The organism is uncultured Plantibacter sp. (assembly GCF_963518075.1).
GTDB classification, from domain to species: Bacteria; Actinomycetota; Actinomycetes; order Actinomycetales; family Microbacteriaceae; genus Plantibacter; species Plantibacter flavus_A.
Genome location: NZ_CAUQHZ010000001.1, coordinates 111,785 through 167,098 on the forward strand (window position 1 = coordinate 111,785; position 55,314 = coordinate 167,098).

The following is a 55,314-nucleotide window of genomic DNA, read 5'->3' on the forward strand; positions in this document are numbered from 1 at the left end:
CACCCCGACGATCCCGCGGATGCGGACCCGGGCGCCGGTCTCTTCGAGGACCTCGCGGAGCAGGGCGTCGGCGGGCTCCTCACCCGGCTCGACGCCGCCGCCGATCAGACTCCAGAGGCCGGAGTGGTGATGGCGACCGAGGAGGAACCGGTCCCCGTCGCGGATCACCGCGGTGACCCCGGGGAGCATGAGGAACCCGGTCCCGATGTGGGAGCGGATCGAGGCGACGTAGTCGGACATCGGCATGCGGGGAGTCTACGGAACCGGCCTGACCGGAACGTGTCCGTCGGCCTGCTCCGGCGGCCACACCACGGCGAAGTGTTCGAAGACGATCTCTTCGGACTCAGACCACACCGCACCCCGGGCCGCAGTGGTCCGCTCCCAGTAGCGTCGATGTTCGCGCTGCCAGCTCTCGAGCGTGCGGTCGTCCTCGCCTTCGGCGAACGCGAAGGCGGCGTCGGCACTCCCGAACGGACCGATGCGCAGTGCGACGCTCCGGATGATGATCCGCGGAGCACCAGTGCTGTCGCACGCGATCCAGTGCGATCCGATCCGCGGAAGCGGGTCCCCGCGATGCGCGAACTCGGAGACGAGTTCGGCGGTGGCCCGCTTCCGTCCACTCAGGACGATGTCGAGGAGCTCATCGGCCAGCCGGGCCGTGTCACCGAAGTGCTCGACCGTGTAGTCGGCGTCGTCCAGTCCCGCGCCGCCGCGATGCTCGGCGTACGCCTGCCACATCGTCCTCGCGGCAGCGACGTCGGGGGCGGCGACCGGGCTGGCGGCGTGTGCGGAGTCCATACATCCGATCGTGCCAGACCATCCGACAGACCCGTCGACCACGGCTCAGCGCAGACGGCCTCCGGTGAACGCGTTCGTCGCGGCGAGGACGGTGTCGACGGGTGTGTCGATCGCCACCTCGCCGACCTGGAACCCGAGCTTGCCGAGCGCGGCGAAGGACCGTGGCGGGAGGGTCGTCGAGACGCCCGGAGACTGCGCGGTCAGGCCGGGCACGAGGTGGAAGGTCAGGATCCGCCACTTGCCGCGTGAGCGGACCGAGATGCGCTCGATCGCGCCCCACGGGAGGAAGACCTCGCCCTGCGGGATGCTGCCGCGGAGGCCGTTCGTGTCGAGCGTCAGCACGGTACGAGCCACCGACTGTGCTCCGCGGACCGTCGCGAACTGCACCACGGCGAACAGCATGAGCCAGGAGATGACACTGAAGGACAGCCCGGCCAGCATGCCGAGGGCGAACCCTCCGGTGGTCGTGGTCAGCACGGCGAGCAGCATCCCGAGCACCGGGACCAGCGCCGCTCCGATCAGCGTGAGCACGAACGCCGGGCGGGTCGCCCGCTCCGTCCGTACCGGGGCGGATCCGACGGCTAGTGGCGGGAATGACGGTGACGCAGCGTTCATGACGACAGTATGCCGTTCGCTCGGAGTGTCCCGGGGCTTCACCGCGCGGTGAGGCCCGAACCGTCCGCGTCAGCGACGAACGAGGTCGTGCCGTAGTCGTCGCCGACACTGAACATGATCTCCGGCGGCCCGGCCGGGCGACCGAAGGCGGGACTGTGGACGTCGTCGTCGGTCGCGCGGACCACGTAGGCGAGGGTGTCGCCGACGGGCCGGTCGACCTGCTCGGCACCGTCATGCATCAGCGTCCAGACGCGGTCGAGCGCGACATCCGTCCAGGAGAACTGCTCGGCCGTCGACTCGGGCTGCGAGGTCGCCGCGCCGTCGTTGGTGACGGCTCCGTCCCGGTAGGTCCAGCGGTCGGTCTTCGTGTCACCAGCGGACAGTGGGGCCTCGACGATGATGAAGTCGGCCGCCACCGTGATGGAGGCCACGCGGTCGTGACCGATCGCCTCCTCGAGCGCCCGCTGAGCGTCGGCGAGCGCCTCCGGTCGGCGCAGATCCGGTCGGAGCCGGCCATCCTGCATGGCGGCGAACGACTGCCCGACCGCCTGGTGGAACGGCGCGACGACGACCGTCGCCGCCGCGATCGCCACGACCGCGAAGAGGGCGAACCGTGCGGGCCGGCCCGCGCGGCCGACGCCGAGCAACGGCCCCCGTCGGACGCCGTCGACGATGCGGCGGTGCGGCTCGACCGGGATGAACGGGACGGACCCACGCCCAGGCACGCGCAGACGCGCCCGTTCCGCCGGTGAGAGCTCACCTTCGTCTATGAATGCGACCTCCGGTCCACCGTCGAGCAGGATGGCGACATCACGCTCTGTGCCGGGCTGGAACATCGGGATGGCGGTCAGCGGGACGACGGTGCGCATGGTGCTCGCGAAGGCCGATCCCTGCAGTGGCTGGACGGTCAGGTCGAGCTCGCAGAGGGGCTGGTCGTTGATCTGCGTGCCGGTCTGACGGAGCGCGTCGATGCGTGCGACCCCGAGCCGGCGGGCGTCTTTGGCCTGCTGCACGGCCTCCGGAGAAGCCCCGATGGCGTTCCCCACCGACCGGGCGATGAGCGTGAGCACGGTGGAGATGATGAAGACGGGGAGTGCGATGCCGGCCACCGTGTACCCGACGGTGGATGGACCGACGGCGATCACGATCACCCCGCCGACGAGAGCACCGAGAGCCGCGAAGGCGATCAGACGAAGCATGCCTTCGAGCCTATCGGCAGGCTCGATCCCGATGCTGTCGTGGCTCAGCCCGGCCCATCGCTCGCCGCGGCGAGCAACGGCACGACGATGTCGCTGATCGGCGTGGGGATGCCGTGCGCGCTCCCCCGCCGCTGGATCACCGCGTTGCGGACGTCCCATTCGAGCGGTCGCCCCTGTTCGCGGTCGGCGAGGATCGACGTCCCACGGTCGACCGGAGCGGCACGGAACTGGTCGAGGAGCCGCCGAGGTTCGTCGTCGGTCAACCGCGCACCCTCCGCGCGCGCAACGGCGGCGCTTTCCTCGAGGTAGCCGAGCATCAAGCGGCCGATGTCGTCGCGCCGGTACATGCCCGATCGGCGTCCGGTCAGCGCCATGAGTCCGGCGGCCGCGTTCTGCAGCAGCTTCCGCCAGGCGAGGGTCGTGAAGTCGGTCGAGACCTCGACGGCGCAGCGGGAGCCTCGCAACGCGTCCTCGACGACGAGGGCACCGGGTGCCTCCGGCAGGGACAGGCGCGGCGGGCTCAACAGGGTGACCGGACCGCCGGGCTCACGGGTGGCCGGGAACCACACGACCGCGGGGACGACCGTTCCCTCCCGGACGAGTGGCTCCACCATCTCGCGTTGCTCGACGCCGTTCTGCAGGACGCACACGACCGTGTCCGGGCCGCACAGCGCGGCGAGCCAGTCGGCAGCGGCAGCCGTCTGGGTGGCCTTGACCGCCAGGAAGACGAGGGCCGCGGTACCCGGGGACTCCGCCGGGTCGGTGTGGACCGGGCCGGGGACCGTCACCGTCTCATCGTCGACCTGGAGCTGGAGTTCCGCCCGCTTCGACCGCCCCGCGATGAACGGCGTCCGTCCCTGTTCGTGGAGCGCTGCGGCGACCACGGTTCCGATCGCGCCCGGCCCGATCACCGCGATGCGGTCGGGTCCCGCGGGCGTCACGCCGCGCCCGATCCGGACAGGGCGTCGCGGGTCGCGGCCATGACCGCTTCCGGGAACCGCCGGAGCTGGTCGAGGTCGACCCATTCCTCCGCGGCGTGCAGTCCGCCGCCGGCGGGGCCGCACACGACGGTCGGGATCCCCGCCGCCTGCCAGAGCGCCGATTCCATCCAATACGGCGCTCCGACCGCCGCCGGTAGGGCCTCGGCGCCCCGAGAGAGCTCGGCGGCGAGGACGTCGGCGTACCGCGCGGCCGCCCCGTGCTCGTCGGCCTCCCAGGCCTCGCGCTGATGGGTCAGCCGGGCGCCCGTGCGGAGGCCGGGCATCCGGGCTGCGACCGCTTCGAGCATCGCCTGGACCTCGACCAGCGCGTCCTCAGCGCGTTCACCCGGCAGGGTGCGTCGTTCGATGACGAGGGTGGCGCCGGCTGCGATCGTGAACGGGGCGCTCCCTGCCCTGGCGACCGTCGTGGTGAACGAACCGTGGTCGAGCAACGGGTGCGCCGGTCGCCGATGAATCTCGTCGTCGGCCCGCTCCACCTCCTGCAGCAGCGCGCTGACAGCGCGGATCGCATCGACGGCCAGACCAGGCTGTGACGAGTGCGCGGCCGTCCCCTGCAGCGTGACCTCGACGACCGCGTACCCCCGATGCGCCGACACCCGGTCCAACCAGGTGGGCTCGGCGATGAGGCACACGTCCGCCGTCACACCACGATCGGCGAGGTGTCGGAGGACGGCAGCGGCCCCCACGCTCGCGTCCTCCTCGTCGGCGACGCCCGTGAAGACGACCGCGCCGGGGTGGTCGGTCGCGGCGAGTCGTTCTGCGGCGACGATCAGCCCGGCCAGGCCGGCCTTCATGTCGCTGGCACCGCGCCCGAAGAGCCGGCCGTCCGCGATCCGCGGGGTGAAGGGGTCGACCATCCCCTCGACCCCGACGGTGTCGAGATGGCCGTTGAACACGACCGTCGGCCCCGGCTGCGATCCCGCGTGCACGGCCACGACGCTGACGCGCTGCGGGTCCTCCGGCGCGGGAACGAGGTCGACCACGAAGCCGGCGCCCTCGAGTCGCTGCGCGATCACCGCCGCGATCCGCCCTTCTCCGGGAGCCCCTGGGACGAGGCTCGGACTGACGGAGTCGATCGAGATGAGCAGGCGGGCGAGCTCGAGCGCGTCGTCGCCGGGGCTGAGGTCGGACATGCCACGACGATAGCGGGATGCCCGGCCCGCGCGTGAGCGGTCAGGGCCTCGGCGTCACTCCGCCTGCGGTGCGCGCCACGTGCCCGCTCCACCGAAGGACACCGACTCGAGCGTCGCACCCTCCGGCACCATGATGAGCTGGCACCCTTCCGCCTTGCCAACGGACACCTCGCCGAGACCGGTGCAGTCGAAATCCCCACCGAAGTTGAGGACGTTGATGGGCGACGCCTCACCGTCCGACGCCTTGGCCTTCCAGAAGTTCTCGTTGAGGTCGCCCTCCGAGCCGTCGTTGAAGGCCACCTCGTACGTCACGAAGTATGGCGTCTGGCCGGCGAGCTCGTCGAGTTCGAGCGCCGCGACGTCCTCCGCGGTCCGCTGCTCGATCCCCGTGACCGTCATCGTCCCTTCGGTGATCCGGACCTCATCGCCGATCTCGCCGCCCGAGCTCCCACATGCGCTCAGGAGCAGCAGTGCGGGAACGGCCAAGGCTGCTGCCGAGGTGCGGATGATGCGCTGCCGGTATGTGTACCCCATGGTGATGTCCCCCTGATCGACGGTTGTTGTTCTCAGGGTCCAGATTGGGGCACACCACGACGGCGGCTCAATGGGGACTGCTCCCCACCGCTTGCCGGTCGAGGTCGACACCCGGGCGGATCGCGGCGAGGGTGAAGACCAGAACAGGCGCCCGTCTCCGTGAGGGGACAGACGCCTGAGCGCATCACCGACCGCGCGGGGCCGAGGATCGGGACTAGCGGTTCTTGACCCGCGTGACCGCGTCGGTGTTCTCCGAACGCGCATTGCCGGCCTTCTTGTCGGCTTTCGCGGTGCGCTTCTCCTTCAGCGTCTTCGCGGGTGCGGTCTTGCCGCCTTCTTTCCGTGCGGACTTCTCGCCCATGGTGTTGCTCCTTTGCGAGCCACGATGGCCCGGTACCGCTGAGGGTACAACCACATGCTGTCCCCGAGTCCAGTGAACCCATCCTTGTTAGCATTCGGGGATGACGAACCCGGCACACATCACCGACGTCCCGATCGGCGGCGAGGGCATCCGACTCGGGCAGTTCCTGAAGTTCGCCGGTCTGCTCGACTCCGGCGGAGACGTGAAGGCGGCGATCGCCGACGGCGCGGTGCGGGTCAACGGCGAGATCGATCGCCGACGCGGCCGGCAGTTGCAGCTCGACGACGTCGTCTCCCTCGAGGGGCGCAGCGTTCGCGTCCGCCCCTGAGCGTCCGGTACCTGGACACCGCCCCGAACGCTCAGCCCGAGGTGGTCGCCGAACCTGCGACCCCGCCCGACTGAAGGGTCGAGGGGAACGTCAGCGTGGCCGCCCACCATACGTCGGATTCGGGCAGGTGCACGACGACGATCCCGTCCTCCGTCGCCCGCTGGCTCACCCGGTAGCCGGGGATCCGCGGCGGGAAGCCGGACACGGCGGCCGTGTGACTCGCCGGTACGGTGAGCGTCGCCGGTTCACCGACCCGGAGCCCGTCGGAGCTCGACTCGATCCGGCCCGTGAGCTCCAGGACCTGTCGTCGACCGTTGCGGCCCGTCGCGCGCGGCACCGCCCCACTCAATGCGAACACGACGTCCGGCTGCCGGGTTCCGGGGCGGAACGCGAGCAGTCGGATGCTGTTGCGCACCGCGATGACGGACCACCAGGCGAGCAGTGCGGTGAGGAGTGACATCGTCACCGCCCAGAACCACTGCCAGAAGTCCGGGCCGGCCGGCGCCTCGAGCGTGACCTCGCCGGTCTGGTCGCGGACCCAGATGTCGAGCGTCTCGCCCACCTGGATCGTGTCACTGCGGATCTCGTCCGATCCGGCCGTCCCAGGCACCTCGTAGGTCACCGTGACGGTGCGGTACTCCTCCCAGTGCTTGCTGCGTCGGCTGCCTTCGAGCACCCGCTCCGTACCCTCGTCGACCACCTGTCCGGTGGTCGTCGTGTAGCTCGCCGTGAGGTCGGCGGCGAGGTCCCTGACGTTCCCGAACCCGATGAACCCCGCGACGGCCGTGAGGAAGATGAGGGTGATCACCAGGACGGTGCGCCCTCGTACCGCGCGACTCAGGTAGGTGCGGTCGATCGTGGTCGTGCTCACTGCAGCCCTCCGGTTCTGGACCGCTCCGGGCCGACACCGACTCTAGGAGGGATCGGCCGCGTCGGACGATGGGGAGGACTCCCCAGGTCGACGGCAGCTCCGACCGCGCCGGTCCCGGCCATCTAGGGCAGTTGCCCGAGGTAGGACACGGGCCTCAGCGAGGAACGTGAGTGGTCGAGCACGGACACCGACCCCGTGCGCAGCGGAGGACCCATGTTGATCACGAGCGCGAGTCACAGCCCGTTCACGTCCGTCGAGACGAGACGGTTCATCGAGCAGGAACTCCAGCGGGATCTCGAGCGGGAACGTCGCCGCCGGGAACGACGACTGGAGGAGCAGCGGCGACTCGCGGACGCCGCGGCCGATCGTGACGAGGGTGGGACCATGGAGTGGTGAGCCTGCCCACCACCAGCCCGACGATGATCGGGCGCGCCTCCGATCTTCGAGCGCTCCAGGCCGTGTTCGACGCCGTCGCCGCGGGTGAGTCACGCAGTGTGGTCCTGAGCGGCGAGGCCGGTATCGGCAAGACGCGCCTGCTCACCGAGTTCACGCGGTCGGTCCGGTCGTCGGCGCTCGTCATCACGGGCCAGTGCGTGGACCTCGGTGACGTCGCCGCGCCCTACGCACCGGTCCTCGGCCTCATGAAGGACCTCGTCGCGCAGCGCGGGCGCGACGCGGTGCTGGAGGCTGCGGGTCCGGGCAAAGCCTCCCTCGCGACGCTGCTGCCGACACTCGGTCCCGATGCGGAGGATCAGCGGGAGGGCGGCGTCGGGAGGCTCCACGAGACCGTCGCCGTGCTGTTCGAAGCGCTCTCCCGCGACCGGCCGGTCGTGGTCGTCGTCGAGGACGTCCACTGGGCAGACGGCGCGACGCTCAGCCTGCTCGCGTTCCTCGTCCGCGCGCTCACCTGCGATCGCGTGATGATCGTGCTCACCTTCCGGAGCGAGGACGTCCCCCGCGGACACCCGTTGCGCGGGTTCCTCGCCGAGCTCGACCGCACGAGGCGCGTCGAGCGGCACACCCTCGAACGGTTGAGCCGCAGCGACGTGCTCCGCCAGGCGATCGCCATCCGCGGAAGCTCCCTCGACACGGTCTCGATCGACAGCGTGTACGCACGGAGCGAGGGCGTTCCGTTCTTCGTCGAGGAACTCCTCGGACTGGAGGTGGACCGGGACGGCGACGAACTCCCCGACACCCTGCGCGAGCTCCTGCTGGCGCGCTACGAGCGACTCCCGCCCGCGACCCAACAGCTGCTGCGCGTGATCTCGGCCGGTGGTGTCTGCGTCGAGCACACCCTCCTGGAGCGGGTGTTCACGGGCGGCCCCGACGCCCTCGACACCGGTGTGCGGGAGGCGATCGGGTCGAACGTCCTCGTCGCGGACGCGACCACGTACGAGTTCCGACACGCACTGGTCCGGGAGGCGATCCACGACGACCTGCTGCCCGGCGAACGGAGCCGGTTCCATGCGGGGTTCGCCGAGGCGCTGGAGGCAGGCGTCGGTGGTGAGCCGGTCGCTGCCGCGGTGTCGCACCACTGGATGCTCGCCCGCGACTTCGGACGGGCCTTCCCCGCGACCGTCCGCGCCATGGAGCAGGCTCACGCTGCTTACGCGTACAGCACGGAGGCGCAGCTCGGCGAGCGTCTCCTGGAGATCTGGGACCAGGTGCCCGACGCCGCGGCACTCGTCGGGCGCTCGCGTTCGGAACTCATGCGACGGACGGCGAGCGCCTTGCGGAACGCCGGGTGGACGGACCGGGCGATCGCCATGGTCGACGAGGTGCTCGCGACGCCGGAGGAACGCGACGACCTCGACCAGGCCAAGCTCCTCCGTGACAAGGCGTTCTACCTCGCCAACCTCGGGCGACCGGGCTCGGTGGACCTCCTCGAAGAGGCGCTCGACCGGGTCCCACCGGGCACCCCCGGCGACCTGCGCGGTGTGCTGCTGACGAGCCTCGGCGCACGGCACATGATCATCGGGCGGCTGGAACGGGCGATCGAGTACGCCGACGAGGCCGCCCGGGAGGCCGTCCGCACCGGTTCGGCACGGAACGCCTCGGTCGCGGCGAACATCGGTGGGATCGCGCGCATCCACCACGGCGAACTGGAGAGCGGCAGCAGGATGCTGGCGACCGCTGAGACGCTGGCGGACGGCGACGGCAGCGCGCTCCTCCGGTACCGGGTGAACGCGTCCGACATGGCGAACCTGCTCGGTTCCTACGAGGAAGCGCTCGCGTCGGCATTGGAAGGCGTCGCGCGGGCGAAGGAGCTGGGCGTCGAGCGCAGCTCGGGGCTCATTTTGTCGTCGAACGCGGTCGACCCGTTGGTGGCGCTCGGTCGCTGGGACGAGGCGGAGGAACGGGTCCACCGGGCCCTGGCACTGCAGCCGCCCCTCGCCTTCTCGGTGTACCTGCGCCAGTCGCTCATCCTGCTCACCCTCTGGCGTGGCGACGCCGAGAGCGCGGCGACCCTGTACCGCCGGTGGCGGAAGGGGATGCTCTCCCTGTCCGGCCTGGAGGTGCAGACGCGGTTCGGCGTCGCCCGCGTCGTGATGCAGGTCGGGCTGGCTGCCGGCGACCTCGCCGGGGCCTGGTCGCCGGCGGGGGTCGGCGTGTTCGACGCCCCGGACCACCGCCCGATGCCGGCGTACGACCTCCCGGCACTGGCGGACGCGGCTCGCGTCCTGGCTCGGGTCCGTGTCGCGCTGGCCGCCGGCACACTCGACGTGGAGTCCGGACCATTCGCAGGGGTCGACGACGATCGGCTCCGCCAGCTGGAGGAACGCTGGCGGGCACTGCTCGCCGAGGAGCGGTTCTGGCCGACCGCGCCACTGTGGAGCGCGCTGGTCGACGCCGAACTCGGCGGACCGGACGGCACCGGGAACGACGTCGGCGCGTGGGAGGCGGCTCGCGCGATGGCCGAGCATCCGTTCGCACCGGCCGCGCTCGCGCCCTACACGGCGCTCAGACTGGCAGAGGCGCGCGTGGCAGCCGGTGACCGTCCTGCCGCGCAGGACACGCTCGTCATCGCGGTCGCCGAGGCGGCGACGCTCGGTGCCGGCCTCGTGCTCGACGGTGCGCGGGCGTTGGCGGAGCGGGCGTCGCTGAACCTCGACGGCCGCCCCCGAGCGCGCGGCGCCAGCGGCTCCATCGAGTTGACCGCCCGAGAACGCCAGGTGCTGCAGCTCATCGCGGAAGGCCTGAGCAACCGTCAGATCGGCGAGCGCCTGTTCATCAGCGCGAAGACGGCGAGCGTCCACGTCTCGGCCATCCTGCGGAAGCTCGGTGCGGCGACCCGGACCGAGGCCGCGATGATCGCCGGAGCGAGCGGATTGCTCGCGGCGAACGCCGGACGCACCGACCGCCCCTGACGTCCGCCCTGGCGGTGAAGCGGGCCCCGGCCGGAATCGAGGGGAAGCCGGCCGGGAACCCCGACAGGGCGAAAGGGTCCTGTCGGGCATCAGCGTAATGACGGGGCGAGACGACACGTGGCCTGTTGCGTTCTTTGGACAGGCGTGCGCGTTCGACAGCTCACCTCCGCTCGGCACACACCGTGGCGACCTTGCGATACTGGGCGGATGTCACCGTTGAGCCTGCAACCGCTCGAACGCCCACGGGACGACGACGCGTTCGTCGAGTTCCTGAGCGCACACGAGTTCCCGTTCCACATGCAGCCGCGACCGACCGCGGAGGAGGCTCGTGAACGCCTGACCTCCGGCATCGTCGACGGGCCCGGTGCCTTCGGATGTTGGGTACTCGCAGACGGCGAGGTGGTGGGAATCGTCGCCCTCGAGGACCTCGAGGACGACACGGCGTTGATCGACCTGCGGCTCGCCGAAGACGCGCGAGGGCGCGGGATCGGAACGGCGATCCTGCCGGTCATCGTCGCCGAGGTCTTCGGGCGGTTCCCGTCCGTCCGCAAGCTCGAGGGGCAGACCCGCGAGGACAACGTCGCCATGCGTCGCGCCTTCCGTCGGGCCTGCTGGGTGAAGGAGGCCCACTACCGCGAGGGCTGGCCAGTGGCCGGCGGACAGCCACTCGCATCGGTCGCCTACGCGATCCTCCGGAGCGACGTGCAGTCGGGCACGACGACGCCGGTCCCCTGGGACGACGAGCCGTGAACCTGGCCCGCGTCCATCGCCGGGTAGGAGCGCCGAGGACGACCCTGACGCGGACCTTCCGCCGTCAGCCGGGGAGCTCCCACGAGGGATCGCGCAGGAGCGTGGTCGCATACCCGTCGCCGCGCGCTGCCGCGATCTCGTAGGCCTGTCGTGCTGCGGCATCGTCGCCGAGTGTGTGGAGCAGGTTGCCGAGACTGCGCGCCGAGCGGGCATCTCCGACAGCCATCGCCCGGAGACAAGCGCGCAGCCAGGGCGACCCGGACGAGCGCGCAGGCGCGTTCAGCGCCGGTCGTTCAGCGAGCGCTGGACGGCTCCTAACGCGATCGTCCCCACGATGAGGACGAGGCCGATGATCCCGAGCCAGAACAAGCCCTTCAACACGAACCCGACGATCGAGAGAACCGCCCAGAGGACGAGGAGGACGACGATGACGACGGCGAACTTCTGCACGAGAATTGGGTTCCTGTTCCGATGGTGATGTCGACTGCCGGGATCGGATGACGATCAGCCAGGACCCTAGCAGGACGGCCTCTGCGCCAGCCGGAGTTCGGTCACGGCAGGAGGAGCTCGGTCACGGCAGGAGGAGCCGACGCAGTCCGGCCCGAGCCGCCTCGTCGAGAGCCAGGGCGTCGAAGACCCCGTCCGCGTCGGCGACGAAGGCTCGCACGTGCGGCGTCACGTCGTCGAGGAAGGCGTCGACCTGCTCCGACGTCCACGACGCCTGGCGGTCGTGGGTCGGGCCGCCGTGGGGCGCCGTTCCGGCCATGGCACGCACCGATGTCGCGTAGTCGTCGACGATGGCCTCATCGGGGACGCCGACGTTGGCGAGCAGCAGCGCGCTGATCATGCCGGTGCGGTCCCTGCCGGCTGCGCAGTGCACCAGGATCCCGGGTTCGGACGATGCGACTGCTTCGAGCGCACCGCGGACGAGCTCCGGCAGGATACGCACATTGTGCGGCCAGTACTCCGGGGAGTCGAGGATCGGCAGGCACACCGCGCGGAACTCCGGATCGGTCTGATCCTCGGTCGGCGCGAGCGTGATCACCAGCTCGGCTGGAGGACGGACACCCGGGTCGGTTTCGCGCGCTCCGGTCTCATCAGCGCTGCGGAGATCGACCACGGACCGCAGCCCCCATCGCATCGCTGCGTCCCACCCTGCAGCGGTGAGCAGCTCGCGTCGGGGACCCCGCGCGATCCGCCCGCGCGCCGTCAGGCCGGTGGACGACAGCGGGGTCGGCAGACCGCCGAGATCCCTGAGGTTGCGCAGGCCGTCCCAGTCCAGATTCCGCATCCGGCAGAGCGTACCCGAATCGTCCGGGCGGCTTCCGACTGCGAGCTAGCGCTTGCTGGCGGCGCGGCGGATGGCACCGAAGACGATCGTGCCGAGGAAGAGGACGATGCCGATGATCCCGAGCCACAGCAGACCCTTCAGCGCGAAGCCGACGATGGAGAGGATCGCCCAGATGACGAGGAGCACGATGATGATCTGCATGGCTTGGGTTCCTGATTCCGTGGGGTGATGGTGGTCGGTGAGGTGGCTCAGTGTATGCGGAGCTCGGCGACGAGCGGGCACGCGAACGGATCGCGAGCTCCGAGACCGACGCGGTTGAGGTAACGGATGACGATCCCGTACGAGCGCAGCAGCGTGGTCTCGGTGTACGGGACGTCGAGTGCGGCGCAGTGGTCGCGGACGAGTCGTCGAGCCTCCTTGAGCGCAGGACGCGGCATCGAGGGGAAGAGATGGTGCTCGACCTGGTAGTTCAGGCCGCCCATGAGGAACGACACCCACCATCCACCGACGACGTTCCGCGACGTCAGGACCTGGCGGGAGAAGAAGTCGACGTTCGCGTCATGGGCGATCGTCGGCATCCCCTTGTGGTTCGGGGCGAACGAGGCACCCATCATGACGCCGAACACCGCGAGCTGGACGCCGAGGAACGCGCACGCCATGCCGAACGGCAGGAACCAGAACACGACGGTGAGGATGATCCCGAAGCGTGCGACGAGCATCACGCCCTCGACCACCCGGTCGCGCACGCCGGCCCGCGTCCCGACACCGCTGACGACGGAGCGGATCGCGAGCCAGTGCAGGTTGAGGCCTTCAAGGGTGAGGAGGGGGAAGAACAACCAACCCTGGTGACGGTAGAAGATCCTCGCCGCCCGGTTCCGCACCGTGTCGACGTCCTCCGGCAGGAAGCGGATCGTGTCGGGCTCGATGTCGGGGTCCTTCCCCACGGTGTTCGGATTGCCGTGATGGCGCGTGTGCTTGTTCATCCACCACGAGTAGCTCAACCCCACCAGGAAGGTGCCGAGGAAACGGCCCGCCCGGTCGTTCCAGGCACGGGACTCGAACACCTGCCGATGCGCGGCCTCGTGCGACAAGAAGGCGAACTGCGTGAACAGCACGCCCAGAGCGGCCGCGACCAACAGCTGCATCCAGGAGTCACCGAGGAACGCGAAGGCGACCCAGCAGCCGGCGGTGGCGAGCACCAGGACGGCGAACAGCGTCCAATAGAAGCCGTGGCGTCGTCGGAGCAGACCGGCCGACTTCACTTCGGCGAGGATCGCGGAGTAGCTCGAGGTGCCACCAGCCCGCGTTCTCCCGCTGGGTCCGGTCTTCCGGAACCCGCTGCTGCGTTCGACCGTCATCGGACGCCCTCCGCCGGTGGGACGGGCGTTCTCGTCGACCGAGCGGGTCGCCGAGAGCGCACGAAGAGAAAGCCGACGTGGTGCGTGCTCATGAGGCTCCTGGGCGTCATCAGAAAGGACGAACAATCCGGCAACCAGGGTCTGGGGCAGCGCTCGTTCAGCGTAGAACGGTCTCGCGACCCGGCGCAAATCCGCGCGAGCGCGTCTCGACGGCGGCGGTCATCGACGGCCTCCGGCCTCGGTTACGGTTGATCCGCAGATCAACAGATGAGGACTGACACCGCCATGGACGATACGCGCGAAGCACGGCTCATCGAGACGTTCGTGACCCTCACCGACAGCCTCGTCGCCGATTACGACGTCGTGGACGTGCTGCAGACGCTGGTCGACCGGGCGGTCGAACTGTTCGACGCTGCCGCCGGGGCCATCCATCTGGCCGACCGCGACGACGTCCTGCAGGTCGTCGCGTCCACGAGCGAGCGGAGCGAGTTCATCGGCCTCATGCAGCTCAACGCAGGAGAGGGGCCCTGCATCGCTGCGGTGACGAGCGGTCTCCTGGTGACGGCGGAGAGCGCCGACGAGCTGCGCGAGCACTGGCCGAGGTTCGCGGAAGCGTCACAGGAACGCGGATACGCGGGCGTCCACGCGATCCCCATGCGGCTCCGCGACACGATCGTCGGGTCTCTGAACCTGTTCCGCGAGACCGAGGGCGCCCTCAACGGCGCCGACGCCCGCGCAGCCCAGGCGCTGGCCGATGTCGCGACGATCAGCCTCCTGCAGCAGCGGACGATCGAGAACGCGACGCTCGCCACCGAGCAACTTCAGCGCGCGCTCGACAGCCGGGTCGCCATCGAGCAGGCGAAGGGGTATCTGGCGCGGGCGGCGGGTGTCGACATGGACACGGCCTTCGGGATGATGCGGCAGTACGCACGCGCCCGCCAGCGGCGGCTCGGTGACGTCGCCGCTGCGGTCGCGCGCGAGGAGCTGCCACTCGACGACGTCACAGCGGCGGACTCCACCAAGGCGGACGGCGACTGATCCCCGCTGCGGCCGTGGGGGCTGGCGGATCCTCCACAACCCACTCCAAACTCAGCCGGAACAGGGCAGGATGGAGGTTCGAACATCACCGAGCACTCTCGAAGGAACACACCCATGGCAGGCCTCAGCCTCTCCAAAGGCAACAACCTCTCGCTCACGAAGACCAGCCCAGGGCTGACCATCGCCACGGTCGGTCTCGGGTGGGACCCGCGCACCACCGTCGGCGTCGCGTTCGACCTCGACGCCTCCGCCATCCTCGTCGCCGAGAACGGCAAGATCCGAACCCCTGCGGACTTCATCTTCTACAACCAGATGTCGACGCCCGACGGCTCGGTCGTGCACCAGGGCGACAACCGCACCGGCGAGGGTGACGGCGACGACGAGCAGATCACGATCGACCTCCGCGCTGTGGAGCCCGACGTCTCGCGCATCGTCATCGCGGTCTCGATCCACGACGCCGACAACCGCCGCCAGAACTTCGGCCAGGTCCGCGATGCCTTCTGCCGGGTCATGGACCAGGATCAGCAGGAGATCGTCCGCTACGACCTCACCGAGGACGCCTCCCAGGAGACGGCGATGCTGTTCGCCGAGATCTACCGGTACAACTCGGAGTGGAAGTTCCGTGCCGTCGGCCAGGGCTACACCACCGGCCTGGCCGGCATCGCGGGCGACTTCGGCGTCCCGCTCGACTGAGCCGGACGCAGGAGCCGGCGCGACCGGCGGTCAGTGACCGCCGGTCAGCTTGCCGGCCAGCCGGGCGTGGATCCGCGTGCTCGCGTCGTTCATCCCCTCGATGACGACCCGCTTCCCGCGACGCTCGTACTTCGTGGTGATCGCGTCGAGGGCGGCGACGGTCGACGCGTCCCAGACGTGCGACTGCGAGAGGTCGATGACGATCCGCTCCGGGTCGTCGGCGTAGGCGAACTGCGTCGTGAGGTCGTTGCTGGACGCGAAGAACAGCTCTCCGGTCACGGTGTACCGGGCGGTGGGCGTCGCTGCGGACAGGTCGACCGTGCGTTCGACGGTGGCGAGGTGGGCGACCCGCCTTGCGAACACGACCATCGCGGCGATCACACCGATGACGACACCGATCGCGAGGTTGTGCGTCAGGACCACCACGACGACCGTGGCCACCATGACGACCGTCTCACCGAGGGGCATGGCGCGGAGGGTCCTCGGGTTGACACTGTGCCAGTCGAAGGTCGCGACGGACACCATGATCATCACCGCGACGAGCGCGGCCATGGGGATCACCGCGACCACGTCGCCCAGCGCGACGACCAGGACCAGCAGGAACACCCCGGCGAGGAAGGTCGAGATCCGCGTTCGCGCGCCCGAGGCCTTCACGTTGATCATGGTCTGGCCGATCATCGCGCAGCCACCCATGCCACCGAAGAACCCCGAGAGCACGTTCGCGATCCCCTGGCCCAGAGACTCGCGGGTCTTGCCCGACGGGGTGTCGGTGACATCGTCGACGAGCTTGGCCGTCATGAGCGACTCGAGGAGCCCGACCAACGCCATCGCGGCCGCGTACGGCGCGATGATCGCGAACGTCTCCAGCGTGAACGGCACGTTCGGGATGAACAGGGTCGGCAGGCTGCGCGGCAGTTCGCCTGTAAGGGTTGATGTGAAGTGAGGCGACCGTGACGAGCGAACCGACCACCATGCACATCGGCGAACTGGCCGAGCGCACCGGACTCTCGCTCCGCACGCTGCGACACTACGACGACGTCGGCCTGGTCTCGGCCTCAGCGCGCACCGAGGGCGGCTTCCGCTTGTACACGCAGGACGACTACGACCGCCTCATCCTCATCCGGCGCATGAAACCACTCGGCTTCTCTCTCGAGGAGATGGCAGAGCTCCTCCGGGTGATCGACGCCATGGACACCGCACCCGACGACGTCACTCGCGCGATCCTGGACGGCTTCATCACCGACGCGGCCGAGCGTCGCACCAAGCTGCAGCAGCAACTCGCGATGGCGGACGAGTTCGTGTCACTCCTCGAAGCGCGCCGCTGAGGACACCCTCGGCTCCTGACGCCCTGCGCTCAAGACAGACTGAAGCCTCGGGTGACCGAGAACACCCACGTCAACACTCCGGCGAACGTGTATCCCGCGACCGGCAGCCACACCGACGTCCTCCAACGGACACCCTCGCGTGAACGAGCGCCCGCGAGGGCGTTCTTGCCTGTCGTCAACGCGGTGAAGAGCACGAGGGCCGAGGTCATGACCCGGTCGCGCGCAGCCGCTCCAGGGGCATCCAGATCAAGGGTCCCGAACACCTGCATCGCAAGATCCGTCACGAGCGGTCGAAGGACGATCTGCAACACGAGCACTGCGGCCGCCGCGACGAGCGCCAGGCCACCCGCGACGACCATCGGATTGCGCGCGGTCGGCCCGACTTCACGCTCTGGAGCTGCCATTGCCGAATCCTTCCGAGGAGGAACAGCTTCGAGTTTCCCAGATCCTGGCGATCACGCCTTGCGACGGCGACCCGCCGAGCGTGGCGGAGCCGCCCGGAGGCGCGCGCTGACCCGCCCGAGGATGCGGGCGAGCTCGCTGACGTCGTCGTCGTCGAGCGGCGCGAAGAGCAGGTCCCTGACGGCCTGGATGTGGCCGGGGAACACCGTGGCGAGCACGTCCCGGCCGGCCGTCGTGATCGCCACGACCGTGCTGCGTTCGTCGTCCGGTGACGGCGAGCGGGTGATGAGTCCCCGCTGGTCGAGCAACTGCGCCTGGTAGGTGAGCCCACTACGGCTGTAGACCACGCCATCCGCGAGATCCGTCATGCGCAGGTGACCGTCCGGCGCATCACCGAGGCGCGCCAGCAACTGGAACTGGACGTAGCTCAACTCCCCCGCCTCGCGGAGCTGCTGCTCGACCGCCGGACGCAGGAGGCTGCTCACCTCGGTGAACGCGAAGTAGGCGCCGAGTTCGGTCGGAGTGAGGGGTACAGGCGTTTCGGTCATGCGTCCATTCTAGGTGTTGCTTCGAGTTCGAAGCAGTGTTATCGTCATGCCAGTTGCTTCAAATTCGAAGCACTTGACGAAGGAGAGCATCATGCAGGCAGTCCAGTTCCACGAGGTCGGCGGACCCGAGGTCCTCCACTACGGCGACATCGAGCAGCCGACTCCGGCCCTCGGACAGGTACGCATCCGCGTCGCAGCGTCGGCGTTCAACGCGGCCGACAACGGCATGCGGGCCGGGTTCCTGCCGATCCCGGTCCAGCTCCCCCACGTCCCCGGGTACGACGTGTCGGGCACGATCGACGCGCTCGGTGAGGGCGTCGAGGGGCTCTCGGTCGGCGACGCGGTCATCGGCTTCCTCCCGATGGAGCTCGACGGCGGTGCGGCCGAGTACGTCGTCGCACCGACGGAGGCCGTCGTCGCAGCACCGACGACCATCCCGCTCGCGGACGCCGCAGCCCTCCCCTCGGTCGCCCTGACCGCCTGGCAGGCGCTGTTCGACGACGGCGGTCTCGAGTCGGGTCAGCGCGTCCTGATCGTCGGCGCCGGCGGGGTCGTCGGCAAGTACGCGATCCGACTCGCCAAGCGCGCCGGGGTGCACGTCATCGCGACGGCCAGCCCGCGGAGTGAGGCGGCGGTGCGGGCCGCCGGAGCGGACGAGGTCGTGGACCACACGGCGTCCGACCTCCTCGGTGCGGTGTCGGCACCCGTCGACGTCCTCCTCAACCTCGCGCCGATCGACCCCGAGCAGTTCGAGGCGCTCGTCGGGCTCGTCCACGACGGCGGTGCAGTGGTGAGCACCACCGCGTGGATGCCGACGCCCGGGGACGAGGCACGGCAGGTCCGCGCGGCGACGGTCTTCGTCCTGCCGAACCGCGACCGCCTGTCGACCCTCGTGTCGCTCGTCGACGAGGGATCGCTGACGGTCGAGGTGACGCGACGGATCCCGCTCGCCGAACTGCCCGCGCTCCACGCCGAAGCCGCTGCCGGCCGGATGGCCGGCAAGGTCATCGTCCTGCCGGCATGATCAGCGCGGTTCGTCGCGACCGGACAGACGGCGATCCCGCCCGAGGTGACGATGGTCACCCCGGACGGGATCGGTGCTGGCGGGCGCGGGCTACGACGCGACGCGTCGGCGACGGACGACCAGCCACGCACCGGCGGCGAGGAGCAGCCCGGCCAGGCCGACGAATCCGACGACCGAGACACCGGTGGTCGAGAGCGCACCAGGACCGGAGCCCGCGGCGCCCGGAGCCGCGGCATCCGCTGCCAGGACGGTCAGCGCCGCCTCGGCCGTGATGCCCGAGTCCGCACCCAGCGCCTGCAGCGTGTGTGCACCCGGCACCACGGAAGCGGGCACCGTGAGCGTCGCCACGAACGCACCCGAAGCGTCCGCGACGACGGTCCCGAGGTCGGTCGGGGTGGAGAACAGGGTGAACCGCACCTGCTCCCCCGCGGCGAAGCCGGACCCGGACACCGAGAACGACTCACCCACCCGCACCGACGGCCGGTCGATCGTCAGCGTGCCCTCGGCACCGGGAACCGCGATCCGCTGCGGGCCGACGCTCTCGAGGGTCGGGACGACCGGGTTCATGAGGCCCGTCTCCGGGTCGAACGTCAGTCGGTCGATCGTCGTCTCGCGGTGCTGGCCGTCACCACCCGGGATGGCGAACCGGTGGTAGACGATGTACCAGTCGTCCGTGCCCGGCACGTTGAGGATCGAGCTGTGACCGGTGGCGAGGATGCCGAGTTCGGGTTTCTTCTGCAGGATCACACCGCGGTACGTCCACGGGCCGTCCACACTCGTCGCCGTCGCGTACCCGACCCGATAGTTCTCCGAACCGGTGTCGTCGATCGAGTACGTCAGGTGGTAGATCCCGTCCCGATAGTTGACGAAGGCACCCTCGCGGAAGTCGGTCAGGCCGTCGATGCGCTTGAGCGTGTCGGCCTTGATCGACAGCATGTCGTCCGACAGCTCCGCGTACACCGGCGAACCGTTGCCCCAGAACAGGTAGCTCTTCCCCGTCTCCGGGTCGGTGAACGTGGCCGGGTCGATCGCCTGTCCCGAGGTCACCGCTTCGTCGTTGAGGATCATCGCGTTCGGCTGAGCCGTGAACGGACCGGCCGGACTGTCCGCGACGGCGACGCCGATGGTCTTCCGGTCGACCGAGGGGTTGTGGCCACTGAAGTAGAAGAAGAACTTGCCGTCCTTCTCGCCGATCGTCGGCGCCCAGGCGTTGCCGGTCGCCCACGGCACGTTCCCGTTCGCGCCGTCGAGCGTGAGGATCGGCTCCGCCGAACGCTCCCAGTCGACGAGGTTTTTCGACGACCAGACGAAGAACTCCTTGCCACCCCAACCGGCGAAGCCGTCGGTGGTCGCGTAGATGTAATAGGTGTCGCCCCAGACGAAGACGTTCGGGTCGGCGTAGAGACCGGGGATGACCGGGCTCTTCATCTCGACCGCCCGCATCGTCCACGTCACGGCCTCACTCGAGGTCGGCGTCAACGTCACGGTCACGGGGCTGCTGAGGTCGAGGGCGGTCCCCGAGGCGGGGCTCGCCGTGACACCGGCCGCGGTCGTGAAGGTCGGGCTCAAGGCGGTGCGGTCCGTTCCGGGCTGAACCGGGAAGACGACCTCGTGGCGGTCGTCGTCGACGATCGGGGCGGTCTTCAACACGTCCTCCTCGAGGCCGATGTCGGTCAGTGCCGCGGTGTTCCCGGAGCCGGCGAGCACCTCGACCGCCGAGAGGGCGCGGTTGTAGATCGCGAACTCGCGGAACGCGCCCTTCAGCCGGTTGTCGGCGTCGTAGTTCGAACGGCCCAGGTAGTTGGCGCTCGTCCACCCGCCGCCGATGTCTCCCGGATCCGCCGTCACGGTCCCGGTGCCGACGGCGATGCCGTCGAGGTAGATCGTGGCCGTGGTGCCCTGCAACGTGTACGTCAGCTTCGCCCAGCGACCGCGCGTCAGGTCCTTGCCCTGCGACACCGTCTGCTCCGTGCTCCAGTTGCCGGTCGCGAGACTCGTCCGGTACGCGTTGCCGGTGCTGAACAGGTAGCCGTCGCCGGCGCCACCGGTGGTGTTGCCGAGCCCGTAGATGAAGTACGGGTTGGCCTGCGTGGGGTCGATCCAGACCTCCGCCTCCACCGTGACGTCGGTCACCCCGGCGAGCAGGTCGTCCGGCAGCTTGACGTAGTCGTCGCCACCGTCGAGCTGCAGCGCACCGTCGGAGAAGGTCGCACCGCCTTCGACCGTCGCGTCGAGGCCGTTGCCGGACACGTCGCTGAGTGTCGAGCCTGCGGAGCCGGCGAAGTCGTAGCGGACGATCTCGCCGTCCTCGTTCGCGGGCACCGGCTCGGGTGCTCCGCCGAGGCTGTCCTCGAGCAATTGCAGCTCTGCGGCCGTGACCGGGAGCACCGTGCCGTGGCGCGGGCTCGCAGGAAGGTCGTAGTCCTTCGCGACCTGCCAGTCCGGGTTCGCGATGTCCTCGGTCTCGAGCGGGATGTAGCCGCGCCCGCCGTACTCGTCGACGAAGAGGTAGAACTTGTCACCGTTGACGTCGCCCGGGTTGGCGGCGAACGCCGTCGGCCCCTCGACCGCGCTGGTGCCTGCGTCGCGACCGATGCAGGTGTCGAGCACCGTCCAGGACTCGAGCGTGGCCCGCAGGTCTGTGGAGGACTCCTGGATGATGTCGGCGCACCCGGTGCCACCGGCGCCCTCGTCCTTGGTGAAGCGGTAGTAGGTGTCGCTCGACTTGATCACCGTCGAGTCGATCCGCGAGACACCCTGGTCCTGCCAGACCTGCGGCTCGCTGAACGTCGTGAAGTCGCGGGTGGTCGCGTACATCATGCGGTGGTAGCTGTTCCCGGTGTGGTCCGGGTCGTCGGCGTCGTAGAGCGACGAAGCCCAGAAGACCACGTACGCGCCGATCGTGTCGTCGTAGTACGCCTCGGGTGCCCAGGTGTTGCCCGCGTTCTCCGGTGCGACCTCGATGTGCCGCTGGTCGGACCAGGTCACGAGGTCGTGGGACTCCCACACCTCGAGGTAGTGGCTGCCCGTGCGGACGGAGTCTCCCCAGGACGTGCCGCTGCCGATCGAGAGGTCGGTGGCGATGAGGTAGAAGGTGTCGCCCTCGGGAGAGCGGATGAGGAACGGGTCGCGCAGCCCCTTCGTACCCTCGTCCGAGGTGAGGACCGGGCGTCCGGCGTTGAGTTCGTTCCAGTCGAGCGCGTTGTTGCCTTCACTGGCGGCGAAGTAGATGTTCTCGCCGGCGAGCGAGTTGCCGGTGAAGTAGGCGAAGGCGTAGCCCTCGTAGTCGGGGGTCGCGATCGCGGCGCGGACGGTCGCCGTGAACTCGCGCGTCGCGGTCGCCTCGCCCTGGCTCAGCGTGGCGGTCAGGGTGACGGTGGTGTCCGTGGCGGGCCGCGTCACGACACCGTCGGTGGTGATCACGGTGGTGTCCGACGACGCCCAGGCGATGTCGATCCCCTCGGGTGCTCCGGGCAGGGTCAGATTCCCGCGCACGTCGTCGACGTTCGCGATCGAGAGCGCCGCCGCGGCGGCGTCCAGGTCCTCCTGCGCCGTGGGGGCGGTTCGGAAGTTGGACTGGGAGGTCGCTGTCGGGGCGGTCCCCGGCGACACCGCTGCGGCGGCGCCGGAGGCACCGACGAGCGGCAGGATCAGTGCCGCGACGGAGGTCGCGACGACCGTTTTGAGGCGCAGTTGTCTCATGGGGGGTGGTTCTCCTGGTTCGGCGTCGTTGTCGAGCGGGATGGAACGGGTGGTGCGGTGGGGGTGTGCGGGCGTCAGGTCTTGCGTTTGCGCGAGACCACGAGTCGCTGGAGGAGGACGAAGACGAGCAGGATGCCGCCGGTGATGATGGTGGTCGCCTCCGGCGGGATGCTGCCGTCGCGGGTGATGAGCACGTTCATGAGGCCGAGGACGAGCGCGCCGACGACTGAGCCGAGGACGAAGCCTGCGCCTCCGGTCAGCAGCGTGCCGCCGATGATGACCGCTGCGATGGCGTCGAGCTCCCAGCCGACGCCCGTGATGTTCTGGGCGATGCCGAGCTTCGAGGTGTAGACGACGGCCGCGAGACCGGCCAGCGTGCCGCTGATCACGTAGACCATGAGCTTCGTGCGGACCACGGGCAGCCCCATGAGGAGCGCCGACTGCTCCGAGCCGCCGATCGCGTAGACGGTCCGGCCGAGGCGGGTCTTGTGGAGCACCACGAACGCCGCGGCGACGACGAGGACGGCGATCAGGACGTTCGGCGTGGTGATGAGGTCGTTGATCTTCGGGCCGTCGATCACCTTCCACTCGGTGGAGAGCGAACGGATCGGCGAGTCGTCGGCGAGACGCTCGGGGGTGGTGCTGAGCATCGAGGCGAGACCGCGCCCGAGGAACATCATCGCGAGCGTGGCGATGAACGGTTGCACGTTGAAGTACTGCACGAGCACGCCCGAGAACACGCCGAACGCGGAGCCGATCAGGATCATGATCACCATGACCGCGATCGGGTTCCAGCCCGAGTTCGCGAGCATCACCCCGATCAGGCTGCTGATGGCGATGATCGCACCGACGGAGAGGTCCACGCCGCCCGTGAGGATCACGAAGGTGAGTCCGACGGCGAGGATGATCAGGTACGCGTTGTTGATGAGCAGGTTCGAGATCGTGCTGGCCTGGACGATGCGTCCGTAGGCGATCTCGCCGTAGACGACCATGCCGATGAAGATGACGACGGCCGCCAGGGTGGGCAGGGTCTCGAGGTTGGGCGTCAGCCGGGACAGCAGCGAGCGCCGTGGGAGCACCGGAGCGTCGGGCGTCGGTCGGTCGGTGAGGGTGCTCATGCTGACACCGTTTCCTTTCGCGTGGGGACCGACGCCGTGGGCGTCGTCCGGGACTTCCGCCGGGCGAACAGGGCTCTCACGCGCTGTGACTGGAGGAGGCAGATGATCACGATCACGACGGCCTTGAACGCCGGCGTCGCCGAGGAGGGGATGGAGAGGAACACGATCGTCTTGTCGAGGGTCGCGATGAGGAGCGCGCCGATCACGCTGCCGGTGAGGGAGAACTTGCCGCCGGCGAGCGAGGTGCCGCCGATGACGACCGCGAGGATGGCGTCCATCTCCGCGTTCAACCCGGTCTTCGCCACCTCGACCGTCATGACGCTGGCGGTGCTGAAGATCCCGGCGACACCCGCGAGGACGGCGCTCACGATGTAGACGGCGATGAGGATGCCGATGGGGCGGATACCCGCCATCCGGGCGGCGCGCGGGTTGATGCCGATGGACTCGATCATCAGGCCGAGCGCGGTGCGCCGGACGAGGAACGCGACGATCGCGACGATGACACCGGCGATGATGAAGACGACGGGGAATCCGAACACGGTGCCGTTCGCGAGCCAGCGGAAGGGCTCGTTCGTGGCGGAGGTGTTCTGCCCCGAGGTGATGACCTTCGCGAGGCCTCGACCGGCGAGCATCGTGATGAGCGTCGTGATGAACGGTTGCAGGCCGACGATCGAGACGAGCACCCCGTTGACCGTGCCGAGGAAGGCGCTCACGGCGAGCGCGAGCAGCGCGGCGACGATGGCCGAACCCGCGTCGCCGCCGCTCTGGTTGCTCATGAACTCCATCGACACGGCGCCGGAGACGGCCATGACGGAACCGACCGAGAGGTCGATGCCGCGGGTGGCGATGACGAGCGTCATCCCGACCGCGATCATCATGATCGGGGCGCTCGCTCGCAGGATGTCGATCGGGTTGCCCGACAGGTTGCCGGTCGTGCCGTTGACGGAGATGCCGAGGTAGCCGGGGTCCTTGATGAGGTTGATGACGAGCAGGAGCAGCAGGGTCACGATCGCCCAGATGTAGGGCTGGTGGACGATGGTGCTGACGACGCCGCGGGCCGAGCCCTGGCCGCCGCGTGCGGAGGAACCGGAACGGGCCGGCCCCTGACTGGTGGCGCTCACGTGGCGCTCCCTTCGGTGGCGATCAGGTCGACGATGGTGTCTGCGGTGACCTCGGGTCCGTTGACGATCTCGCCGATCTTACGGTGGTCCTTCAGCACGATGATCCGCTCGCTCAAGCGCACGACCTCCTCGAGCTCGGAGGAGATGAACACGACGGACATCCCGTCCTCGGCGAGCGCGGCGATCGCCTCCTGGATCTCGGCCTTGGCGCCGACGTCGATGCCACGGGTCGGCTCGTCGAGCACGATGAGCTGCGGCTTCGTCGCCAACCATCGGCCGAGGAGCACCTTCTGCTGGTTGCCGCCGGAGAGGTTCTTGATGGGTCGTTCCGGGTCGGAGGGCCGGACGTTGAGTTCGAGCAGGTACTTGTCGCAGAGCTCGTTCTGCTCGCGGCGGGACAGCGGACGCGCCCAGCCCCTGCGGGCCTGGACGGCGAGGATGAGGTTCTCCCGTACGGTCAGGTCGCCGATGATGCCTTCGTCACGTCGGTTCTCCGTGGAGAAGGCGATCTGCTTCGACAGGCCGGCCATGGGCGTGTGGACCTCGGCGGTCGCGCCGTCGATCGTGACCGTGCCGGAGTCGGGACGGTCTGCACCGTAGATGAGCCGACCGAGCTCGGTGCGGCCCGACCCGAGGAGCCCTGCGAGACCGACGACCTCGCCGGCGTGGACCTCGATGTCGACGGGGTCGATGGAACCCTTCCGCCCGAGGTCCTTGGCGCTGTAGAACGCCGGGGTGTCGGCTGTGGCGGTGCGGCCGCGGTTGGAGCCGAGGGCGGCGAGCGCGCCGTAATCCTTGCCGATCATCTTGGAGATGAGCTCGGTGCGGTTGAGGTCCGCGGTGCGGTACTCCCCGACGAACTCGCCGTTGCGGAGCACCGTGAGTCGGTCGCTGATCGCGTAGACCTGGTCGAGGAAGTGGGAGACGAAGAGGATCGCGACGCCCTGGTCGCGTAGTCGGCGCATGACCTGGAAGAGGCCTTCCACTTCGTTGGCGTCGAGGCTGGAGGTCGGCTCGTCGAGGATGAGCACCTTCGACTTCGTGACCATGGCCCGGCTGATCGCGACGAGCTGTTGCAGCGCGAGCGAGATGCTCGAGAGCGGCTGCTTGGGGTCGATGTGCCCGAGGCCGAGCCCGACGAGCGCTTCGTGTGCGGCTTCGTGGGTGCGGCGCCAGTTGATGCCGAAGGGACCGCGGACCTCGTGGCCGAGCATGACGTTCTCGCCGACGGTGAGGTTGTCGCAGAGGTTCACCTCTTGATAGACGGTCGAGATGCCGGCGCTCTGCGCGTCCGCCGTTCCGGAGAACGAGCGGGGTCCTCCGGCGACCAGGATCGTGCCGGAGTCGATCTTGTACACCCCGGTGAGCGCCTTGATGAGCGTCGACTTGCCGGCGCCGTTCTCGCCCATGAGCGTGTGGACCTCGCCGGGGAAGAGGCGGAAGTCCACGTCTTGCAGGGCTTTGACGCCCGGGAACTCGATGGAGATGTGCTGCATCTCGACGATCGGCTCGGTGATTGCCATGTCTGCCTGGTCGTTCTGCCGGTCGATCCGGCGTCGTCGCCGGGGAGTCTGGTCCCCGGGAAGCGGGTGGGCGGTCGCCCGGCAGCGAAGGGGGGGGTGGCTGCCGGGCGACCGGGTCGGATCAGTAGGCGCGTTCGGGCAGAGCTGCCGTCGCAGCGTCCGGAGAGTCGAACGTGACGCTCGGCACCACGATGTCCGATTCGACCTTGTCGCCGGCGAGTGCCTTCTTGACGATGTCGATCGCGGTCTCACCGAACAGCGGGTTGTACTCGGCGACGAAGCTCAGGCGTCCGGCGGCGAGTGCTTCGAGCGCCGCCTTGGTGCCGTCGATCGTGATGATCTTGACGTCGGTTCCGGGCTTCAGGCCGGCCTCCTCGACGGCGAGTGCGGCGCCGAGGCCCATCTCGTCGTTCTGTGCGAAGACGAGCTGGACGTCGTTGTTGTTCGCCTTGAGGATGGTCTCGAAGACGCTCTTCGCCTCTTCGGTGGACCAGTTGGCCGACTGCGACTCGAGCTTGGTGAAGTTCGGGTCGATGGTGTCGTCCCAGCCCTTGTTGCGGTCGTTGACGACGGAGAGGCCGGGAGGGCCCTCGAGGACGACGTATTTGGCGCCGTCGGGGAACTGACCGTTCGCCCACTCGGCGGCCGAGGCGCTGATGCCGACGTTGTCGGGGGCGATGCGGCTCGTGTAGAGCTCGGTGTCGTTCGGCTCGATGCCGCGGTCGAGCAGGACCACGGGGATCTCGGCCTCTTTCGCGCGCTCCAGGACGCTCTCCCAGCCGGTCGCCTCTGTGGCGGAGAGCAGGATGGCGTCGACGCCCTCGTCGATGAACGAGGTGAAGGCGGTGATCTGCGAGTTCTGGTCGCCGTTCGTCGCCGGTGCGTACTTGAGGTCGAAGCCGTTCTCCTTCGAGAACGAGTCCTGGATGTTCTTCTCGTTCGCGGTGCGCCATCCGCCCTCGGGGCCGACGGCCACGAAGCCGATGGTGGTGAGTTCGCCGTCCGAACCGGCGTCGCCGTCGGAGCTTCCGGAACCGCTCGAGCAGGCGGTCGCGCTGAACGCGAGAGCACCGACCAGGGCGAGGCCCGCGAGTGCGCGGACACGTGTTGTCTTGAACATTGTTCTCCTCTTTGAGACCCGCGGTCCCGACGATGGGTGCGGCGTGAATGTGACGTGCGTGGTGCTGCGGTGACGCAGGTGGTCAGCAATTGTTAGCGATCACATCTGCGTTGTGCTGAACATTAGCCACGGCTGGGAAGAGTTGTCAACAGGCAATGTGAGCCCTCACAATTCCTGCGGAGCGGCCTCCCGGCGGTGCCGTCGCGCGCGCTAGAGTCGGGTGATCAGCGGACACCCGGCCGCGACCACCTCGATGGAGAGCTGCAGATGACCTCGCCCACGCCACTCGTGCAGTTGCGCGGTGTGTCCGTGAGCTTCCCCGGCGTCAAAGCGCTCGACGACGTCGACCTCCGACTGTTCCCCGGCGAGGTCCACTCCCTCATGGGCGAGAACGGAGCGGGGAAGTCGACCCTCATCAAGTCGCTGACCGGGGTCCATCGGATTGACAGCGGAAGCATCCTCCTCGAGGGACGCGAGGTCTCGTTCTCGAGCGTCGCCGACGCCCAGGCGCACGGGATCAGCACCGTCTACCAGGAGGTCAACCTCCTCCCCAACCTGACCGTCGCCGAGAACATCCTCCTGGGCCGCGAACCACGTCATGCCTGGGGAGGGATCTCGGGGAGGCGCATGCGTGAGCGCGCACGAGAGTTGCTCGCCGTCGTCGGACTCGACATCGACCCGGCCTCGCAGCTCTCCGCCCATCCGCCGGCGATCCAGCAGCTCGTCGCGATCGTCCGGGCGATCGCCGTGCGCACCAAGGTGCTCGTCCTCGACGAACCGACCTCGAGCCTCGACAACGACGAGGTCACCGAACTCTTCCGGGTCATCTCGATCCTCAAAGCCGAGGGCGTCGCGATCCTCTTCATCTCGCACTTCCTCGACCAGGTCTACGAGATCTCCGACCGCCTCACCGTGCTGCGCGAAGGCCGACTCGTCGGCGAATACCTCCCGCACGAACTGCTCCGGATCGACCTCGTCCACAAGATGATCGGTACAGAGCTCGCGACCTTCGACGAGATCCGACGCGGGCTCGACACCTCCGATGAGGGCGACGCCCTCGACGGTGAGGACCCGTTCGTCTCGGCCATCGGGCTCGGGCGCCAGGGTGCGATCGAACCGATCGACCTGAAGGTCTACGAGGGCGAGATCGTCGGCATCGCCGGACTGCTCGGCTCAGGACGGACGGAGCTCGCCAGACTCCTGACCGGCGTCGACCGGGCCGACACCGGCACGGTGGAGGTGGCCGGGAGGGCCACCCGCCTCGGATCCCCGCGCCGCGCCCTCAAACAACGGATCGTCTACGCGTCGGAGAACCGTCGCACCGAGGGGATCATCGGCGACCTCAGCCTGCGCGACAACATCGCGCTGGCCCTCCAGGCGGACCTCGGGTGGTTCAGACGGATCCCGCTGCGTCGGCAGAACGAACTGGCCGAGAGCTACATCCAGGCGATGGGCATCAAGCCGGCGAATCCCGATGCGCTCATGAAGGAGCTCTCAGGAGGGAACCAGCAGAAGGTACTCTTGGCGAGGTGGCTCGCGCTCGCTCCTCGGTTGCTCGTGCTCGATGAACCGACCCGAGGCATCGACATCGGCGCCAAGGCCGAGATCCAGAAGCTCGTGACCCGGCTCGCCGAGAACGGTCTGTCGGTCGTGTTCATCTCAGCCGAACTCGAGGAGGTCCTGCGCATCAGCCACCGGATCGCCGTGCTGCGCGACCGACGGAAGGTCGCCGACCTCCCGAACTACGACCTCACCGTCTCGAAGCTGCTGGCCGCGATCTCGGAGGGGCCTGATGAGGCCTCGCCGGAACCGATCACGACCGCCGACGACGAGAGGGGACCGCGTGGCTGAGCCGTCCCGTCATGCGACGATCTTCGACGTCGCACGGCTCGCGGGGGTCTCGCACCAGACCGTGTCACGGGTGCTGAACGACCTCCCGAACGTGCGGCCGGCGACGAAGGCGCGGGTCGACGAAGCGATCAAGCAGCTGCGCTACGTCCCCTCCCCCGCCGCCCGGACGCTCGTCACGAAGCGATCCCGGACCATCGGCCTCATCGCCACCGGCGGCACCGAGTTCGGGCCCTCGTCCTCGGTCTTGCACTTCAACGCGGCGGCCCGCGACGCACGCTGGTCGGTCTTCACCGCGAACATGGTGGACAGCGACCCGGGTTCCGCGCGCGCAGCGGTCGAGGGGTTCCTGCGCCAGAACGTCGAGGGCATCGCCGTCATCAGCGCGCGCGAAGGGGTCACCGACATCGTGGCGGGGATGGAACTCAGCGTGCCGCTCGTCGCCCTGCACGCAACGCCACGCGCGGGCATGGTGACCGTCGGCGTCGACCAGTACGCCGGCGCGCGTGCGGCGACCGCCCACCTCATCGCGCTCGGCCACCGGCGTATCGGGCACCTCGGCGGACCACCGGACGCGATCGACGCCCGCGAGCGTGAGCGTGGCTGGCGGGACGAACTCGCTTCAGCGGGTCTCGTCGCGCAGGTCGTCGGGACCGGCGACTGGACGCCGACGTCCGGATACTCCCTCGGGCGTCAGCTGGACGACGAGGTCACCGCGGTGTTCGCCGCCAACGACCAGATGGCGCTCGGCCTCATGCACGCCCTCACGGAGCGCGGCCTCCGGGTCCCGCTCGACTTCAGCGTCGTGGGGTTCGACGACATCCCCGAGGCGGAGCACCTGTCGCCACCGCTCACCACCGTGCGGCAGGACTTCGAACAGGTCGGCCGGACCCTGCTCGCGACCCTGCTCGACCACGTCAATGGAGAACCCCCGGGAGCGGTGCCGCCCTCGGTACCGGAGCTGATCCTGCGCGACTCCACGGCGACGGCGAACGCCGAGTGCTTGGCGAGGCGCAGCGTCGACGTCCCCTGAGCGTCTCCGGTCACTGAGCCCCACCCGGTCCCTGAGCCACCCACCCCGGTCCCTGAGCCTGTCGAAGGGCGAATTCCCAGGCACCCCCTCCCACCCCTGACCTACACTTGTCGGAGCAGGGGGAGTACTCCTTCGCGACATGCTCGTCAGTACGGATCCGCCATCGGGTCCCGGGGTGTCGGCTCTCATCGAGAGTGGAGAAGACCGTGTTCCGACCATCGCGTCGGAGTCCCGTCCTCGAGCCCCTGGAGCCACCATGGCCGTCACCCCGCTGATCTGGATCATCACCATCGGTGTCACGATCCTCTTCTTCGTCTACGAGTTCTTCGCGCACGTGCGGAAGCCCCACGAACCGACCATCGCCGAGTCGGCACGCTGGTCGATCTTCTACGTCAGCCTCGCCCTGCTGTTCGGCGTCGGCATCGGCCTCGTCTCCGGCTGGACCTACGGCGGCGAGTACTTCGCCGGGTACCTGACCGAGAAGGCGCTGTCGATCGACAACCTGTTCGTCTTCCTCATCGTGATGGCCGGGTTCGCCGTGCCGAAGGCGTACCAGCAGAAGGTGCTGATGATCGGCATCATCATCGCCCTCATCATGCGCGGCGCGTTCATCGCCGTCGGCGCCGCACTCATCGACAACTACTCGTGGATCTTCTACCTGATGGGCGCGCTGCTGCTCTTCCTCGCGTACCGCCAGGCGTCCGGTAGCCACGAGAGCGACCCGGCCAACGGCAAGGTCGTCGGATTCGCCCGCCGCATCCTCCCGATCACCGACACCTACCACGGCGACCGACTCTCGGTGAAGATCGACGGCAAGCGCTTCTTCACGCCGATGCTGCTGACGATCGTCGCCATCGGGTTCGTCGACCTCGTGTTCGCGGTCGACTCGATCCCCGCGATCTACGGCCTCACCGAGGAGGCGTACATCGTGTTCACCGCCAACGCCTTCGCCCTGATGGGTCTCCGCCAGCTGTTCTTCCTCATCGGTGGTCTGCTGGAACGCCTCGTCTACCTCGCCCAGGGCCTCGCCGTCATCCTCGCCTTCATCGGCGTGAAGCTCGTGTTCCACGCCCTCCACGTCAATGAGCTGCCGTTCATCAACGGCGGTCAGCACATCGACTGGATCCCCGACATCCCGATCTGGTTCTCGCTGCTCTTCATCGCCGCGACCATCACCGTGGCGACGGTCGCCTCGCTCGCGAAGAGCCGACGCGACGCGCGGGCCGGCATCGAGCGGTAGGGGTCGACCGACCGCACGTGCGCTCCTATGCTGAGCGCATGTGCGGTCGCTTCGTCGTCACCGATTCCACGTCCGCCCTCCTCGCGGACCTCGTGGCCGAGTTCGAGGCGCCTGCGCCCGACTACAACGTCGCCCCCACCACCGAGGTGACCGTGGTCCGAACCCGGCACGAGGAACGGGCCGCGACCAGCGCCCGCTGGGGCTTCGTCCCCGGCTGGGCCAAGGACTTCGCCAAGCAGCGGCCACAACCCATCAACGCGCGCATGGAGACGGTCGCGACCGCCTCCATGTTCCGCAAGGCCTTCGCCTCGGCACGGTGCATCGTCCCGGCCAGCGGGTACTACGAGTGGGTGGTCACCGAGACGGGCAAGCAGCCCCACTTCATCCACGACCCCGACGCCGAGCTCGCGATGGCGGGCATCATCAGCGCCTGGCCCGACCCGGTCAAGGCGGAGGACGACCCCGGCAAGTGGCGGTTGTCGATGGCGATCATCACGCGGGACGCGCACGTCTCACCGGGCGAGGTCCACGACCGGATGCCGGCCTGCCTGACCCCCGACGGCTACGACGACTGGCTCGGCGACCACCTCGACACCGACCAGCTGCTGCAGCTGCTCGACCGGGAGTCCTTCGCGGTCGCCCACGATCTCACCCACTACGAGGTCACGCGCGACGTCAACAACGTCCGTAACACTGGCCCGCACCTCATCGAGCCACTCCCCGGCTGAGTGTCAGCTCAGGGCGGGTGTCGCGCCCGCTCGGGATCCGACCTGTCGCTCGTCTGTCCCCTTGATCACCCAGTACACGACCGCGACGGCGAGGATGCCGATGGCCGGCGTCAGGTAGGCCGCCCAGGGCGTGCCGAGCGGGGCGAAACCCACCGAGAACGCGGCGACGTCCCAGATGCCGTGCAACGCCATCGCCCAGATGAGGGAGCCGGTCACCCGCCGCACGATGTAGAAGCAGGTGCCCGACATCGCGGCGAGGACCACCTGTCCGAGCGTGTTGAGGAATGGAGCGCCGAGTGCTGCATTGACCAGATGCATGGCTCCGAACAGGAGGGAGGTCAGCAGCCACACCCACACTTCGGAAAGACGTGAGCGGAACGCCGTCAGCAGCAGACCGCGCGACATCAGCTCCTCGCAGAACCCGACCGCCAGGCCCAGCGCGAGCAGGGAGAGGAGGAACGACGGGTCGAACTTCGACCAGTCGGTGTTGACCAGGTTCGCGACGGCGACGACCAGCATGAGGGCGGGGACGAAGATCGGCCACTTGTGGTGCGAGCGTCTCCGCTCGAACAGGGCAGGCCTCCACCATCCCAACAGCCAGGTGGTGATGGCCAGCAGCACCGCGCCGACCGCCAGGTCGAGGACCGCACCTCGCCACGTGAACTCCGCGGACGTCCCGATCTCGGTGTACGCCACCCCACTGAGCTTCGATACGACGAAGATGACGGCGACGTAACCGACGTAGATCGCCAGGCCGATCCAGACACGAGGGGTGACGCGCATACGCTGTTGCCTTCCAGTCGGCAGGGAAATCGATGTCCAATGTATCGGGCGACTGCGGAACCGGCGACGAGCTCCCGGCTGACCGCCGGTCATCCGATGCACCCTCAGCTTCCTCACAGACGCTCGTCTAAGCTAGACGAGCGTCTGACTCAGACGATCGTCTAGCGGCCCGAGCCTGGGCCCTCCACCTCGAAGGAGCGCTCGTGAGCGGTCTGCGCCAGTATGCGATGAACCAGGTCCGCGACGAGATCATCGACGCCGCCGGACTCGAGTTCGGCCGGAACGGCTACGCCGGGACGTCGTTCTCCGGCATCGCGTCCGTCATGGGCAAGCCGAAGTCGGTCATCGGGTACCACCTCTTCCCGTCGAAGCGGAGCCTCGCGCACGCGGTGATCGCGGAGCAGGACGAACGGTGGCAGGCGGCGGACGCACGGATCGGCGTGCCCTACGGCGCGCTCCGTTGGGTGACGATGATCCTCGCCTCCGCGCAGGAAGCGCAGCGGTCCCCCATCGCGATGGGCGCCATCCGGCTCCTGCACGAACTGCCGCGGATGGACGATCCGGTCTACACGGTGTTCGACTGGCGGGCCTACACGCGTACGAACCTCCGCATGGAGGCCGCAGCGCACGATCTCGACCTCCCCGACCTCGACGGCGTCGCAGACGTCCTGCTCGACGCCTGCTTCGGACTCGTCACCACGACGGTGGGCGACGACGATGCGGCCGAGCTCAGTGAGCGACTGATCACCCTGATCCGGCCGATCCTCGCGACCGTCGATCCCGCCGGCGCCGCAGCCACGACGACCGCCGCGGCGGCCGCTCATGAGCTCGTCGCCGGGCAAGCTGAGCACTGACCTCCCCGGGCATCGACCCCTCCCCGAACCCCGTCTCCGCAATCGGAAGGACGCCCATGTCCCAGATCGACGCCGTGCCGAACGGCACCACCCGCAGCACCACGGTCGCGGATCGCGTGCACCTCGTGCAGGGCCCGTCCGTCAACTGGATCATCGTCGAGGGTGACCTCGGGCCGGTCCTCATCGACACCGGCTACCCCGGCGACGGTGCAGCCGTCACCGCGACCCTCGGCGCGCTCGGCTACGCGGTCGAGGACGTGCGGGCGATCCTGCTCACCCACGGACACAGCGACCACATCGGCAACGCGACCTTCATCGCCGGGTTGGCGGAGTGTGCCATCCTCACGTCCCGCGACGAGATCCCCAACGTCCGCCGGGAGGTGCTCGAGCAGGTCGGGCTCGCCGACGTCCAACCCCACCTCGAGCGTCCCGGGGTCGCCGACTGGGTCAGCCACGCCGTCGAGGCCGGCGGACTCGAGGTCGTGCCGCCGACGTCGGTCACCGCGATCGAGGACGTGCCCGAGCTCCGGGCGATCCTCGGGGTCGCGGTCCGCCCGCTCCCCCTCCCCGGCCACACGCGCGGGCACCTCGGATTCCTCCTCATCGAGCACGGTGTCCTCGTCGCGGGCGACGCGCTCGTCACCGCCCACCCCACCAGCCCTCACAACGGCCCGCAGTTGCTCCCCGAGATGTTCCACGGCGACCTGCAGCGCGCCCGCCAGTCGTTGACCACGCTGGCCGGACTTCCGGCCTCCGTCGTGTTGCCCGGACACGGCCCGGCGTTCTTCGGCTCGCCCGCGCAGGCGGCGGCGGAAGCCCTCGCCTTCGGGAGTGCGTTCTGAACCTCCGGCTTCCCGTCGGACCCCTGCGATAGCGTTGGTCGCGTCCCCGAACCCGGATCCCGAGCCACGAGGAAGTGACCATGAAGAACCCGTTCCGCCGCGACGGCAGCCCGAACGATGGCAGCCCGGTCGATGAACAGACCGACGCCCCGGAGCAGCCGAACCAGGGCCGCACCCTCGAACCCGCTCCCGAGGTACTGGCCGAGCTCGACGCACTGAACGGGGCCTGCCGGGCGGCGCCGGACGACATCGACGCGCAGATCCGGCTCTGGCGGGCGGTCGCCGCACTCGACCGGTGGGTCTTCATCAACCGCGGTCCGGAGGACGACCCGCGGCCATATGCGATCGCCGCAGAGCCCGGCAACCTGCTCTGCATCTACAGCAGCGGGACGCGGGCGCAGGAGGCCGCCTACGCGAACGGCCTGGTCCCGTCCGATGCCACGGTGTCGCTGCTGGCGGTCCCGATGCCGGGCGCGATCGACTGGGTGCTCTCCTTCGGTGAGTTGGGCGTCGCCGGCGTGACGATCGACTACCCACGCCTGGGCGCCTGGTCTCCGCTCCCGAACCTCGCCAGGCTCCGTCCGGCAAGCGGCCAGGGCTGACGCCGACACCGACACCGACACCGACACCGACACCGAGGAGGACCACGATGCACGGCTCGGAGCTGCAGGACCGGGCGGCTCGCCGCGCCGACGAACTCCCCGGTGCGGAGCTGACGCACCCGTTCGGCGAGGAGTGGGACGTCTACAAGGTGCGCGGCAAGGTCTTCATGCTGCAGACGGGGGCGACGGGCGAACCCATCGTCACCCTGAAGGCGAGGCCCGAGGACAGCCGCAGCCTGCGCGAGGCCTTCCCCGACATCATCCCCGGCTACCACATGAACAAACGACACTGGATCTCGCTCAAGCCGGACGGCGAGCTCGAACCGGCGTTCGTCGACGACCTCGTCACGGAGTCGTACCTGCTCGTCGTCGAGGGGCTGCCGAAGCGGCTGCGGCCGGTCGATCCCGGCACGTTCGGGCAACTCCGCGAACGCTGAGCACCGGGCCGGCAGCACTCAGACCGGGATTCGCCTGGCGCCGGTGCCGGTGTCGCCGAGTTCGTCGTCGGGGTTGAGGAGCGTGCACGCCTTCATCGAGAGGCAGCCGCAGCCGATGCAGCCGGTGAGCTCGCGTTCGAGTTGCTCGATCCCGCGCCGACGCTGTTCGAGGACCTTCTGCCAGCGGCGGGAGGCACGCTGCCAGTCCTCGTGACTCGGGGTGCTGGAGAGCGGCACGTCGGCGAACGCCTCCGCCACGTCTTCGAGCGGGATACCGAGTCGCTTCGCGACCGAGATGAGCGCGACGCGGCGCAGCATGTGCCGGGGGTATCGCCGCTGATTGCCGGTGGTCCGTTCGGAACCGATGAGGCCGAGCCGCTCGTAGTAGTGCAGCGCCGACACCGCGACGCCGGTGCGACGACTCATCTCGCCGACACTGAGCAACTCGTCGGGGCTGTGCACCGCGTTCCACCAGCTTCCTCGAATCGACCTCAAGCGACCTTGAGGTACAGCTCGTCTCGACGCTACAGGAGCCGCGCATGTCCGGGCACACCTTCTCGCCCACTGAGCGTGCGACCCGACCGCCCTTCGACAGGCTCAGGGACCCGCGTGTGCGGCACACTCCCCGGTCACTGAGCTTGTCGAAGTGCCCACGAGAAACCCCTCGTCGGCGGGTTCAGAACGGTGCGGGGTCCGGTTCCGTCCGGTGATGCTTGCCGTCGGGTGTCGTCCACTCGAGGACGCCGCCCGGTGCGTGTTGGAGGTTCCAACCGGGGAGATGCTTCATCCGGTGATGATGTCGACAGAGGCAGGCGAGATTGCCGACATCTGTCGTCCCGCCGTCCTCCCACGCGACAGAATGATCGAGGTCACAGGCCCGGGCCCGTCTGCCGCAGCCTGGTGCCCGGCAGGTGCCGTCCCGGAGGCGCACCGCGCGTTGGAGGTCGGCGGGAACCCTGTACTGGTTGCGGCCGACGGAAAGGACCGCGCCGGTCTCGGGCTGGACCAGGATCCGGGTGAAGCTCGGTGCGTTCACCGCGATGCGTGCGGCGGTCTCAGGGTCGATGGGCCCGTAGCCGTCGAGGGTTGCCGGGGCCTCTGAGGCACCGGCCATGCTCAGCGCCGGGACCGTGATCTGTACGGTCGGCTTGATGTGCTCCTGGACCTCGATCGGGTGCGGGAGGACCGGGCTCGACATCACGTCTTCCGGGGTTACGCCGGTGAGCGCGAGCGCCGCGAGGGCGTCCGCCTGCAGCTGGGCGCAGGTGCGGTTGTCACCGACCTTACGTGACTCCGCGGCGGCCGCTTCGACGCGCTCGAGGATGCCCTGCGCAATGGGTGCCGTCGTGAACAGGCGCACCCACGCCATGCCGTCCGCTGCCGGTTCGAACTCGACCCGGCGGTCCGCCTCGGACCGGACCGCTCTCGCAGTGATCGATTCCGGGTGCAGGCGCTCGCGCAGGACGCGAGCGCGTCTGCGGAGGTTCGCGTTGGTGGACTCCTCCGCGACCGCTAAGACTTCCGCGAGGAACACCGCCCGCCCCTCGACCGGCACATCACTGAGTTGGTCGATGATCGTCTGCGCATGCCGCGCCGAGATACGCCCTGCCTCGAGCGAGGCGAGCACGGCCGGCGCTTCGTTCACGAGGCGTTCCGCGTCGTTGCTCGCACGCTGCACGGTCCGCTCGGGCGTGCGGGTCGCCATCGCGAGGGCCGCGCAGGTCGAACGGCGGGACAGCGCCTGACGCTCGGCGGGCGGGAAGATCGCCGGGACCGTGGCGTCGGCGAAGGCGTCCGCGTAGGCGGCGGAGCGGGCCAGGAGGCGCGCCTCCTCGGCGTCCAACTTGGCGCGACGCCGCTGGATCTCCGCGTACCCGTCCGAGAACTCCGCGAGCTGCGCGGCGTACTCGTCGCCGACGCGGATCGCGGAAAGGGTGGTCTCGGTCATGGGACAAGTCCACCATGGACCACTGACATTCCAGATGCCGAGTGAGGGTGACTGTGGAAGTTGTTCGTGTGCCCTTCGACAAGCTCAGGGGCCGGAGGAACAGCGCCGGATTCGTGAGGTCGCTCGTTGGCCCTTCGACAGGCTCAGGGACCGGAGGAGGGTACTCAGGGACCGGCGGGGGGTGCGGCGGATTCACGACGTTCCGTAGGCTGGAGGGGTGAAGCTCATCGCCACCGTCCGCGACCGCGCGACCATCACCACCGAAGCCTCCGCACCCGACGTCGCCGCTCTGCGTGCCGCTGTCATCGCCTCCACCCCTCCCGGGCACGCCCTCGCCGGACTGCACGGCGGTGGCCGGGTGAACGGCGACCTCGTCGGCACCGCGGTCTTCCGTCCGACCGCCACCCGCACCATCGAGGCCGAGGGTCGCGACTACCCGAGCGCTCGCAAGGCACTCGAGGCACTCGTGCCGGAGGAGCAGGTCGTGCTCTCCGTCCACGCGGTGGACCAGTAGGGACACCGGCGTGAGCGGCCACGCATTCTCCGTGGGATCGATGGTGCGCTTCCATGAGGTCGTCTCACCGCTTCCACCGAACGACACCCTGACGGCCATGCTGTCGACGCTGCAGGCGGACGGCTTCGCCGTGGCTCCAGAGGAGTTCACCGCCGACCCCTGGACCATCCGCTACGCCGTCATCGGCGACGACGCCGCCTCGAACTGGAGCGGGTTCGCTCTGGAGGTCGTGCCGCTCCTCTCGCTACTCGGCGTGCGCCGGCCGTTCGCCCGGTGCGCGGTGCCCGTCGCCGTACGGCCGACCGAGCACGGCTCCGTCCTCCACACGACGACGGTGTGGGGGTTCAAGGGTGAAGCCAGCACGGTCGGTATGGTCGCCAAACGCGTCGCGGCCGCCACCGAGCAGGCCACCCGGGTCATCGGCGGGACCCACCGGGCCACGCTCTCGATGATCGACCGCACCGTCCCGATCGACGGCCGGCGCTTCCAGCGGCTCACCGGCTGGAAGCAACGCTCACGGGCCTGAGCTCTCGTCCTGGGCGGACTCGCCGTGCTGCCGATCAGGTCCGTGCGATGAAACCGGCACCTGCATGGTCAACGGCTTGCAGGGGTTGGTTCCGGGGTGGTTTCCAGGCGGGATCCATCTCGGACCCAGGACCCGGAGCGACACTGGATCACACCCGACCCTTGACCACCGGATCCCCATGACCCTGCCGTTCCCAACCTCGCCCGATGACGTGCTGCAGCGGCGACCGCTCCGCGCCGCGCTCGCGGACGCCGTGCTGCAGGACTTCATCGACGACCTCCCCGAGCCCCTGCGACCGACCGACCTCGCGACCCGACTCCTCTACCCGCGCTGGCAGGTGTACTCCGACATCCACGAGGGCAGACTCGTCGCCGAACGGGTCCGGAACAACAAACGGTTGTTGAAGATCGACGTCGAGCGGAACCGGGCGTGGATCGCTCGCGGGCTCGCCACCCGTCGGGCTCGCGCCGGGTCCGCCGTGGGCGAGGCGGGGCCCGAATCGCCCGTCTCGGTCGTCATCGTGGACCCCGAGGCCCTCGCGCAGCTGAACACCCTCACGGCGACCGGCTTGAGCGTGCGTGAGGCGGTCGAGCATGCGCTCACCGTCCTCGGCTCGCGCGAAGCGGCGACCACCCCCACGGTGCCCGACATCGACTCGCGTGGCCGACAGGTGCGGGCGGGCTGACGCGGCGGAGACTTGTCAGATCGACGTTCGCATCGCGCGCTCGAACTGCGCCACGAACTGTGTGCCCGGGTCGGACCAGTCCGCGGCGGTGATCGACGCCGAGATGCGTTTGGCGTGCTCGACCGCGTCGGGCCGCTCGATGATGTCGACGAGGCGACGCGCGATGGCCGCGGGCGACAGCGGGACGTACTCGATGTGCCGGCTGTCGAGGACCCCGGTCGTGTTCGGGCTGTCGTTGACGACGGGCACGACCCCGGAGGACATGATCTCGAGCGGCAGCAACGACATGTCGGTCAGCGAGAGGACGAGGCCCGCGGCACACCGGTTGTAGACCGCGTTGAGCTCCGAGATGTCCATCGCCGACCGGTTGACGAACGGGAAGCCGGTCTCGTATCCCGACATGTCCCAGCCGACGAGGTTGATCGTGATGTCGGGGCGCAGTCGGTGGAACTCGGTCAGGGCGAGCTCGCCGATCTCCCAGCCGCGTCGAGGTGTCGGCGGGCGGGCGTAGAACAGGATCTCGGTGCGGGGCGCGTCGTTCACATGCGAGTAGTGCTGCTTGTCGACCGAGTAGTCGAAGTGGTCGCAGCTCATCCCGTACTCGTCCGCGACCTTCTGCGCGAGCCACGGCCCTGCGGAGAAGCCGTGGAACCCGAACCGGTAGGTGTTCTCCGCGAGGACGTACTCGCTGCTGGCCGGGTAGAACCACGGTTCGAAGTCCTGCACGAAGGAGAACCGCTTGGCCGGACCCTCGTAGCGGAAGGCGGGGTAGGCCGTCTGCCAGTCGGAGGAGACGACGACGTCCACGCCCGGCGCGATCCCGGTCGAGGGGTCGTACCGGACGATGTCGGCCTGCAGCTCCGGGTACGCGCTGCTCGCGGCCATCATCGCCCGGATCCCGGGGATGTCGACCGCGGGCTGAGCCGAGGCCTGGTACAGGTAGATCGTGAGCCGATGCCCGGCGCGCTCGAGGAACTCCATGAACCGGAAGGCGTTCTGGTGGCCGCCCGAGGTCCGGCTCGGCGGTGAGATCAACCACGCCACGTCGTACGGGCGCTCCGGGAACTCGGCGGCGTTGAAGTTCCGCGGCACCGTCCAGTCCGCGGCGATGGCGTCGCTCGGGTACAGGTCCGTCGGCTTGCGCCGCATCGGATTGAACCGTCCGTCGGCGAAGTGCACGGCGCGCCAGAGCGTCGACCTGACGCCTTCGCCACGGATGGCACGGAGCCCCTGCCCGATCATGCCCATCTGGAGTCCCGTCCCGTCGATGCCGTCACCGCAGGTGCGGCGGGTGCTGCTGGTGTCACTGGTCCGAATGCGCGGACCGCCGTGATGACCCGGTCCACCTCGTCGTCCGTCATGGCGGGCCACAACGGGAGCCGGACGAGACGCTCGGCGAACCGGACCGCGTGCTGCGGCTCGGTGACCACTCTGCCGTAGCGCCGACCCGCAGCGCTCGAGTGCAGCGGCACGTAGTGGAAGGCGGCACCGACACCGTGCGCTTGGAGGTGCAGCAGGAGCTCCTGCTGCACCTGCGCATCCGGGAGCAGGAGGAAGAACAGGTGCGCGGCGTGCACGCCACCGGGTGGGTCCATGAGTGTCGCGCCGCGATCGTGCGCCCACTCGGCGAGTTCGGCCGCGTAGCGGTCCCAGATGCGGTGCCGATGCCCCTGGATGACGTCGAACTCGCGGAGCTGGGCGTCGAGGACGGCGGCGTTGAGCTCGCTCGGCAGGTAGCTCGACCCGAGGTCCGCCCAGCTGTACTTGTCGACCTGCCCGCGGAGGAACTGTGCGCGATCGGTCCCTTTCTCGCGCATGATCTCCGCGTGCAGCAGGACGGTCTCGTCGGAGATGAGCAGGGCACCGCCCTCGCCGCAGTGCACGTTCTTCGTGTCGTGGAAGCTCTGGGCCGCCATCGCTCCGACCGTGCCGAGGCGGACACCGTCGCCCGCGACCCCGAGGCCGTGCGCGTTGTCCTCGAGCAGGTGCAGCCCGTGCTCGGCCGTGAGCTGCTGGAACGCCGGCACGTCCACGGGGACGCCGCCGTAGTGCATGACGGAGATCGCCCGCGTGCGTGGTCCGATGGCGTCGGCGACGTGCTGGGGATCAAGGTTGCCCGTCACCGGGTCGCTGTCGACGAAGACGGGCGTCGCACCGGCGAGGACCACCGCGTTCGCCGCCGACGGGAAGGTGAAGGTCGGCAGGATGACCTCGTCGCCGGGACCGACGCCGATCAGGCGGGTCATCATCTCGAGCGCATGGGTCCCCGAGGTGGTCAGGAGCACGTGCGGCGCGCCCGTGACGTTCCGGAGGCGCTCGGAGGCCGACGCGGTGAAGACTCCGTCGCCATGGACGTGGTCTCCGGCGAGGACGTGTTCGAGCTGTTCGAGCTCACCGGCCGCGCGGAAGGGCTTCGACAGCGGGATCCGCTGCGCGAGGGAGACCTCGACCATCAACGGCCACCGAGGGCCAGGGCCGTGACGAACGCGCCGGCGAGGACCACCAACAGGATGACGCCGACGGTCGCGAGGATCCCGATGCCGACGGTCGGAGCGTCGTCAACGCCGGTCCGGCGGCGCGTGCCGCTCCCCTGTCGTGACCTCACGTGACGTCCCCCATGCGTACTCCCCCATCGTCCGTCCGACATCGTCGATGCCGGACGCGCCAGGTACCGCTCCACGGGACCAAGCGATTCAGTCTCCGCCTCGGCGGGCGCGGTCCACATCCTGCTGCGGGCTATTCCACCCCCGCCACCTGGCGGGTTCAGCCTCCCCACCGTCGCCGCCCGGTTCCCCGGACTCGTAGGGTGAGAGTCGAGCTGAGGAGGACACCGTGATCGGAGTGGCCATCGTCGACGACGAGGCGTTGGTACGGTCCGGATTCGAACTCATCCTGGGTGCCGTCGAGGACATCGAGGTCGTCGCCTCGGTCGACGGGGTCGACGCCGTGGAGGCGATCCGCTCGAGCCGTCCCGACGTCGTGCTCCTGGACGTCCGCATGCCAGGGCGCAACGGGCTCGACATCCTCGACGAACTGCAGACCTGGGACGACCCACCCGTCGTCGCGATCCTGACCACCTTCGACTCCGACGACTACATCGCACGCGCCCTCCGCAGTGGCGCCGCGGGGTTCCTCGTGAAGGACACGGACCCGGAGCAGCTCCCCATGCTGCTCCGATCCCTCTCCGCGGGCGGCATCGTGCTGTCCCCGCAGGTGTCCCGGACGCTCGTCGGCGGATTCGCCCGCGCCGCCGACCGCGAGGCGGCGAAGCGACTGTCCGGGCTGACGGGCCGCGAACAGGAGGTGCTCGCGGCGCTCCGGACCGGTGCGTCCAACTCTGAGATCGGCGAGGTACTGCACCTCAGCCGCGCCACCGTGAAGGACCACGTGAGTGCGATCCTCGGCAAACTCGAGGTGACGACCCGACTCGAAGCCGCCATCATCGCCGAGCGTGCCGGGGTCCGCGGCGACGAGGCGGCCCCGCGGTGAAGCCGCGCTCCCGGCTCTGGTCGGTCCTCCTCGAACTCGCCCTCATCGCGGCGGCGGCCGTCGAGAGCCTGACGACGCTCGAGTGGGCGACCCCCTGGGAGTCCGGCCTGGCGATCGCCGCTGCCGTCGGCCTGGTCTTCCGGCGACGCTGGCCGTGGCTGTCGCTCCTCCTGGCTGTGCCGGCCTTCACCCTCAACCTCGCCACCCTCGCCGGCTTGGCATCGCTCTTCTCCGTCGCGGTGCGGGAACGGCGACGCTGGCGGCTCGTCACGACGGGCGCCGTGGTCTTCGTCCTCGCCGCGGTGCCGTGGTGGGGGTGGACGTCGCCCAACTACACGATCCTCTCCATGGTGTACGCCGCACTCTACGCGGCGGCACCGATCGCCTTCGGTCTGCTCGTGCGCACCCGCCGCGAGCTGTTCGACCGCATCCGCGACCTCGAACAGGTCCGACGCAGCGAGCGGGCGCGCATCGCCTCCGATGTCCTCGTCGAGGAGCGCACGCGCATCGCCCGGGAGATGCACGACGTCGTCTCCCACCAGGTCAGTCTGATCGCCGTCCAGGCCGGCGCGATCCAGGTGCAGACCGAGGAACCCGGGACGAAGCGGATGGCGGTGACGATCCGTTCGCTCGCGTCGCGCACGCTCGACGAGCTGCGGGACATGGTGACACTGCTGCGCGCGGAGACCGGACACGCGCCGCTGGCCCCGCAACCGACGGTCGACGACCTCGACCGGTTGATCGCGGAGAGCGGCATCGCCGTCACCTCCGCCATCGAGTTGCCGGACGGCCTCCCCGCACCGTTGCAGCGTGCGATCTACCGGACGGTGCAGGAGGGGCTGACGAACGCGCGCAAGCATGCGCCGGGCGCCGCGGTCGACGTGCGCGCGGAATCCTCCGCCGACGAGGTCACCGTGGTCATCCGGAACGCCCGCCCCGCACGCGCGTCGGACAGCTCGTGGTCGTCCGCGGGCCACGGCCTCGTCGGCCTGAGCGAACGCGCCGAACTCCTGAACGGGTCCCTCCTCACCGAGGACGCGCCGACCCGGTTCACCCTGACGTTCCGCGCGCCCTACTGAGGCTCAGGGTCACTGAGGCTCAGGGTCGGAGGTCCGGTTCATCGCCGAAGAGCGGCGTCTGGAAACGACGCTCGAAGCGCACGATGCAGCCGGTGCCCCGCACGAGCTCGTAGGCCTCGATGCACTCCGGATCCGTCGTCGCGGCGATGCGGTACTGCTCGTACGCGGCGAGCGACGGGAAGCTGAACAGCGCGAACGCCTCGTCGTTGTCGCCCTCCGCTGGGAGAAAGTAGCCGTGGTGGTCGCCACCGAGCCGGTTCACGAGGCGGATCCAGCGCCGCCCGTACTCGGTGAAGGTGTCGAGCTGCTCGGGGTCGATCTGGTAGCGGAGGTGGATGGTGATCATGGGTCCAGTCTGGCCGGTCAGCCGGTGGCGACGAACACCGTCCCGTCCGCGGACACGGTCACCGGCTCCGGGCCCGGCGAGACGAACACCGCAGCACCGCGCTCCAGCACCACCGTGTCCGGGCCCTGTTCCACGCGCGCGGTACCGGCGGTCACGACGATCACGGCCGCCCTGCCGCGAGCGAGGTCGCCCGCCGTCCCCCGGTCGACCTTGACGAGGTCGAAGTCGTCGACCGGCACCGGGTAGACGAGCCCGCCCTCCGGCCGGACGACCGGCTCGACGAACGGGACCGGCACCGGTTCGAACTCGAGGACGGCGAGCAGTTCCGGGACGTCGACGTGTTTCGGCGTCAGCCCGCCACGGAGCACGTTGTCGCTTGAGGCCATGACCTCGACCCCGAAACCGGAGAGGTAGGCGTGGATGTTGCCCGCAGGCAGGAACAACGCCTCGCCCTCGTTCAGTGCCACGAGGTTGAGGAGCACCGCGACGACGATTACCGGGTCACCCGGGTACTCCTCGGCGAGCTGCCGGACGAGCTCGCGCTCGGCCGCCCAAAGGCGGTGACCGGTGTCGGCACGCGCGGCCGACACGAGGGCGGCGACCGCGCCGGGGGTCCGTCGTTCGAGCACCGCCCGCACCGTGTGTTCCAGACCGGCGTCGAGCAACTGCCCCGCCAGTGTCTCGAGCACCCGCCGGTCGGTCCCCTCGACGAGGCCGGCGAGGTGGATGAGCAACGCCTGCGACCGGTCGGTCGCACGGAATCCGCACAGTGCACGGAAGCCGTCCTGGAGGGCGACGATGATCTCCGGCTTGTGCGAGGCGTCCTTGTAGTTCCGGTGCGGCGCGTCCCGGGGCACGCCCCGGCGCTCCTCGTCCGCGAACCCGGCCCTGGCGCGGTCCGGGGTGGGGTGGACCTGGAGGGACAAAGGACCAGCCGCGGCCAGGAGCTTGAGCAGGAAGGGCAACCGGTCCCGTCCGCCCAGGGCCGCGTCGGGGTCCGAAGCGAGCCAGTCGTTGAGGCTCGCGGGGCCGCCATCCTCCGCGTCGACGAGGGTGGTCACGCTGTCGGGGTGCGCCCCGAGCCAGAGCTCGGCCTGGGGCGAACCGTCGGCCGGCACGCCAAGCAGCTCCGGGATGGCCGTCGTCGAACCCCATGCGTACCGTCGGGGGTCGCTCGTGATGCGATGCAGGGTCATCCGTGCACCCGCCGACGACCGCGGAACAGCAGCACACCGCCGAACGCCAGCAGGGCGAGCGCACCGATGATCCAGGGTGCGGCCTCCAGGCCGGTGCGGGCGAGGTCGCCCGCAGGAGCGTCGGTGGCGCCGGTGCCCGATCCGCCGACCTCGCCGGTGTCAGGCTGCCCGGTGCCCGGTTGTCCCGTACCCGGCTCGCCCGTGCCGGGTCCCGGGTCCACCGCAGCGACGATCGTGGTGATGTCGTCGACCAACAGCGTGCCGGTCCCCTCGCCACCGAGGTAGAACCCGATCTGGGTGACGGAAGTGGGGTCGAACGCCGCCTCACCGGCCCACGCCGGCGGGGCGAAGTCCGAGAACGGGATCTCGACCAGCTGCCAGCCCTCGCCCACGATGGGCGCGACCGTCTCCCAGTACGTCCCACGCGTCACGAACTGGACGGTGACGTCGTCGCCCGGCGTCCCCTGCACCCAGAGCTCGAGGCCGCTGTACCCCCACCAGTCCTGCGGCGTCTGGAAGGTCCGGACGACACCGGCGTAGCCGGGACCGGCGAGGTCGTAGGCGGCCGACATCGCCTGCGACCCCGAGTCGGGGTTGCTCGTGAGCGTCGGCGTGATCGCTCCGCCGCCCGTGTTGCGCACATAGGCGGCTTGGAGTGCGGCGTCGTCGGGGTAGGACTCGAAGTCCTCCACGACGAGCGGCTCGCTCGGGAGGGCCTTCATGAGGAAGTCGGAGGCTCCCGTGCTCGTGGCGGTCGTCCCGGCCCCGTTGACCGCGGACACCGACCACCAGTACCGCTCCCCTGCCGTGAGCGAGACCGTCGGCGTGATGGAAGTCGTCCCCACGCCGTCGACGACGACGACCGGGTTCCCGAGATCGGCCTGTGGGGAGAGCGTGAAGCGGTAGTACGCCGCACCGGCCGACGGCTCCCAGGTGAAGGTCGGCGTCGCCGTCACGTCGACGGTGCCCGGTACGGGCGACGTCGAACCGAACGCCGCGGGCGGTCCGCTCGGGGCGTCCACCGCCGACCGGATGGTGGCCCGCGACAGCGTCGCGCCCGCGGCGAGGGTCACCCGCAGGTACGGGCCGACGAGGTCGCGTGCGACCACCGCGCCGCCGACGCCGGCCTCGGTCGCCGCGGTCTGCCAGGTCGAACCGTCGGCGCTGGACTCGACGACGACCGATCCGGAGACCGCGAACGCCGCCGCCGACAGTCGGTCCTGCTTCCAGGTGACGCTGGCACCGTCGGCGACCGCCGTCACGCTCGTCCCGCCGGCACGGGGCGTGATCGCCAGGTCGTCGTGCGCTTCGGTCAGCAGCCACGACTCGAGCGGGTCGACGAGCACGCGGGTGTCGGTCTCGGTCGGGACCGGGTCCGACAGATCGGCGACCGCGCCGGCCGCGTCGAGGGCGACCACCCGGTAGACGGCGCCCGCGGGTGATCCGAAGTCCGTCGCCGATCCCGCGTCGGCGGCGAGGACACCCGTGTCGACCGGCGTCCAAGCCGTTCCGTCGAGCGAGCGTTCGAGACGGTACGAGACCGCACCGCCGGCACCACGCCACCGGACGGTGTTGATGCCGTTCGCCCGGTCGATCGCCGTGATGAGCGGCGTCCCGACGGCGGGAGCGGCCGGAACGGCACCGATCGCGGCGGCGTAGGCGGTGATCGCGGAGACCCGGGCGCGCTCGGCGTCGGTCGCACCGGGAGCGTGGATCGTGAAGCCGTCGTCGTGCGGCACGAGCCCGCCACGGTCGTTGTTGCCGAACAGCGACCAGAACAGCATGCCGGTCACGTTCGGGTCGGCGACGAGCGGTTCGAGGAGCGCCGGGCTCGCAGCTGTCGAGGCGTACTCGCCGGCCAGGTAGACCTTGCCGGCGGCGGTGACCGTCGCCGCGTCCGCGGAGACGCGTGCGGCGGTGGGCGGGTAGTAGTGCACGTCGACGATGTCGAGCCCCGGCGCGGCGAGCGTGTCCGGATCGATGTCGAACCGACGTCCGGCCGCCACGAGCTGCTGCGGGGCGCGTTCCTTGATGAATGCGACCTGCCGGTCGATCCAGGGCGCGGTCATCCCCTCCAACTCGTTCCCGAGTTCCCACGCCATGATCGTCGGGTCCTCGGTGTACCGGACGCCGGTGAGCGCGTTCGTCCGCTGGAGGATCGCGTCGACGTACGCCTGGTAGGCGGCGATCGGACGCTCGTCGGTGTAGAAGTCGGCGGACGACAGGCCGTAGGGCGTCGTGAAGTCGCGATGCCCGCCGTGGTAGTACTCCCACTCGTCGGTGAGCGGGAGGACGAGCCGGATCCCGAGTTTGCCCGCGTAGGCGATGGCGAAGTCGATCGTGGCGAACGCCTCCTCGTTCATCTGCCCGAGGGCCGGCATGATGGCGAGCGGGTTCGCGCCGTCCTGACCGGTCGAGGTCATCATGTGCGTCCGGACGACGGTCGAGCCCATCCGTGCCGCCGCGTCGAGGGTGTCGGCGATACGGAAGGCGGTCGGGTAGTCGACCCCGCCCACGTTCTCGTCGAGACCGAGCCAGTAGATGTTCGGTCCGCTGAAGCGGAAGGTCTCGCCGTCGAGCACGAGCCGGGAGCCGTCACGCTCGACGAACGAGGTGTTGAGCGACGTCCAGTCGGTGGGCGCAGCGACGGCGGGGGTCGCGAGCGCCGGGAGCAGCGCGGCGGTGACGGCCGCGGCGAGCACGCCCGCCGCGAGACGTCCTCGGGCGCTGCGACGGGGGTGGTGCGGGTCGGTGGTGCGGTTCATCGTGCCAGGCTCCTTCGTCTGGGATGGTGCATCAGGTCGTTCGCCGGGAGGCCGAGAGCCTCCGGTCGGTGGATGAGTGCTGCGGCGCCGAGGATCGGTCCGGCGCCGTCGAGGGCGGAACCCGTGACGACCACGTCGGCGGCGTAGTCGAGCACGATGGCGTCCTGCACCGCGGCGCGGACGAGGTCGAGGTAGTCGGGGCTGACGGCGGTGAACCCGCCGCCCACGGCGACCGCTTCGAGGTCGAGGAGGGTCACGGCGCTGGCGATGGCCTGGCCGACAGCCGTGGCCGAGCGGACGACGGCCGCACGGGCGATCGGGTCGCCGGTGGCCGCCGCGACGGCGAGTTCCTCCCCGGTGTACCCGTCCCAGCCCATGGACCGGGCCCAGGCGACGCTCCGCGGACCGGAGGCGATGCGTTCCAGGGTCGCGTCGTCGGCGGACGTCCGCGCGTCCCGCGAGGCGATCTGCACCTGACCGATGTGGCCGGCGTTGCCGCCGCGGCCCGCGATCAGGCGACCGTGCAGGATGACCCCGCCGCCGACCCCGGTCGAGACGATCATCGCCATCGAGTTCTCGGTGCCACGCGTCGCTCCGAGCCAGTGCTCGGCGAGGGCGATGCAGGTGCCGTCGAGCCGGACCACCACCGGGGCGTCCGGCAGCAGCCGCCCGACGTGCGCGCGCAGATCGAAGCCGTGCAGCTGCGGCAGGTTCTTGGGGCTGACCGTCCCGCGCTCCAGGTCGACCGGGCCGGCGGAACCGATGCCGACGCCGACGAGCGCGGACCCGTCCGGCAGGTGTGCGACCGAGGCGAGGACGACCCGGTCGACGGCGTCCTCGAGCGCCCGGCGCCCGGCATCGGGCCCGGTCGGCGCCCGGTGCGCGCTGCCCTCGACCACGACGCCTTCGGCCGTGACGAGTGCCGCCTCCACTTTGGTACCGCCGAGGTCGACCGCGAGCGCGATCGATCCCGACGGGTCCTGCCTCCCGGTCATGTCCGCCAGGGTCACCGCGCCCAGTCCTCGACCAGCTGGTTCGCCGTGCGCACGACCCGGGTCGACCGGAGCTCGTCCTCGCCGAGTTCGGCTTCGGTCCGCACGCGGAACGTCACGCGCTCACCCGGCAGGAGCGTCACAAGTTGGTCGTCGACGACGGCGGCCGGGTCGACCTTGTCCACGAGCAGGGTGAGGTCGCGCAGGAAGGACTCCGCCGCGACGGTCACGGCGTACCCGCCCTCCTCGCGAGCGATCTCGATGCTGAGGCGTGGAGCGGGGAGCGCAGACACGCGAGCCTCGGCGAAGAACCAGAAGCCGCGTTCGGCACCGAGGGTGGCGACGAGCACCTCGTCGGTCGTCGATCCCGCGACCGCGACCGCTTCGGGGATCTCGACGAGCGTCGAGGAGCGTCGGTCCAGGTCGACCGGGACACGCACGGAAGCCAGTTCCGTCCCGTCGAACCGGAGGCGTCGGATGACGAGCTCGTCCGCCCAGGCGTCCGGTCCGTCGTTGAGGACGGCGACCACGAGGCCTTCGCCACGCGGTTGGACGGTCACGAGGCGATCGGCGTAGACGTGCTTGAGCGCATAGAGCAGTGGCTTGGCGCGCTCGTCGCCGTCGACGGCGGCCCAGGAGGTCACGGGCCAGCAGTCGTTCAACTGCCAGACGATCGATCCCATGCAGCGCGGGCTCCAGGACCGGAAGTGCTCGATCGCCACGGTCACCGCGTTCGCCTGGTTGAGCGACATCGCCCAGTGCCAGTCCTCGGTGTCGTCCGGGAGCGGCAGGTGGGCGACGAGTCCGTCGGTCAGCTTGTCGTTGCCGTCGATCGCCTTCTGGTGGTGGATCATGCCGGGCGACTCCGGCGTGAGCGGCGAGTCCGAGATGGCCCGCCCGATCGTCGACCACGTCGCCGGCCCCTGCCAACCGAACTCGGCCACGAAGCGCGGCGAGACGTCGCGGTAGGCGGGGTAGTCGACGCGGTTCCACAGCTCCCACAGGTGCACGGATCCGTGGTCCGGGTCGTTGGCCGGGATGTCCGGCGTTCCCGACCAAGGGCTGCCCGCGGTGTAGTTGCCGGCCGGGTCGAGCTCGGCGACGAGCCGCGGCAGCAGGTCGAGGTAGTAGCCCATGCCCCAGGTGCGGCCCTGGACGCGCTTCTCCCAGCCCCACTCCTCGAAGCCCCAGATGTTCTCGTTGTTGCCGTTCCAGAGCACAAGGCTCGCGTGCGGCATGATGCGCGTGATGTTGTCGCGCGCCTCCGCCTCGACCTCACTCCACAGCGGTTCCTCCTCGGCGTAGGCCGCGCAGGCGAAGAGGAAGTCCTGCCACACCATGATCCCGCGCTCGTCGCAGAGTTCGTAGAAGTCGTCGGACTCGTAGTAGCCGCCACCCCAGATGCGGAGCAGGTTGAGGTTCGCGAACTCGGCCTGGTCCATCCGGCGCGCGAGCCGGGCGCGGTCGACGCGGGTCACGAAGGCGTCGTCGGGGATCCAGTTGGCGCCGCGCACCCACACGGCCTCACCGTTCACGACGAAGCGGAACGAGGTGCCCTCGGCGTCGGGTTCGAGTTCGACGGCGACGGTCCGGAAGCCGATCCGCTTCGACCACTCGCCGAGGCGTGCCTCGTCCTGCCCGAGCGCGACGTCGACGTCGTACAGCGGCTGCTCGCCGTAGCCGCGTGGCCACCACAGCTCGGCGTCAGGGACAGTGAGCTCGACGACGGCGGAACCGGCACCGGCCGGGAGCACGACCTCGGCGTCCACGCCGGCGACCGTGGCCGAGAGCGCCAGGGCGACATCACCGTCGCCGGCGCGTTCCACGTCGACGTGCACGGCCACCCGGCCCTCGCCGCCGTCGACGGTCACGACCGGACGCACCGAGGCGAGCCGGGCCGTCGACCAGGACTGCAGACTCACGGGCTTCCAGAGGCCGGAGGACGCGGCGTCGAGCCCCCAGTCCCAGCCGAAGTTGCAGGCGGCTTTGCGGATGGCGTTGAACGGGTGGGAGTAGGTGTGCGGGCGGTAGCCGATCTCGAGGCTCGCGACGTCGGCGGCTGCGACGGGCGACGCGAAGTGCACGACGAGGTCGTTCTCGCCCTCGCGGAGGACGGCGCCGACGTCGATGCGGTAGGTGCGGTGCTGGTTCCGCGTGGTCGCGACGACCGAGCCGTTCACCGTGACCGTGGCGACGGTGTCGAGTCCCTCGAACACGAGGTCGTGCCGCTCGTGGCCGTCCGGCTCCCAGGCGAAGGTGGTGCGGTACTCCCAGTCCGTCGATCCGATCCACGTCACGAGGTGCTCGTTGCGGTCGAGGAAGGGGTCGGGGATGAGCCCTGCGTCCAGGAGGTCCGTGTGCACGAGGCCGGGCACCGTCGCGGGGACGCTCGTCCCGACGAAGGCCTCGGGGACCGCACCGCCGACCGCACGCAGACTCCACCCCTCGTGCAGGAGACGGGTGGTCAGGGGACGGACGGTGGCGGTGTCGATGATGCTCACTTGGTTGCTCCAGAGGTCAGGCCGTTGTAGATGTATCGCTGCAGGAAGAGGAAGGCGACGAGCGTCGGGATGATCACGAGGATCGTCCCGGCCGCGATGATCTGCCACTGGGCGCCGAACGGTCCCATAAACCGGAACAGCGAGGTGGAGATCACCCCCAGGTCCTGCGACGGCATGTACAGGAAGGGGATGTAGAACTCGTTGTAGATGGCGATGCCCTTGATGATCACGACCGTCGCGACGGCGGGTTTCAGCAGCGGGAGGATGATGCGCCAGTAGATCGTGAAGCGGTTCGCACCGTCGAGCATCGCGGCCTCGTCGAGGGACACCGGGATCGACTGCATGAACTGCAGGAAGATGTAGATCGCGACGATGTCGGTCCCCATGAACAGCAGGATCGCGGCGCCGCGGGTGTTGAACAGTTCGAGCGCCGAAACGACCTGGAACGTGGCCACCTGCGTGGTCACCGACGGGACGAGCGTCGCGAGCAGGAACAGCCCCATGACGAGCTTCCGGCCGCGGAACCGGAACCGGTCGAGCGCGTACGCCGACATGGTGCCGATCAGGATCGTCCCGGCGACGGAGACGAGCAGGATGATCGCGGTGTTGAGGAAGCCCGTGACCATGCCGCCCTGATCGAACGCGACGACGAAGTTGTCGAAGTTGAACCAGTTCGACGGCGGGGTGAGCGGGCCGGTCGTCCGCTGCTCGCGGTCGGTCTTGAACGCGAGCATGAAGATCGTGGCGAGGGGGACGACGGCGAAGAGGCTCGCGATGATGAGCGAGGCGTACTTGATCGTCGTCGCGGTGAGGGCGCCGGCGCCCTGTGGACGCTTCGGCCCGCGCCTCGTCCGCCGCAGCGGGGTACGGGGTTCGGGAGCGGACGCGGAGACCGGTCGGTCGGTGGTGGCGGTCACGACTCGCCTCCCTTCTCGTCGGGGAACACCCGGCGTTGGACGAAGGTGATGATGAGGACGATCAGCAGCAGCACGACGGCCATGGCCGACGCCAGTCCCACCTTGGAGAACTTGAAGGCCGTGTTCACGGTCTGGATCACGAAGGTCTCGGAGCCGTTGGCACCGCCGGTCATGATGTACGGCATCTCGAAGGCGGACAGGGCCCCGGCGATCGCCAGGATGAACGACAGGCCGAGGATGCGCCGGATGCTCGGCAGGATGATGAAGCGGAACTTGTGCCACGAGTTGGCACCGTCGAGGTCGGCGGCCTCGTACTGCTCCGACGGCACCGACTGGATGGCGCCGAGGAAGAGCACGAAGTTGAGGCCCATGTACCGCCAGACCGAGGTCGCCGCGAGGGACGCGTTCACGAAGGACGGGTCGCCCAACCATTGCGGGGTGTCCTGCACGCCGACCGCCGCGAGCAAGGCGTCGAGGGTACCGCCGGGTCGGAGGAAGTAGAGGAAGACCAGACCGATCGCGACCCCGTTGATGAGGTACGGGAAGAAGATGACGCCCTTGAAGAGGTTCTTGAAGCGGGTGCGGAAGCTCAGCAGCGTGGCCAGGTAGAGGGCCAGGACGAGCTGGGCGACGGCACCGACGAGGTAGTACAGGCTGACGAAGAAGACCTGGAAGATCTCCGGCTTCGTGAAGATCTGCACGAAGTTGTCGATGCCGACGAACTCCTGCTCGGGCTCCAGGCCGTCCCACGAGGTGAGGCTGTACCAGAACATGTTCGCGACCGGCACGTAGGTGAGCACGATCAGGAAGGCGAGCGGCACCACCAGGAAGAGCCAAGGGGTGACGCGCGAGCCGGTGGCCTTCGGCGGTCTGCCCGGCCGCAGTGTGCGCGCGCGGCGTGGATGGTTCGTCACCACCGCTCGGGTGGCGGGTGACGCTCCCTGGACTGTGACCATGTTCGTTGCCTTCGATTCGCTGGAGTGGATGGATGGCGCCCGGGCCCGCCGGACCGGAGGTCCGCTGAGGGGGTTCGTGGGCCCGGGCGCCGGTCGGGTGCTACTCGGCGACGTCGGCGCGGGCTGCCGCCCAGCGCTCGTTCAGGTCGGCGAAGGCGCTCTCCTTGTCGCCGTCGGCGGCGCCGCGGGCGATGTCGATGAGCTTCTGGCGGTAGGTGTTGCCGAAGAGGTCGATCTCGGCGGCGTTCGCGATGTCGTTGATCACGGCCTCCTTGCCGACCGGGTCGGGAGCAAGCTCCAGGTAGGTGACGCCGAGGTCGGCGAAGTCGGACAGCGAGTCGGGTGCCGGGTCGCTGATGACCGGGCTGATCGCACCCTGGCTGGCGGCGAAGCCGGACTCGTTCGTGAACCAGTCGATCCACGCCTTCGCGGTCGCCTTGTTCTTCGAGTACTTGCTGACCGCCAGGAACTTGTCGGAGGCGGTGACGGAGGTGAAGCCCTCGTCGGTCTTCCACGGCATCGGCCAGAAGCCGATGACGTCGCGGGACTCGCCGGCCTTCTCTGCGGCGTCCTGCATCTGCGAGACGGCCCACGAGCCGAGGACCATCGAGCTGATCTCACCGGAGGCGAGGAGGTTCTTCGACTCCTCCCAGTTCGTGGTGGTGGGGTCGGGTTCGCTCAGACCGGCGGCGACGGTGTCGAAGAGGAGGCCGTCGATGTTGTACTGGTCGTTGCCCTCGGTCCACGGGCTGTCGGTCGCGATCATCTCGGTGCGGACCTTCGGGCCCTGCACCGCTCCGAGGTTGCCCTCGAGCGTCGCGAGCGGCCAGCCGTCCTTGTAGTTCGTGTAGTACGGGATCGAACCGGTGGCCTTGATCTTCTCGAGCGCGGCCAGGTACTCCTCCTCGGTTGCCGGGGGCTCGGTGATGCCGGCCTTCGTCCAGACGTCGCGGTTGAAGACGTAGCCCATGGCGGACCCGAAGGTCGAGACGCCGTAGGCCGTCCCGTCGAAGGAGGCCTCGTTCGCGAAGCGGTAGGTCTTGGACTGCTCCTCGGTGTTGCCGAGCGGCTCGAAGAAGTTGGCGTACTGGTCCTTCGTGACGTTCGAGGACGGGATGAGGAGCACGTCGCCGTAGTCCTTCGAGTTGAGGCGGATCTTGGCGTCGCCCTCGTAGTCGGTCAGGGCTTCGAACTTGACCGTGGTGCCGGGGTACTGCTTCTCGAACTCCTTCGCGTAGTCCTTGAAGGTGGTGTCGACGAGGTCGGTGCGGTTGGTGAGGACGGTGATCTCACCGTTCGGCTTGCCGTGATCGTTGGCGGCACCGCCGGAGCAGCCGCTGAGGACGAGTGCCGCGGCGGCAGCCGTCGCGGCGAGGCCGATGATCGGTCTCCGGGACATGGGAACTCCTTCGTTCGTGGGGGCGAAGGGCCGGGTCGCCTCCTCGCTCGCTGTCCAGCATCGTCTGCCGTCTCGCGTCCGTCAAGACTAAACATTATTAATTTATATAACAACTCGGTCACAGGAAGCCAGGTCCCCCGGCCGCTCGGCGCGACTCAGACGGCCGGGGCGATCCCCGAGGTGGAGCGCTCGATGACCACGGCATGCGGGGCCTCGCGAGTGGTGCCCACACGACCGGCGAGCAGCTCCAGCAGCTCCTCGCCGGCCATCTCACCGATGCGCTGGACGTCGTGACTGAGCGCCGACATCGGCGGGTCGGACAGCTGGCACTGCGACGAGTCGTCCCACGCGACGATCGACAGGTCGTCGGGGACGCGCAATCCGGCCTCCTGTACGGCCTGCAAGCCGCCGAG

58 protein-coding genes (2 of these 58 only partly in view) are annotated in these 55,314 nt (G+C 69.4%); 21 read left to right on the forward strand and 37 right to left on the reverse strand.

Features of this window, described 5'->3' with window-relative positions:
- From RWN05_RS00550 to RWN05_RS00585, 8 genes are all read right to left on the reverse strand, one after another.
- On the reverse strand, nucleotides 1-246 hold the 5' end (the start) of the coding sequence (locus tag RWN05_RS00550) for an NUDIX domain-containing protein (protein WP_240555657.1). 264 nt of this gene lie to the left of the window's left edge; the window shows 246 of its 510 coding nt (coding positions 1-246); its start codon is at nucleotides 244-246; its stop codon lies off the left edge, out of view.
- A gap of 9 nt (nucleotides 247-255) precedes the next feature.
- Nucleotides 256-798, reverse strand: a complete 543-nt coding sequence (locus RWN05_RS00555) for an ASCH domain-containing protein (protein ID WP_399542840.1) — start codon at nucleotides 796-798, stop codon at nucleotides 256-258.
- Nucleotides 799-843: 45 nt separating this feature from the next.
- Nucleotides 844-1,413, reverse strand: a complete 570-nt coding sequence (locus RWN05_RS00560; protein WP_314137822.1) for a hypothetical protein — start codon at nucleotides 1,411-1,413, stop codon at nucleotides 844-846.
- A 38-nt stretch (nucleotides 1,414-1,451) separates the two neighbouring features.
- Nucleotides 1,452-2,612, reverse strand: coding sequence for a hypothetical protein (locus RWN05_RS00565; protein ID WP_314137823.1), 1,161 nt, complete (start codon nucleotides 2,610-2,612; stop codon nucleotides 1,452-1,454).
- Between the two features lie 44 nt (nucleotides 2,613-2,656).
- Complete coding sequence (locus tag RWN05_RS00570; protein ID WP_314137824.1) at nucleotides 2,657-3,553, reverse strand: oxidoreductase; 897 nt, start codon at nucleotides 3,551-3,553, stop codon at nucleotides 2,657-2,659.
- The gene (locus RWN05_RS00575; RefSeq protein WP_314137826.1) at nucleotides 3,550-4,746 is read right to left on the reverse strand and encodes a M20/M25/M40 family metallo-hydrolase; all 1,197 of its coding nucleotides are present in this window, start codon (nucleotides 4,744-4,746) and stop codon (nucleotides 3,550-3,552) included. The genes RWN05_RS00570 and RWN05_RS00575 overlap by 4 nt, the downstream gene beginning before the upstream one ends.
- A gap of 54 nt (nucleotides 4,747-4,800) precedes the next feature.
- Nucleotides 4,801-5,280 carry a hypothetical protein gene (locus tag RWN05_RS00580; protein ID WP_314137828.1) on the reverse strand — a complete coding sequence of 160 codons (480 nt, stop codon included), beginning with the start codon at nucleotides 5,278-5,280 and terminating at the stop codon, nucleotides 4,801-4,803.
- Between the two features lie 214 nt (nucleotides 5,281-5,494).
- Complete coding sequence (locus RWN05_RS00585) at nucleotides 5,495-5,641, reverse strand: hypothetical protein (protein ID WP_157579891.1); 147 nt, start codon at nucleotides 5,639-5,641, stop codon at nucleotides 5,495-5,497.
- Nucleotides 5,642-5,741: 100 nt separating this feature from the next.
- On the opposite strand from RWN05_RS00585, the gene RWN05_RS00590 reads away from it, so the two are divergent.
- Nucleotides 5,742-5,969: an RNA-binding S4 domain-containing protein gene (locus RWN05_RS00590; RefSeq protein WP_314137831.1), complete on the forward strand. Its 228-nt coding sequence runs from the start codon at nucleotides 5,742-5,744 to the stop codon at nucleotides 5,967-5,969.
- 31 nt (nucleotides 5,970-6,000) lie between these two features.
- On the opposite strand, the gene RWN05_RS00595 is transcribed toward RWN05_RS00590, so the two are convergent.
- A complete protein-coding gene (locus RWN05_RS00595) occupies nucleotides 6,001-6,840 on the reverse strand; it encodes a hypothetical protein (protein ID WP_314137833.1) in 840 nt (279 codons plus the stop codon).
- A gap of 213 nt (nucleotides 6,841-7,053) precedes the next feature.
- Between RWN05_RS00595 and RWN05_RS00600 the strand changes: the two genes are divergently transcribed.
- From RWN05_RS00600 to RWN05_RS00610, 3 genes are all read left to right on the forward strand, one after another.
- Nucleotides 7,054-7,236 (forward strand): hypothetical protein, encoded by a 183-nt coding sequence (locus RWN05_RS00600; RefSeq protein ID WP_064295074.1) that lies wholly within the window; start codon nucleotides 7,054-7,056, stop codon nucleotides 7,234-7,236.
- Complete coding sequence (locus RWN05_RS00605; protein WP_314137836.1) at nucleotides 7,233-10,208, forward strand: AAA family ATPase; 2,976 nt, start codon at nucleotides 7,233-7,235, stop codon at nucleotides 10,206-10,208. The genes RWN05_RS00600 and RWN05_RS00605 overlap by 4 nt, the downstream gene beginning before the upstream one ends.
- 207 nt (nucleotides 10,209-10,415) lie before the next feature.
- Nucleotides 10,416-10,958 (forward strand): GNAT family protein, encoded by a 543-nt coding sequence (locus tag RWN05_RS00610; RefSeq protein ID WP_314137838.1) that lies wholly within the window; start codon nucleotides 10,416-10,418, stop codon nucleotides 10,956-10,958.
- A 64-nt stretch (nucleotides 10,959-11,022) separates the two neighbouring features.
- Here RWN05_RS00610 and RWN05_RS00615 read toward each other — a convergent pair whose 3' ends face one another.
- From RWN05_RS00615 to RWN05_RS00635, 5 genes are all read right to left on the reverse strand, one after another.
- The gene (locus RWN05_RS00615; RefSeq protein WP_175116889.1) at nucleotides 11,023-11,184 is read right to left on the reverse strand and encodes a hypothetical protein; all 162 of its coding nucleotides are present in this window, start codon (nucleotides 11,182-11,184) and stop codon (nucleotides 11,023-11,025) included.
- Between the two features lie 53 nt (nucleotides 11,185-11,237).
- Nucleotides 11,238-11,408, reverse strand: a complete 171-nt coding sequence (locus tag RWN05_RS00620) for a hypothetical protein (RefSeq protein ID WP_314137841.1) — start codon at nucleotides 11,406-11,408, stop codon at nucleotides 11,238-11,240.
- 121 nt (nucleotides 11,409-11,529) lie between these two features.
- Nucleotides 11,530-12,249, reverse strand: coding sequence for a tyrosine-protein phosphatase (locus RWN05_RS00625; RefSeq protein WP_314137843.1), 720 nt, complete (start codon nucleotides 12,247-12,249; stop codon nucleotides 11,530-11,532).
- 45 nt (nucleotides 12,250-12,294) lie between these two features.
- Nucleotides 12,295-12,450 (reverse strand): hypothetical protein, encoded by a 156-nt coding sequence (locus RWN05_RS00630; protein WP_175484395.1) that lies wholly within the window; start codon nucleotides 12,448-12,450, stop codon nucleotides 12,295-12,297.
- A gap of 47 nt (nucleotides 12,451-12,497) precedes the next feature.
- Nucleotides 12,498-13,607 carry an acyl-CoA desaturase gene (locus tag RWN05_RS00635; protein WP_314137845.1) on the reverse strand — a complete coding sequence of 370 codons (1,110 nt, stop codon included), beginning with the start codon at nucleotides 13,605-13,607 and terminating at the stop codon, nucleotides 12,498-12,500.
- A gap of 285 nt (nucleotides 13,608-13,892) precedes the next feature.
- Between RWN05_RS00635 and RWN05_RS00640 the strand changes: the two genes are divergently transcribed.
- Both RWN05_RS00640 and RWN05_RS00645 read left to right on the forward strand, forming a co-directional pair.
- Complete coding sequence (locus RWN05_RS00640; RefSeq protein ID WP_314137847.1) at nucleotides 13,893-14,645, forward strand: GAF and ANTAR domain-containing protein; 753 nt, start codon at nucleotides 13,893-13,895, stop codon at nucleotides 14,643-14,645.
- A 114-nt stretch (nucleotides 14,646-14,759) separates the two neighbouring features.
- Complete coding sequence (locus RWN05_RS00645) at nucleotides 14,760-15,338, forward strand: TerD family protein (RefSeq protein WP_064295082.1); 579 nt, start codon at nucleotides 14,760-14,762, stop codon at nucleotides 15,336-15,338.
- Nucleotides 15,339-15,368: 30 nt separating this feature from the next.
- Here RWN05_RS00645 and RWN05_RS00650 read toward each other — a convergent pair whose 3' ends face one another.
- Nucleotides 15,369-16,397, reverse strand: a complete 1,029-nt coding sequence (locus tag RWN05_RS00650; RefSeq protein ID WP_399542866.1) for a SulP family inorganic anion transporter — start codon at nucleotides 16,395-16,397, stop codon at nucleotides 15,369-15,371.
- On the opposite strand from RWN05_RS00650, the gene RWN05_RS00655 reads away from it, so the two are divergent.
- Entirely contained in the window at nucleotides 16,310-16,663 is a 354-nt protein-coding gene (locus RWN05_RS00655; protein WP_314138582.1) for a MerR family transcriptional regulator, read from the forward strand. The genes RWN05_RS00650 and RWN05_RS00655 overlap by 88 nt on opposite strands.
- Nucleotides 16,664-16,692: 29 nt before the next feature.
- Here the strand turns inward: RWN05_RS00655 and RWN05_RS00660 are convergent, their stop codons facing one another.
- A complete protein-coding gene (locus RWN05_RS00660) occupies nucleotides 16,693-17,067 on the reverse strand; it encodes a hypothetical protein (RefSeq protein WP_314137849.1) in 375 nt (124 codons plus the stop codon).
- A 51-nt stretch (nucleotides 17,068-17,118) separates the two neighbouring features.
- Nucleotides 17,119-17,613 (reverse strand): MarR family winged helix-turn-helix transcriptional regulator, encoded by a 495-nt coding sequence (locus RWN05_RS00665; protein ID WP_314137850.1) that lies wholly within the window; start codon nucleotides 17,611-17,613, stop codon nucleotides 17,119-17,121.
- Nucleotides 17,614-17,704: 91 nt separating this feature from the next.
- Between RWN05_RS00665 and RWN05_RS00670 the strand changes: the two genes are divergently transcribed.
- Complete coding sequence (locus RWN05_RS00670) at nucleotides 17,705-18,637, forward strand: NADP-dependent oxidoreductase (RefSeq protein WP_314137851.1); 933 nt, start codon at nucleotides 17,705-17,707, stop codon at nucleotides 18,635-18,637.
- A gap of 90 nt (nucleotides 18,638-18,727) precedes the next feature.
- Here RWN05_RS00670 and RWN05_RS00675 read toward each other — a convergent pair whose 3' ends face one another.
- The 5 genes from RWN05_RS00675 to RWN05_RS00695 all read right to left on the reverse strand — a co-directional run bounded on the left by RWN05_RS00675 (nucleotide 18,728) and on the right by RWN05_RS00695 (nucleotide 27,221).
- Nucleotides 18,728-22,339, reverse strand: coding sequence for a family 43 glycosylhydrolase (locus RWN05_RS00675; RefSeq protein WP_314137853.1), 3,612 nt, complete (start codon nucleotides 22,337-22,339; stop codon nucleotides 18,728-18,730).
- A 74-nt stretch (nucleotides 22,340-22,413) separates the two neighbouring features.
- The gene (locus RWN05_RS00680) at nucleotides 22,414-23,457 is read right to left on the reverse strand and encodes an ABC transporter permease (RefSeq protein ID WP_121291161.1); all 1,044 of its coding nucleotides are present in this window, start codon (nucleotides 23,455-23,457) and stop codon (nucleotides 22,414-22,416) included.
- A complete protein-coding gene (locus tag RWN05_RS00685; protein ID WP_399542841.1) occupies nucleotides 23,454-24,578 on the reverse strand; it encodes an ABC transporter permease in 1,125 nt (374 codons plus the stop codon). Before RWN05_RS00685 ends, RWN05_RS00680 begins: the two co-directional genes overlap by 4 nt.
- The gene (locus RWN05_RS00690) at nucleotides 24,575-26,101 is read right to left on the reverse strand and encodes a sugar ABC transporter ATP-binding protein (protein WP_314137857.1); all 1,527 of its coding nucleotides are present in this window, start codon (nucleotides 26,099-26,101) and stop codon (nucleotides 24,575-24,577) included. The genes RWN05_RS00685 and RWN05_RS00690 overlap by 4 nt, the downstream gene beginning before the upstream one ends.
- Nucleotides 26,102-26,222: 121 nt before the next feature.
- On the reverse strand, nucleotides 26,223-27,221 hold the full coding sequence (locus tag RWN05_RS00695) for an ABC transporter substrate-binding protein (protein ID WP_086472835.1): 999 nt from the start codon (nucleotides 27,219-27,221) through the stop codon (nucleotides 26,223-26,225).
- A 267-nt stretch (nucleotides 27,222-27,488) separates the two neighbouring features.
- Here RWN05_RS00695 and RWN05_RS00700 point away from each other — a divergent pair, with 267 nt between their 5' ends.
- From RWN05_RS00700 to RWN05_RS00715, 4 genes are all read left to right on the forward strand, one after another.
- On the forward strand, nucleotides 27,489-29,072 hold the full coding sequence (locus RWN05_RS00700; protein WP_121291157.1) for a sugar ABC transporter ATP-binding protein: 1,584 nt from the start codon (nucleotides 27,489-27,491) through the stop codon (nucleotides 29,070-29,072).
- Nucleotides 29,065-30,102, forward strand: coding sequence for a LacI family DNA-binding transcriptional regulator (locus tag RWN05_RS00705; RefSeq protein ID WP_314137860.1), 1,038 nt, complete (start codon nucleotides 29,065-29,067; stop codon nucleotides 30,100-30,102). Before RWN05_RS00700 ends, RWN05_RS00705 begins: the two co-directional genes overlap by 8 nt.
- A 256-nt stretch (nucleotides 30,103-30,358) precedes the next feature.
- Nucleotides 30,359-31,342 carry a TerC family protein gene (locus RWN05_RS00710; protein WP_314137861.1) on the forward strand — a complete coding sequence of 328 codons (984 nt, stop codon included), beginning with the start codon at nucleotides 30,359-30,361 and terminating at the stop codon, nucleotides 31,340-31,342.
- Between the two features lie 38 nt (nucleotides 31,343-31,380).
- Entirely contained in the window at nucleotides 31,381-32,070 is a 690-nt protein-coding gene (locus RWN05_RS00715) for an SOS response-associated peptidase (protein ID WP_314137863.1), read from the forward strand.
- A 3-nt stretch (nucleotides 32,071-32,073) separates the two neighbouring features.
- Here the strand turns inward: RWN05_RS00715 and RWN05_RS00720 are convergent, their stop codons facing one another.
- Complete coding sequence (locus RWN05_RS00720; RefSeq protein WP_240555653.1) at nucleotides 32,074-32,853, reverse strand: CPBP family intramembrane glutamic endopeptidase; 780 nt, start codon at nucleotides 32,851-32,853, stop codon at nucleotides 32,074-32,076.
- Between the two features lie 203 nt (nucleotides 32,854-33,056).
- Here RWN05_RS00720 and RWN05_RS00725 point away from each other — a divergent pair, with 203 nt between their 5' ends.
- From RWN05_RS00725 to RWN05_RS00740, 4 genes are all read left to right on the forward strand, one after another.
- The gene (locus tag RWN05_RS00725; RefSeq protein ID WP_153303355.1) at nucleotides 33,057-33,707 is read left to right on the forward strand and encodes a TetR/AcrR family transcriptional regulator; all 651 of its coding nucleotides are present in this window, start codon (nucleotides 33,057-33,059) and stop codon (nucleotides 33,705-33,707) included.
- A 56-nt stretch (nucleotides 33,708-33,763) separates the two neighbouring features.
- Nucleotides 33,764-34,549, forward strand: coding sequence for an MBL fold metallo-hydrolase (locus RWN05_RS00730; protein WP_079000981.1), 786 nt, complete (start codon nucleotides 33,764-33,766; stop codon nucleotides 34,547-34,549).
- A gap of 80 nt (nucleotides 34,550-34,629) precedes the next feature.
- A complete protein-coding gene (locus RWN05_RS00735) occupies nucleotides 34,630-35,151 on the forward strand; it encodes a hypothetical protein (RefSeq protein ID WP_205847566.1) in 522 nt (173 codons plus the stop codon).
- 47 nt (nucleotides 35,152-35,198) lie between these two features.
- A complete protein-coding gene (locus RWN05_RS00740; RefSeq protein ID WP_079000980.1) occupies nucleotides 35,199-35,588 on the forward strand; it encodes an MmcQ/YjbR family DNA-binding protein in 390 nt (129 codons plus the stop codon).
- Between the two features lie 18 nt (nucleotides 35,589-35,606).
- Here the strand turns inward: RWN05_RS00740 and soxR are convergent, their stop codons facing one another.
- Nucleotides 35,607-36,074: a redox-sensitive transcriptional activator SoxR gene (gene soxR / locus RWN05_RS00745; RefSeq protein ID WP_276207401.1), complete on the reverse strand. Its 468-nt coding sequence runs from the start codon at nucleotides 36,072-36,074 to the stop codon at nucleotides 35,607-35,609.
- Nucleotides 36,075-36,264: 190 nt separating this feature from the next.
- Entirely contained in the window at nucleotides 36,265-37,536 is a 1,272-nt protein-coding gene (locus RWN05_RS00750; RefSeq protein ID WP_314137871.1) for a DUF222 domain-containing protein, read from the reverse strand.
- A 217-nt stretch (nucleotides 37,537-37,753) separates the two neighbouring features.
- Between RWN05_RS00750 and RWN05_RS00755 the strand changes: the two genes are divergently transcribed.
- The 3 genes from RWN05_RS00755 to RWN05_RS00765 all read left to right on the forward strand — a co-directional run bounded on the left by RWN05_RS00755 (nucleotide 37,754) and on the right by RWN05_RS00765 (nucleotide 39,261).
- Nucleotides 37,754-38,050: a hypothetical protein gene (locus RWN05_RS00755; protein ID WP_064295970.1), complete on the forward strand. Its 297-nt coding sequence runs from the start codon at nucleotides 37,754-37,756 to the stop codon at nucleotides 38,048-38,050.
- Nucleotides 38,051-38,060: 10 nt separating this feature from the next.
- Complete coding sequence (locus RWN05_RS00760) at nucleotides 38,061-38,576, forward strand: hypothetical protein (protein WP_079000977.1); 516 nt, start codon at nucleotides 38,061-38,063, stop codon at nucleotides 38,574-38,576.
- Nucleotides 38,577-38,754: 178 nt separating this feature from the next.
- Entirely contained in the window at nucleotides 38,755-39,261 is a 507-nt protein-coding gene (locus RWN05_RS00765) for a hypothetical protein (RefSeq protein WP_079000975.1), read from the forward strand.
- 15 nt (nucleotides 39,262-39,276) lie between these two features.
- On the opposite strand, the gene RWN05_RS00770 is transcribed toward RWN05_RS00765, so the two are convergent.
- From RWN05_RS00770 to RWN05_RS00780, 3 genes are read right to left on the reverse strand one after another with little or no spacing between them, the layout of a single operon-like run.
- On the reverse strand, nucleotides 39,277-40,509 hold the full coding sequence (locus tag RWN05_RS00770; protein WP_079000973.1) for a hypothetical protein: 1,233 nt from the start codon (nucleotides 40,507-40,509) through the stop codon (nucleotides 39,277-39,279).
- Complete coding sequence (rffA, locus tag RWN05_RS00775) at nucleotides 40,500-41,714, reverse strand: dTDP-4-amino-4,6-dideoxygalactose transaminase (protein ID WP_079000971.1); 1,215 nt, start codon at nucleotides 41,712-41,714, stop codon at nucleotides 40,500-40,502. The genes RWN05_RS00770 and rffA overlap by 10 nt, the downstream gene beginning before the upstream one ends.
- The gene (locus RWN05_RS00780; protein ID WP_153303354.1) at nucleotides 41,714-41,866 is read right to left on the reverse strand and encodes a hypothetical protein; all 153 of its coding nucleotides are present in this window, start codon (nucleotides 41,864-41,866) and stop codon (nucleotides 41,714-41,716) included. Before RWN05_RS00780 ends, rffA begins: the two co-directional genes overlap by 1 nt.
- Before the next feature lie 227 nt (nucleotides 41,867-42,093).
- On the opposite strand from RWN05_RS00780, the gene RWN05_RS00785 reads away from it, so the two are divergent.
- Nucleotides 42,094-42,750 carry a response regulator transcription factor gene (locus RWN05_RS00785; RefSeq protein WP_079000969.1) on the forward strand — a complete coding sequence of 219 codons (657 nt, stop codon included), beginning with the start codon at nucleotides 42,094-42,096 and terminating at the stop codon, nucleotides 42,748-42,750.
- Entirely contained in the window at nucleotides 42,747-43,829 is a 1,083-nt protein-coding gene (locus RWN05_RS00790) for a histidine kinase (protein ID WP_314137878.1), read from the forward strand. The genes RWN05_RS00785 and RWN05_RS00790 overlap by 4 nt, the downstream gene beginning before the upstream one ends.
- 19 nt (nucleotides 43,830-43,848) lie before the next feature.
- Here the strand turns inward: RWN05_RS00790 and RWN05_RS00795 are convergent, their stop codons facing one another.
- The 9 genes from RWN05_RS00795 to RWN05_RS00835 form a co-directional block, all read right to left on the reverse strand.
- Nucleotides 43,849-44,175, reverse strand: a complete 327-nt coding sequence (locus tag RWN05_RS00795) for an NIPSNAP family protein (protein WP_314137879.1) — start codon at nucleotides 44,173-44,175, stop codon at nucleotides 43,849-43,851.
- Between the two features lie 17 nt (nucleotides 44,176-44,192).
- Nucleotides 44,193-45,371, reverse strand: a complete 1,179-nt coding sequence (manA, locus tag RWN05_RS00800; RefSeq protein WP_314137881.1) for a mannose-6-phosphate isomerase, class I — start codon at nucleotides 45,369-45,371, stop codon at nucleotides 44,193-44,195.
- On the reverse strand, nucleotides 45,368-48,136 hold the full coding sequence (locus RWN05_RS00805; protein WP_314137882.1) for a CIA30 family protein: 2,769 nt from the start codon (nucleotides 48,134-48,136) through the stop codon (nucleotides 45,368-45,370). Before RWN05_RS00805 ends, manA begins: the two co-directional genes overlap by 4 nt.
- Nucleotides 48,133-49,131 (reverse strand): ROK family protein, encoded by a 999-nt coding sequence (locus tag RWN05_RS00810; RefSeq protein ID WP_314137884.1) that lies wholly within the window; start codon nucleotides 49,129-49,131, stop codon nucleotides 48,133-48,135. The genes RWN05_RS00805 and RWN05_RS00810 overlap by 4 nt, the downstream gene beginning before the upstream one ends.
- An 11-nt stretch (nucleotides 49,132-49,142) precedes the next feature.
- Nucleotides 49,143-51,629, reverse strand: coding sequence for a glycosyl hydrolase 2 galactose-binding domain-containing protein (locus tag RWN05_RS00815; RefSeq protein WP_314137885.1), 2,487 nt, complete (start codon nucleotides 51,627-51,629; stop codon nucleotides 49,143-49,145).
- Complete coding sequence (locus tag RWN05_RS00820; RefSeq protein WP_064295958.1) at nucleotides 51,626-52,546, reverse strand: carbohydrate ABC transporter permease; 921 nt, start codon at nucleotides 52,544-52,546, stop codon at nucleotides 51,626-51,628. Before RWN05_RS00820 ends, RWN05_RS00815 begins: the two co-directional genes overlap by 4 nt.
- On the reverse strand, nucleotides 52,543-53,502 hold the full coding sequence (locus tag RWN05_RS00825; RefSeq protein WP_064295957.1) for a carbohydrate ABC transporter permease: 960 nt from the start codon (nucleotides 53,500-53,502) through the stop codon (nucleotides 52,543-52,545). Before RWN05_RS00825 ends, RWN05_RS00820 begins: the two co-directional genes overlap by 4 nt.
- A gap of 100 nt (nucleotides 53,503-53,602) precedes the next feature.
- Nucleotides 53,603-54,901, reverse strand: a complete 1,299-nt coding sequence (locus RWN05_RS00830; protein ID WP_314137887.1) for an ABC transporter substrate-binding protein — start codon at nucleotides 54,899-54,901, stop codon at nucleotides 53,603-53,605.
- 155 nt (nucleotides 54,902-55,056) lie between these two features.
- Nucleotides 55,057-55,314 carry the final stretch of a substrate-binding domain-containing protein gene (locus RWN05_RS00835; RefSeq protein ID WP_314137888.1) on the reverse strand. Its footprint extends 612 nt past the window's final position, so only the last 258 of its 870 coding nucleotides appear in the window; its start codon lies off the right edge, out of view; the stop codon is at nucleotides 55,057-55,059.

Bases quoted from the DNA above. Each gene is read 5' to 3' on its own strand.
- RWN05_RS00555 (WP_399542840.1), bottom strand. From the start codon at position 798: ATGGACTCCGCACACGCCGCCAGCCCGGTCGCCGCCCCCGACGTCGCT.
- RWN05_RS00560 (WP_314137822.1), bottom strand. From the start codon at position 1,413: ATGAACGCTGCGTCACCGTCATTCCCGCCACTAGCCGTCGGATCCGCC.
- RWN05_RS00565 (WP_314137823.1), bottom strand. From the start codon at position 2,612: ATGCTTCGTCTGATCGCCTTCGCGGCTCTCGGTGCTCTCGTCGGCGGG.
- RWN05_RS00575 (WP_314137826.1), bottom strand. From the start codon at position 4,746: ATGTCCGACCTCAGCCCCGGCGACGACGCGCTCGAGCTCGCCCGCCTG.
- RWN05_RS00580 (WP_314137828.1), bottom strand. From the start codon at position 5,280: ATGGGGTACACATACCGGCAGCGCATCATCCGCACCTCGGCAGCAGCC.
- RWN05_RS00585 (WP_157579891.1), bottom strand. From the start codon at position 5,641: ATGGGCGAGAAGTCCGCACGGAAAGAAGGCGGCAAGACCGCACCCGCG.
- RWN05_RS00590 (WP_314137831.1), top strand. From the start codon at position 5,742: ATGACGAACCCGGCACACATCACCGACGTCCCGATCGGCGGCGAGGGC.
- RWN05_RS00600 (WP_064295074.1), top strand. From the start codon at position 7,054: ATGTTGATCACGAGCGCGAGTCACAGCCCGTTCACGTCCGTCGAGACG.
- RWN05_RS00610 (WP_314137838.1), top strand. From the start codon at position 10,416: ATGTCACCGTTGAGCCTGCAACCGCTCGAACGCCCACGGGACGACGAC.
- RWN05_RS00615 (WP_175116889.1), bottom strand. From the start codon at position 11,184: ATGGCTGTCGGAGATGCCCGCTCGGCGCGCAGTCTCGGCAACCTGCTC.
- RWN05_RS00625 (WP_314137843.1), bottom strand. From the start codon at position 12,249: ATGCGGAATCTGGACTGGGACGGCCTGCGCAACCTCAGGGATCTCGGC.
- RWN05_RS00630 (WP_175484395.1), bottom strand. From the start codon at position 12,450: ATGCAGATCATCATCGTGCTCCTCGTCATCTGGGCGATCCTCTCCATC.
- RWN05_RS00635 (WP_314137845.1), bottom strand. From the start codon at position 13,607: ATGACGGTCGAACGCAGCAGCGGGTTCCGGAAGACCGGACCCAGCGGG.
- RWN05_RS00640 (WP_314137847.1), top strand. From the start codon at position 13,893: ATGGACGATACGCGCGAAGCACGGCTCATCGAGACGTTCGTGACCCTC.
- RWN05_RS00645 (WP_064295082.1), top strand. From the start codon at position 14,760: ATGGCAGGCCTCAGCCTCTCCAAAGGCAACAACCTCTCGCTCACGAAG.
- RWN05_RS00655 (WP_314138582.1), top strand. From the start codon at position 16,310: ATGCACATCGGCGAACTGGCCGAGCGCACCGGACTCTCGCTCCGCACG.
- RWN05_RS00660 (WP_314137849.1), bottom strand. From the start codon at position 17,067: ATGGCAGCTCCAGAGCGTGAAGTCGGGCCGACCGCGCGCAATCCGATG.
- RWN05_RS00665 (WP_314137850.1), bottom strand. From the start codon at position 17,613: ATGACCGAAACGCCTGTACCCCTCACTCCGACCGAACTCGGCGCCTAC.
- RWN05_RS00670 (WP_314137851.1), top strand. From the start codon at position 17,705: ATGCAGGCAGTCCAGTTCCACGAGGTCGGCGGACCCGAGGTCCTCCAC.
- RWN05_RS00675 (WP_314137853.1), bottom strand. From the start codon at position 22,339: ATGAGACAACTGCGCCTCAAAACGGTCGTCGCGACCTCCGTCGCGGCA.
- RWN05_RS00680 (WP_121291161.1), bottom strand. From the start codon at position 23,457: ATGAGCACCCTCACCGACCGACCGACGCCCGACGCTCCGGTGCTCCCA.
- RWN05_RS00690 (WP_314137857.1), bottom strand. From the start codon at position 26,101: ATGGCAATCACCGAGCCGATCGTCGAGATGCAGCACATCTCCATCGAG.
- RWN05_RS00695 (WP_086472835.1), bottom strand. From the start codon at position 27,221: ATGTTCAAGACAACACGTGTCCGCGCACTCGCGGGCCTCGCCCTGGTC.
- RWN05_RS00700 (WP_121291157.1), top strand. From the start codon at position 27,489: ATGACCTCGCCCACGCCACTCGTGCAGTTGCGCGGTGTGTCCGTGAGC.
- RWN05_RS00710 (WP_314137861.1), top strand. From the start codon at position 30,359: ATGGCCGTCACCCCGCTGATCTGGATCATCACCATCGGTGTCACGATC.
- RWN05_RS00715 (WP_314137863.1), top strand. From the start codon at position 31,381: ATGTGCGGTCGCTTCGTCGTCACCGATTCCACGTCCGCCCTCCTCGCG.
- RWN05_RS00720 (WP_240555653.1), bottom strand. From the start codon at position 32,853: ATGCGCGTCACCCCTCGTGTCTGGATCGGCCTGGCGATCTACGTCGGT.
- RWN05_RS00730 (WP_079000981.1), top strand. From the start codon at position 33,764: ATGTCCCAGATCGACGCCGTGCCGAACGGCACCACCCGCAGCACCACG.
- RWN05_RS00735 (WP_205847566.1), top strand. From the start codon at position 34,630: ATGAAGAACCCGTTCCGCCGCGACGGCAGCCCGAACGATGGCAGCCCG.
- RWN05_RS00740 (WP_079000980.1), top strand. From the start codon at position 35,199: ATGCACGGCTCGGAGCTGCAGGACCGGGCGGCTCGCCGCGCCGACGAA.
- RWN05_RS00750 (WP_314137871.1), bottom strand. From the start codon at position 37,536: ATGACCGAGACCACCCTTTCCGCGATCCGCGTCGGCGACGAGTACGCC.
- RWN05_RS00765 (WP_079000975.1), top strand. From the start codon at position 38,755: ATGACCCTGCCGTTCCCAACCTCGCCCGATGACGTGCTGCAGCGGCGA.
- RWN05_RS00770 (WP_079000973.1), bottom strand. From the start codon at position 40,509: ATGGGCATGATCGGGCAGGGGCTCCGTGCCATCCGTGGCGAAGGCGTC.
- rffA (WP_079000971.1), bottom strand. From the start codon at position 41,714: ATGGTCGAGGTCTCCCTCGCGCAGCGGATCCCGCTGTCGAAGCCCTTC.
- RWN05_RS00795 (WP_314137879.1), bottom strand. From the start codon at position 44,175: ATGATCACCATCCACCTCCGCTACCAGATCGACCCCGAGCAGCTCGAC.
- manA (WP_314137881.1), bottom strand. From the start codon at position 45,371: ATGACCCTGCATCGCATCACGAGCGACCCCCGACGGTACGCATGGGGT.
- RWN05_RS00805 (WP_314137882.1), bottom strand. From the start codon at position 48,136: ATGAACCGCACCACCGACCCGCACCACCCCCGTCGCAGCGCCCGAGGA.
- RWN05_RS00810 (WP_314137884.1), bottom strand. From the start codon at position 49,131: ATGACCGGGAGGCAGGACCCGTCGGGATCGATCGCGCTCGCGGTCGAC.
- RWN05_RS00825 (WP_064295957.1), bottom strand. From the start codon at position 53,502: ATGGTCACAGTCCAGGGAGCGTCACCCGCCACCCGAGCGGTGGTGACG.
- RWN05_RS00830 (WP_314137887.1), bottom strand. From the start codon at position 54,901: ATGTCCCGGAGACCGATCATCGGCCTCGCCGCGACGGCTGCCGCCGCG.